This window comes from Pseudomonas sp. KCJK9111, assembly GCF_046231935.1.
GTDB lineage: Bacteria > Pseudomonadota > Gammaproteobacteria > Pseudomonadales > Pseudomonadaceae > Aquipseudomonas > Aquipseudomonas parafulva_B.
Map to the genome: position 1 here is coordinate 55,909 of NZ_JBJJMO010000008.1, position 53,911 is coordinate 109,819.

Consider the following 53,911-nt stretch of genomic DNA (forward strand, 5'->3'; position numbering starts at 1 on the left):
CCGCGGTGCTGCAGTGGCGTTCAGACTTTGAGCGTGACGCACAGAAATTGGGTCTGGATGACATGCAGCCCTGGGACCTACGCTTCGCCCAAAAGCAACTGCGAGACGCGGCCAAGATAGTGTCGAAGGAGGCGCTGCGCGAATTTTTCCCGATGGCTGCCGTCATCGACGCGCTGATCCAGCTGGCCAGGCGGCTCTTTGACCTGGAGTTGAGGGCCACCCCTGCCCCTGTATGGGCACCCTCAGTGCTGGCCTTTGAGGCATTCCAGCACAACGCACGCATTGGCTTGCTCTATCTCGATGCTGTACAGCATGCCGGTAAGCAGGCAGATGCGGTGTTCACAACCTATGTGCGGAATCGCCGGGTCGACGCAGAAGGGATTTACCAGCAAGCGGTGGTGATCGTCTTCAGTGATGTGCCCGAAGGTAGCGCAGGTGCACAGCCATTGTTGGATCACCTTGCGCTGCGCAAGCTGTACCACGAGTTCGGCCATGCGTTACATCACCTTATGGTGCGTACCGACAACCACGTTCAGTCGGGCGTAATCGAACTCGGCGCAGACGGGACGGAGCTATTTGGCAAGCTGTTCGAACGCTGGGTGTGGAACGTCGCCTATCTCGTCAGCATTTCCTCCCACCATTCGGACGGGCATCAGATTGATAGGGAGCAGGTCGAGCAGTGCATTGAGCGCTACAAACGCGAGGCCATAGGCGAAGCCGCGCTTGAGCTGAGCAAGGCCTTGTTCGATGTGGACCTGCACACGAACCCAGGTGACGGGAAAACCGTTCGCCAGCGATTCGCTCAATCGCGCGAACACTGTGGTTATTGGCCCCTGCACGCCTATGAGCACCCGGCCCACACCTTCGACCACCTGGTTACCGGCTATGACGCCGGCTATTACGCCTATCTCTGGGCAGATGTATGTGCCGTGGATATCTTTACCCGCTTCGAGCAAACGGGCCTACTTGATCGTGAGCTTGGACAGGTGCTGTTCGAGTCACTTATCGCGCCAGGGGCATCGCGCCCATTGCGTGAAGGGGTGAGACAGTTTCTAGGCCGTGAGACCAGCCTGCACCCTTACCTCCAGTGGCTTCAGGCTGCCGGATGATCGGGCTGGCATTTACCCGGCATGCCCTTTACTGTACATGCATACAGTAAAGGGTTTAGCCATGTCATATTCACCTCCTTTGAAGGGCCGCGGCACTGCGCATAATCCGCATAATCGCTTCGGCCCCACCCACTCATCGTATGAGGATGATGGCTGGTACCAAGATGTGCCGATCACGCAAGGGACCGAAGTGCGGATCGAGACGGCCAAGACCGTGATCAGCCGCAATACCTCGCCCGACCTGCCCTTCGACCGTTCGATAAACCCTTATCGCGGTTGCGAGCACGGGTGCATCTACTGCTATGCGCGCCCTTCCCACGCCTATTGGGACCTGTCGCCGGGTCTGGATTTCGAAACCAAGCTGATCGCCAAGACCAACGCGGCCGATGTGCTGGCGCAGCAGCTGAGCAAACCTGGGTACGTGTGTGCGCCGATCAACCTAGGGGCTAACACCGACCCTTATCAGCCGATAGAACGCGAACACTTGCTGACTCGGCGTTTGCTGGAGGTGCTGCTGAAGTTTCGACACCCAGTGACCATCGTCACCAAGGGCGCTTTGATTCTGCGTGACCTTGACCTGTTGACCGAAATGGCCAGCTTGCGCCTTGTGCGCGTGATGATCAGCCATACCACCCTTGATGCTGGCCTTAAGCGTGTGCTGGAGCCCCGTGCCGCTTCGCCTGCTGCGCGCTTGCGGGCCATACGCCTGCTGCGCGATGCCGGCGTACCCGTGGGCGTGCTGTGTTCGCCGATCATTCCCATGATCAACGACTGTGAACTGGAGCAGTTGCTGGAGTCGGCGCAAGAGGCCGGGGCGCAAAGCGCGGCCTACATGATGCTTCGCTTACCGCTGGAGGTGGCCCCTCTGTTCGAGCAATGGTTGCACGATCACTATCCGCAGCGCGCAGCCCATGTGATGAGCCTGATTCGGCAAAGCCGGGGCGGAGCGCTCTATGACAGCCGCTTCGGTGCTCGTATGCGGGGTGAAGGTGTTTTTGCCCAGCTGCTTGCCCAGCGCTTCGCCAAGAGTGTCCGCAAATTAGGATTCCAGGAACGTGACGCCTTGCAACTGGACTGTTCGCAGTTTAATCCGCCTGGCGCCCAGCTTCAGTTGTTTTGAACCATGGAGCATGGCTCTTCAGATCCTGCGGTAGCGCTGTGCCTGCTTGGAGAAAATGCGCTGCCGCATTGAAACCCTAAAAGGCGCTCATCAGTGATTGTGAATGGACGTTGATTTATTGTTTGGAGCGAGCACGTCATTGAAGAGGGTAACGCGTTCAGCGAAGTAACCCGGTAATCGACAAAGCCACGATTGGCGAGGCTTTGAGGCCGCATTATCTTTTTGGGCACAATAACGCGGGTGTCACTTGTGTAAGAAAATGCTTACAGGTATGTAAGCATATTGCAATTCCGCGGTCATGTAGCGCTCGGTTAACCTCGGACCTCACTCTGAACAGCGCTCAGTACACGGTTGAAGTTGAAAAGCCAGCCCATCAAAAGAGCCCTTCAGAAATAAGCCGACCTCCAAACGCTCTGCTGACCGCCACAACATTGGCGACGGAGATAACAAGGTTTGGCCAGCCAGCAGGCTTTACGTGACCATCAGGGAAGATATGCATAATACCGACGATTTGGATGCAGCCATCGGACCTGCAGCGTTTCAGTCTCCCTACCTCTGCCGATCTCATTGGTGGCCTTGCTTACTGGCCCTGCTTGCCTATGGCGCATTCACCGTGGTGTCGGCCATGTCATCAACCGCTCAAGCTACGGAGCTTGCCATGCAAGATAATCCAAACCACCACCAACCCTATCAACCAGGCATGAAACTTCCGGAGGGTGTGTTCCCACCCATGCCGGGTTACACCCACGAGGACTTGATTGGCGCTGCTACAACGCGCGCCCAAGCAGTGTTGAGCAACAGGGGTATCGAGCCAGCGCTTGTCCGTGAATCGTTGATTGGCCTGGCCGACCAGCTTAACCGGGTGTTTGAAGCCCAAAATGTCGAGTATCAGATATCGACGTGGTACCAGAAGCCTTATGCGAACAGCGCGGACCGTGGCAAGAGCGTTGCCGACATGGCCGAGCACTTCGGTGCGCTTGCTGTTCGCGCTGCTACCGAGTCACTTAGAGGCTCGCCGCTACTGGACAAAGACCGTGACCTACTCGGCGACTACATTGAAAGCGCAGGAAATGGTGTGCACGATCTGATAGCTGGATTGGAAAAGTCGGGCAGTGATTCAGTGGGCCAATGACCCAGTGCCTACTAGTGCTTCAAATAATCTCTGCCGCATGTCGTGCGAACAATGAAAGTCTAGTCAAGATGCGAATGCTACGACCTCGTCTTCGATCAAGGACACACTATAGGCACTCTCATTCCAGGCGCTTGGGCCTAGCCTTGGCTGCCAGCCTACTAGCGGTACTCGCCAACTCCCCTGTTTACGCCAAGGAGTCAAACATGGCTGACAAAAACTACACCTATCACCCGTACACGCCTGGCATGAAGCTCCCCGAAGGTGTTTTTCCACCGATGCAGGGATACACCCATGGTGCCTTGATAACGGCGGCTCAGACGCGCGTTGAGACTTACCTGAAAGCCCATAACATCGACCCCGTCGTGATTCAAAGGTCACTGGATGCGCTGGCAACGAGCATGCGTGAAAAATTCGAGCGCGAGGGCGCTGAATACCAAGTATCCAGTTGGTATCAGAAGTCGTATGACGATCCGGCGGCGCGTGCCCGGAGTGTGGCAGCGATGAGTGAAGAGTACGGCTCGGCAACAGTTGAAGCGGCTGCTGAGTCCTTGGAAGGCTCCCCATTGCTGCGCCAAGGCAGGGATTTCTACAAAGGCTACATCGCAGCTGCGGGCGAGGCCGTTCGTGATTTGATTCTGACATTGAACGACCGGAAGGCTTGATCGGGCATCAAGGCGTGGTCCCCTTCGAGCACCCAGTGCACTACAGCCGTGCGAAATGCAGCCCGGAAGGCGCACGGCCTCCCGCCTCGACAGCCTACGTTTTGCCACGCGCTGGGGGACTACCCCCAGCCTCACTAATCCGAGCAAATAATTACAGTCATGGTACTTGGCAATTGATGCTTTTTTGCTACTATTGAAGCACCCTCCTGATCATCTGGAACGCCCGTTCTAGAGCCTCCGAATTAAGTTTCAGTTAAGTTTTCCCGGCTAGCGTAGGAAATCAGTCCACACCGACTGTGATTTATGCTCAATGCCTGTCATCTAAATCCCAGCATTGCCAGAATCTTTCACCGGTAAAATGGATTTGCCTACTCACCGTCAAGAGGATGAATCATGCCCGTAAAGGACCCATCCAAGGTCGTGCCGCAGGTCCCTGCGGAAAGCGCCGATGCCGCCCTTAAGCACATTGTCGACGGCTTCCTGCGCTTTCATCATGACGTTTTCCCTGAGCAGCAAGAGCTGTTCAAGAAACTCGCCACGGCGCAAACGCCGCGCGCCATGTTCATTACCTGCGCCGACTCGCGCATCGTGCCGGAGCTGATCACGCAAAGCTCGCCGGGCGATCTGTTCGTCACCCGCAACGTCGGTAACGTGGTCCCCCCTTATGGACAGATGAACGGCGGCGTTTCCAGCGCCATCGAGTACGCCGTCATGGCGTTGAAAGTGCATCACATCATCGTCTGCGGCCACTCCGACTGCGGCGCCATGCGCGCCGTGCTCAACCCGCAGTCGCTGGCCAAGATGCCGACCGTCAGCGCATGGCTGCGTCATGCCGAAGTCGCCCGCACCGTGGTAGAGAACAACTGCTCGTGCGAAACCGAGCATGAGAACATGCAGGTGCTGACCAAGGAAAACGTCATCGCCCAGCTGCATCACCTGCGTACGCACCCCTCCGTCGCCTCGCGTCTTGCCGCGGGCGAGCTGTATATCCATGGCTGGGTATACGACATCGAGACCAGCAAGATCGAAGCCTACGACGCCTTGAGCGACAGCTTCCTGCCGCTGTCGGCAGACCAGCCAGTGCCCTGTGCCACGCCGAGAGGCCGCTACTAAGCGACCCGACCACCGCTGAACCTTGATGGCCGGCTACACCCCGCTGGGGTGTGGCGTGGCCGTCTGCTGCCCTGAATTCCCTGACTGGTGTGCCGGCTGCTGCGCTGGCGGCCTGCTGCTGCGCGCCTCTCGGGGCTAAACGTGCCCACGGCCAGAGGAATGGCCGTGCGATAGAGAAAGGAGTAATACGGTGAACATTACACAGCTGAAAGCGGCCCTGCCGCGTGAGTTGCTGGCCTCAGTAGTGGTCTTTCTGGTGGCCCTGCCCTTGTGCATGGGCATTGCGATCGCCTCCGGCATGCCGCCGGCCAAGGGACTGATCACCGGTATCATCGGCGGCATTGTCGTCGGTTTTCTCGCCGGCTCCCCGTTGCAGGTCAGCGGACCGGCAGCTGGGCTGGCGGTGCTGGTCTTCGAACTGGTGCGCCAGCACGGCATGGCCATGCTCGGGCCGATTCTGCTTCTGGCAGGCTTGCTGCAGTTGCTGACCGGGCGCCTGCGCCTGGGCTGCTGGTTCCGAGTGACGGCGCCGGCGGTGGTGTACGGCATGCTGGCGGGTATCGGGGTACTGATCGTGCTGTCGCAGGTCCATGTGATGTTCGATACGGCGCCTCAGCCGTCAGGCATGCAGAACCTGCTGGCGTTCCCGGCAACCGTCGCTGGGGCGTTGCCGCTGGAAAGCGCAGGCATGGGTTGGCAGGCCGGTGCATTGGGGTTGGGCACCATGCTCATCATGTGGGGCTGGGAGCGATTGCGGCCACAGCGCTTGCGCTTCATTCCGGGAGCGTTGCTGGGCGTGACAGCCATGACTGTCATCAGCCTGTGGCTGGCGCTGCCGGTGAACCGCGTGCAGGTACCGGCGGACTTGTCCGAGGCCATCGACTGGATTCGCCTCGATGACCTGATGAAACTGACCGACCCTGGCCTGCTGGTGGCGGCCTTTGCACTGGCATTCATCGCCAGCGCCGAAACCTTGTTGTCTGCCGCAGCGGTGGACCGCATGCACAGTGGCCAGCGTTCGGATTTCGACCGGGAACTGTCGGCCCAAGGCATCGGCAACATGCTGTGCGGGATACTGGGCGCGCTGCCCATGACCGGCGTGATCGTGCGTAGCTCGGCCAACGTCCAGGCCGGCGCACAAACTCGGGCCTCGGCGATTCTGCATGGCGTGTGGCTGTTAGCGTTCGTGGTGGTGCTCAGCAGCATTCTGCAGCAGATTCCGATTGCAAGCCTGGCCGGGGTGCTGGTGTTTACCGGGATAAAACTGGTCGATCTCAAAGCCTTCCGGGGCCTTGGGCGCTATGGCCGGATGCCGATGTTCACCTATGCGGCTACCGCCCTGGCGATCATCTTCACCGATCTGCTCACGGGCGTCTTGTTGGGCTTTGCCCTGACGTTGCTCAAGCTCGCCTTCAAGGCCGCACGTCTCAAGATCAACCTGATGGACCTGCCCAAGGCCGGGCACATGGAACTTCGCCTGAGCGGCGCGGCAACCTTCCTCAAGGTGCCGGCGCTGACCAAGGTGCTCGACGGCGTTCCCGCCGGCACCACGCTGCATGTGCCGCTGGGCAACCTCAGCTACATCGACCACGCCTGCCTGGAATTGCTCGAAGACTGGAGCCGCAGCAATGCGGCCAGTGGTTCCAAGCTTCGAGTCGAGCACAAGCGCTTGAAACGACGGGTGGAAGGACGGTTACGCACCACGTCAGGCGTGGGCGCCTGACCTCGGGCTATGGCCCAGGCTGGCCATCGCACGATTGGCCAGCCCGGCCATGTTCAGGCCGGCTGGCCGAGCTCCACGCCCAGCTGACGTGACAGGCAAGGCCATCGCTTCCAGGCCGCGCCGGTTTCGGGGCTGCTCAGCTTTTCCCGGTAGGCTTCCACGGATTCGGCGGCAAAGCTCTCGTCGTCGAGCATTTCATCGACCGAATGGTGCACCACTTCATCGAGCTGATTGGCAAAGGCCTCGCCGATCAGCTGGTGAGCGATCAGGTTGGCAACGGTGGTATCGACAGGGATGAGCGGCTGCTGGAAGTGCCGGATGTACAGGTCGTTGACCTCCTCCACCAGGCGATGGGCCAGGTAGGCCTCGTCCAGCAGGCAGTCGAGGCCGACATGCCCTTGCATCACGCTAGGCGGCTGCAGGAAGTAAGCCTCGGCAATCTTCAGCACCGGCGTGATCTGCGACTCGATGCCGGCTTCACGCGCGACTTCATGGGCCGCTTCAAGCAGTTCCGGCACTTGATCGATGTAGGCACCCACAAAGCGCGCCAGCGTGTCCTGAGCACCCTGCTCCGGCAATTGAATGGAAGGGTGCAGGTGCGGCAGTTGCAGCGCGAGGCGTTTTTGCAGCTGGCCGGTCTGGCCTTCGTGTTGGTGGGCTTGACTCACCTGCTCGCGTACAGCAGCGATGTTCATGACAACTCCAAGGACAAAACGTTTCAAACGGAAGACACTAACTTAGCTGGATATTCAATTAAGTTAAGATCCATTTGTTATAAACGGATGCGCTGCCTGTCGCATCCAGCATATATGGCGCTCCCTGCGTGACCGTTCTCCTTCAATTACATCGGTTTAGAGCCATTGGGCTGTTGATGAAGTTCATTTCATGAAAACCCGGGTGCACTGTGCTAATCGTCCCGGACGGCCTATCAAGACCAATGCAGGCCGTGGCGCCGCGCCGCATGCGCAGTACGCCGGCATGGCGTACCCTAGCGCCTACCTGGTGCGCTGTTCATCGCAGTGATCGTCGACCTCAACCTGTACCGAGCCCATGACCCGAACCCAGAAAGCCGTCTTCATCATCGCTGCCCTGATCGTCGTGATCATGGGCCTGATCCTCAACAATGTGCTAAACGCCAAGCGCCCGCCGAGCGCTACCGAGCTCATCGATGCCGGCATCATTCTGCTGCCGCAAAGCCGGACGGTGGTTGACGTGACCATGACCAACCAGAATGGCCAGCCGGTGCAACTGGATCAGTTGAAAGGCAAGTGGTCGCTGCTGTTCTTTGGCTATACCTACTGCCCGGACATCTGCCCCACCACATTGGCGCAGCTGCGACAGGTAAAGAGTGAACTGCCCAAGCAGGCGCTGGACCGCTTGCAGGTGGTATTGGTGAGCGTGGACCCCAACCGCGACACGCCGAACCAGCTCAAGCAATACCTGGGTTACTTCGACAAGGACTTCGTGGGGTTGGCCGGTTCTGTGGAAGATACCCAGAAGCTGGCCAATGCGCTTAGCATCCCCTTCATCCCTGCCGACACCAGCAAGCCCGGTTACACCGTGGACCACAGTGGCAACCTGGCAATCGTCGGCCCGGACGGCCGTCAGCGTGGCTTCATTCGTGCGCCGTTCGACAGCAAGAAGTTGGTGGCCCGCCTGCCCGGCCTGGTCCGGGGCGACTGAGCATCTGTCAGGGCCCTGCGCGGGACGTGGCCTCTGGAGCGATAGCACAGGCGCATGACCCCCGTGCTTGCGTCACGCTCCAATGGCAACCTCACCCTGGGTCGCCAGGCGACCCAAGGCGGAAGGCTCAGAACGCGGGTACTACGGCGCCTTTGTACTTCTCGGTGATGAACTGCTTCACCTCGGGCGAATGCAGGGCGGCTGCCAGTTTCTTCATGTCCTCGCTGTCCTTGTTGTCCGGACGCGCGACGAGGATATTCACGTAAGGCGAATCGCTGCCCTCGATGGCCAGCGCATCTTTTTCCGGGTTCAGCTTGGCTTCCAGCGCATAGTTGGTGTTGATCAGGGCGGCATCGACCTGGGTCAGCACGCGCGGGATGGTGGCCGCTTCAAGTTCGCGGAACTTGATGTTTTTCGGGTTCTCGGCAACGTCTTTCACGGTGGAGAGGATGTTGCTGTTGTCCTTGAGCTTGATGACGCCGGCCTTGTCCAGCAGCAGCAGGGCACGGCCACCGTTGGTGGCATCGTTGGGGATGACCACGGTAGCGCCGGACGGGAGTTCGTCGAGCTTCTTGATCTTGGTGGAATAAACGCCCAGCGGTTCGATGTGCACGCCAGTCACGTTCACCAGGTCGGTGCCCTTGGCCTTGTTGAACTCATCGAGGTAAGGCTGGTGCTGGAAGAAGTTGGCGTCCAGGCGCTTTTCCGCCACCTGCACGTTCGGCTGGATGTAGTCGGTGAATTCCTTCACCTTCAGCTCTACTCCTTCCTTGGCCAGCAGCGGCTTGACCACGTTGAGGATCTCGGCGTGGGGTACCGGCGTAGCAGCGACGGTCAGGGTATCGGCCTGGGCCGAGAAGGCCGCAATGGCGGCAGCGACAGCAAGCAGCTTCTTCATTGATCACTCCTTGTGAGGGCCGCGACGGCCCCCGAACGGGTCGGCCGAGCCGACCCCATTGGGGTTACTTACGGGAAAAATGCACAACCAGCCGGTCGCCGACACTTTGCAGGACCTGCACCAGCACCAGCAACAGCACCACGGTCACGACCATAACGTCGGTCTGGAAACGCTGGTAGCCGAAACGAATCGCCAGGTCCCCCAGGCCACCCGCACCCACGACACCGGCCATCGCGGTATAGGAAACCAGCGTGATGGCCGTGACGGTGATCGCGGCGAAGATCCCTGGCCGGGCCTCGGGCAACAGGGCGCTGGTGATGATCTGGCGCGTGGTGGCACCCATGGACTGTGTGGCTTCGATGATGCCGCGATCCACTTCGCGCAGGGCGGTTTCGACCAGGCGGGCGAAGAATGGCGTGGCACCCACTACCAAGGGCGGAATCGCACCCGCCACGCCCAGCGACGTGCCGGTGATCAGCACGGTGATGGGGATCATCACGATCAGCAGGATGATGAACGGCAGCGAACGCAGCACGTTGACCACCAGCGACAGCAAGGCGTACACGCCCTTTTGTTCGAACATCTGGCGCGGACCGCACAGAAACAGCAGCACGCCCAGCGGCAGGCCCAGCAGCACGGTGAAGAACAGCGAGCCGAACAGCATGATCAGGGTATCGACGGTTGCCAACCAGATTTCGGCCCAGTCGACATTGGCAAAGAAACTCAAGGCGTCCATCAACGCAGTACCTCCATATGAACATCCGCGGCCTTGAAGCGGGCAAAGGCCGCTTGCATGTCGCCGCCAATCAGGGCGAGCGTGAGCTGACCGTAGGGGACGTCCTTGATGCGATCGATACGCCCGGCGAGGATGCTGTAGTCCACGCCGGTCTCACGGGCAACGGTACCCAGCAGCGGCGCGTAGGTGGCTTCGCCCTGGAAGGTCAGGCGTACGATGCGGCCTGGCACATGGGCGAAGTCGTCGCGCTGTTCGCCTTCATCGACGTGATCGTCTTCCTGCACGAAGCGTTTGGTGGTGGGGTGCTGCGGGTGCAGGAACACATCCGCCACCGAGCCTTGCTCGACGATCTGACCGGCGTCCATCACTGCTACCCGGTCGCAGACGCGGCGGATCACGTCCATTTCATGGGTGATCAGCACGATGGTGAGTTTCAGCTCCCGGTTGATCTCGGCCAGTAGCTGCAGTACCGAGGCAGTGGTCTGCGGGTCCAGGGCGCTGGTCGCCTCATCACACAACAGGATCTTCGGGTTGGTCGACAAGGCACGGGCAATGCCGACGCGCTGCTTCTGACCGCCCGACAACTGCGCAGGGTACTTGCGCGCATGGTCCGACAGACCGACCCGGGCCAGAAGCTCGACCACGCGTTTGTCGATCTCGGCACGCGACAGTTGGCCAGCAAGGGTGAGCGGCAGGGCGACGTTGTCTGCAACGGTCTTGGAAGCCAGCAGGTTGAAATGCTGGAAAATCATGCCGACCTGTTGGCGAAAGCCGCGCAATTGGGTGGCATTGAAGCCGGTCACTTCTTCACCGTCGACGATGATCTTGCCGCCGGAAGGCTCTTCCAGGCGGTTGATCAGGCGCAGCATGGTGCTCTTGCCGGCTCCGGAATGGCCGATCAGGCCGAACACTTGGCCATCCTCGATCGTCAGGGTCGTGGGATTCAATGCGGGAATTTCTCTACCGGCAACGCGGTAAGTCTTGTGTACCTGTTGGAACTCGATCACGTAGCGAACCTTGTGGGGCGCATGGAAATTGATTCAGCGGTGGGCTGGGGGCCGCATTTTAGCCTTTTATAACCGCTGTTCTTAGCATTTATTTTGCCTCTGACCAATCTGAACGCTATATGGCGACAGCTGGTCATCCCGATGGAACGCTCGCTCGTCTGGTCGAGTCACTAACTGGACAAGCCCGATCGGGCGCCTGAAGACTGATGAGGAAAGCCAACCATGCCCAGCAAGAACAAGGATGCGCCGAAGCACAGCGAGGCCGCAGGTACTCAGACCCCGGATCGGGCCAATACCAATGCCAAGCTGCAGAGCCTGGAAGCAGACCGCAGCGATGCCACCGGGCAGGCGCTGCGCACCAACCAGGGTGTGCGCATCTCGGACAACCAGAACACCTTGAAGGCCGGCGACCGCGGCCCCTCGCTGCTTGAAGACTTCATCATGCGCGAGAAGATCACCCATTTTGACCATGAGCGCATCCCGGAACGTATCGTCCACGCACGAGGCACCGGTGCCCACGGTTATTTCCAGAGCTATGGCTGCCACGCCGAACTGACCAAGGCCGGGTTCCTGCAAGACCCGGAAAAGATCACCCCGGTATTCGTACGCTTCTCCACCGTACAGGGGCCGCGCGGCTCCGGTGACACGGTACGTGACGTGCGCGGCTTTGCCGTGAAGTTCTACACCGATGAAGGCAACTTCGACCTGGTCGGCAACAACATGCCGGTGTTCTTCATCCAGGACGCGATCAAGTTCCCGGACTTCGTACACGCCGTCAAGCCCGAGCCGCACAATGAGATCCCTACCGGCGGTTCGGCTCACGACACCTTCTGGGACTTCGTCTCGCTGGTGCCTGAATCGGCGCACATGGTCGTCTGGGCCATGTCCGACCGTGCCATTCCGCGCAGCCTGCGCATGATGGAAGGCTTCGGCGTGCACACCTTCCGCCTGGTCAACGCCGAAGGCGTGGCCCACTTCGTCAAGTTCCACTGGAAGCCCAGCGAGGGCGTGCACTCCGTACTGTGGGACGAGGCGCAAAAGCTGGCAGGCAAGGACACCGACTATCACCGTCGTGACCTGTGGGAAGCCATCGAAACCGGCGATTACCCGGAATGGGAACTGGGCGTGCAGATCGTGCCTGAGGCCGACGAGCACAAGTTCGACTTCGACCTGCTGGACCCGACCAAGATCATCCCCGAAGAGCTGGTACCGGTCACTCCACTGGGCAAGATGGTGCTCAACCGCAACCCGGACAACTTCTTCTCCGAGGTCGAGCAGATTGCATTCTGCCCTGGACACATCGTACCGGGTATCGACTTTACCAATGACCCGTTGCTGCAAGGTCGCCTGTTCTCCTACACCGATACCCAGATCAGCCGCCTGGGTGGCCCGAACTTCCACCAGATCCCGATCAATCGCCCGGTCGCGCCGAACCACAACAACCAGCGCGACGCGATGCACCAGCATATCGTGCACAAGGGCCGCGCCGCCTACGAGCCCAACTCCATCGATGGTGGCTGGCCGAAGGAAACCCCGCCCGGCCCCCGCGATGGCGGTTTCGAGACCTATCAGGAACGCGTCGATGCGCACAAGATTCGCCAGCGCAGCGATTCGTTCGGTGACCACTTCTCCCAGGCGCGCCTGTTCTTCCAGAGCATGAGCCCGACCGAACAGCAGCACATCATCAAGGCCTACAGCTTCGAGTTGGGCAAGGTCGAGCGTGAGCACATCCGCGCCCGCCAGGTGAATGAAATTCTCGCCAACATCGACCTGAAGCTGGCAGCCGCCGTGGCCGAAAACCTGGGCCTGCCAGCCCCCAAAGCCGGTACCGTCAAGGTCAAGGGTAGCCAGTTGGCCGAATCGCCAGCCTTAAGCCAGATGAACCACCCGGGCAAGGTTGGGATCAAGGGTCGCAAGATCGCTGTACTGATCGCCAACGGCGTAGATGCTGCCAGTGTCGACAAGATGGTCAAGGCTCTGGAAGCGCAGAGTGCTCGCCCCATGCTGCTGGGCCCGACCTCCGCGCCTGTGAAGGCCGCCGACGGTACGCAACTGCCGGTGGATGCATCGATGGAAGGTATGCCGTCGATCATGTTCGATGGCATCGTCGTACCCGCTGGCAAGGCGTCCACCGATGCCATGGCGGCCAGCGGCCTGGCCAAGCACTTCCTGCTTGAGGGCTACAAGCACCTCAAGGCGATGGTGCTGACTCAGGAACTGCTGGCAACGTTGGGTCTGAAGGAAGACAAAGGTCTGCTGACCGGCGACGACCAGAAGGCCATGGACGCGTTCGTCAAGGCAGTGGAAGGGCATCGCGTGTGGGAGCGTGAAGCGGCTGCAGAAGCGGTTCCTGCTTAAGTCACCGGTGTATCAGGGGCTGCCTCGCAGCCCCTGTTCACTGGCTTAGCGCTGGTGGGGAACCAGCACCACCTGAGCAGGCAACGCGCGCTGGATATCGTGCTTCTGTTTCAGCTCGAAGGTGCTGTCGATCTTGCGAACACGCTTGGCCAATAATGTCTTCAGCCACGGCGCATCCGCGCTGCGTGGCACCTGGAACACCACATCGCAACCATAGTTGACCACGTCGGCGGCAATGTCATCGAGTTGCTGGCGCATGGCTTGGATGTTGGTGGTTTCCAACGCAATCACCGTGCTGGGCGCACTGGGGTCGATCACTCGAGCCCTGGGCTTGGCTTCGGCAGCCTTGAGTGCGGCTTCGGCCTTGGCCAGCTCGGCCTTGCGCGCTTGTGAAACGGCATCACCGCCAGTAACCGCCGGAGCCTGTGGCATGAGTGCGCGCGCGCGCGCCAAGGCTGTGACCGCCGCGTTCACGTCACCCTTCTGCAGCATGATCTGACTGCGTTGCAGGTAAGCTTCGGCCAGCTCGCGCTGGTATTGTTCGATGCGGCCGTCGCCAGGCGACTGCGCTTGCAGGGAGACCAGTTGGTCTTCTGCGGTGGCCAGCTCGTTGCTGGCGATATTTTGTTGCAATTGCTGCCATGCATCAGGCTGGGCAGGCGTGCTGGCCTGTTCGACCGGTGCTTGGGAGCACGCGGCGAGGAACAGGGAAAATACGCCAACAAGCAGACAACGGGAGGCAAACGGCTTCATTCCTGCGGCTCTCTATTTGCGCAAAAAGCGAGCAAGTCTACACCCAGGTGCGCACGCTCGAAAACTGCTCTTACAGACCCTTAAGTGCGCCGAAGGTTGCAAGGCAGGCCTTGGAAGCCTTTCGCTCACCGTTTGGGCAGGGCCAGACTCAGCAAGAATAGCACCGCAGCGCACACCACAATGGATGGGCCGGCAGGGGTGTCCTTGAACCATGACAAAGCCAGCCCGCCGCAGACCGCGACTACGCCTATGACGCTGGCGCCTACGGCCATCTGCTCCGGAGAGCGCGCATGCCGTTGCGCAGCTGCCGCCGGAATGATCAATAAAGAAGTGATCAGCAAGACGCCAACGATCTTCATGGCCACCGCAATGACCACGGCAATGAGCAGCATCAGCGCCATGCGCAAGGCTGCAACCGGTAGCCCTTCGACCGTTGCCAGTTCTTCGTGGACGGTGACGGCGAGCAAAGGGCGCCACAAGACGGCGATCAGTACGAGTACCAGGGCGCTACCGCCCAGAATCCAGGCAAGATCGGTTGGGCTGATGGCCAGCAGATCCCCGAACAGATAAGCCATCAGGTCGATGCGCACGTCGTGCATGAAGCTCAGCACCACCAGACCCAGGGACAAGGTACTGGGCGCCAGGATGCCCAGTAGCGTGTCGGATGCCAGAGGCTGGCGTTGCTGCAAGGTCACCAGCAGAATCGCCAGCAACAGGCAGCCCACGGTGACGGCCAACGTGGGGCTGACATCCAGCACGAAGCCCAGGGCCACGCCCAGCAAGGCGGCATGGGACAGGGTGTCGCCAAAATAGGCCATGCGCCGCCAGACGACGAACGAGCCAAGAGGGCCAGCTACCAGCGCGAGGGACAGACCAGCGAGCAGGGCGTAGAGAAGAAAATCAGCCATGCTTGCAGTGCGCTCCGTGAACATGGGGGGCTGGGGCGACCACCGAACCGTGCAGGTCGTGGCTGTGGTCATGATGATGGTGATAAATGGCCAGGCTCGGTGCGGTCTGGCCGAACAGTTCGACGAATGCCGGGTCACCGCTGACCTGCTCGGGATGACCGGAGCAGCACACATGGCGGTTCAGGCACACCACCTGGTCGGTCGCACTCATGACCAGGTGCAGGTCGTGGGAAACCATCAACACGCCGCAACCCAGGCGGTCACGCAGTCGGGTGATGAGGTTGTACAGCTCGGTCTGCCCTACCACGTCAACGCCTTGGACCGGCTCGTCCAGCACCAGCAACTGCGGCTCTCGCAGCAGTGCACGGGCCAGCAGCACGCGTTGCATTTCACCCCCGGACACCGTTTGGATCGGGCTGTCGATCACGTGCTCGGCGCCGACCTGCTGAAGCGCTGACAAGGCCGCCACGCGATCCACGCCGGGCACCAGGCGTAGAAAGCGCAGCACTGACAACGGCAGCGTGGCGTCGACCTGGATTTTCTGCGGCATGTAGCCAATGCGCAGCCGGGGTTTGCGCCATACCGAGCCACGGTGTGGCTTTAGCAGCCCCAGCACGGCGCGGACCAACGTGGTCTTGCCCGCCCCATTGGGCCCAATCAGGGTGACGATCTGGCCCGGCGCGACTGCCAGGTCAATGCTGTCGAGCACGGCCTCGCCGCCATAGGTGACGCCGACCTGCTCCAGGCGGATCAGCGCGTCGCTCATGCCGCGTCCTTGCAGTTGCTGCACACGCCCACGACTTCGACGGTCTGGTTCTCGACCGTGAAACCCACGTGCCTGGCGCTGCCGACGATGGCATCGCTGATACTCGCCTGCTCCAGCTCAATGGCGATATGGCACAATCGGCAAATCAGAAACTGCCCCTGGTGCGAATGCTCGGGGTGGCTACAACCGATGAAGGCGTTCAGCGAGGCGATGCGGTGCACGAGGCCGTTTTCCAGAAGGAAGTCCAGCGCGCGGTACACCGTGGGCGGCGCCGCGCGACGACCATCCTGTTCGCTGAGCACCGCCAGGATGTCGTAGGCGCCCAGCGGTTTGTGGCTCTGCCACACCAGCTCCAGTACCCGGCGACGCAGCGCCGTCAGGCGCAGCCCCTGACGGGCGCACAAGGCGTCGGCTTCGGCCAGGGCGCTGTGCACGCAATGGGAATGGTCATGGGGACGGTTGGCCAGCGGCGTAATGGACATGGGCAGCGACGATTCTGGATGGAGACGTTATTATGTTACCTGTTTCTGACGATTCGAGTACCTACCGTGGCCCGATTCCTTACCCTGTTTGTCGCTTTCATCGCATTTTCCGCCCACGCCGACGTGCGTGTGCTGACCAGCATCAAGCCACTGCAACAGATCGCCGCTGCTGTGCAGGACGGTGTCGGCAGCCCTGAAGTGCTGTTGCCGCCAGGCGCCTCGCCTCACCATTACGCATTGCGTCCCTCGGACGTGCGCAGGGTCGCGGATGCGGATTTGCTGTACTGGATCGGCCCGGACATGGAAGGCTTCCTGCCAAGGGTGCTGGGTAACCGCAGCAAGCCGACCGTCGCGGTACAGTCGCTGCCGGGCATGAAGCTGCGTCACTTCGGTGAAGACAGCCATTCCCATGACGAAGACCATGACGACCATGACCATGACCACCGCCCGGGCAGCCTCGATGCGCACTTGTGGTTGTCTTCGGTGAACGCCCGGGTGATCGCTGGAAAGATGGCCGCCGATCTCGCCAGCGCGGACCCTGCCAATGCCGACCGCTACAAGCGTAACCTGGCGGCGTTCACCCAACGCCTGGACGCGCTCGACGCCCGTATCAAGGCAAGGGTAGCGGGCGTGGCCGGCAAGCCGTACTTCGTGTTCCACGAGGCCTTCGATTATTTCGAAGCTGAATATGGACTCAAGCACACCGGCGTGTTCAGTGTGGCCTCCGAAGTGCAGCCCGGCGCTCAACACGTGTCCGCCATGCGCAAGCGGCTGCAGGAAGTGGGCAAGACGTGCGTCTTCAGCGAGCCACCCTTGCGCCCTCGGCTGGCCGAAACCCTGACAGCCGGTTTGCCGGTGCGCCTGGCCGAGCTCGATGCGCTTGGCGGCACCGATCCGGTAAATGCGCAAGGTTACGAGCGCTTGCTCGACCAGCTAGGAAGCGACCTGGCGAGCTGCCTGGAGCAGTTGTAATGGTATGAGGTGGCGGCATTGCCTGGGTTGAGCGCCGCCTGGGCAGCGCCCGATTCCCAAGGGCAGGCCCAGGGCCTGCCGACAGGGTTCGGGTCAGAGGGCGAACGGCAGTTTCACGGCCACCTGCTGGCGCTGCGCCAGGCGTACTTCGAATTCGCTTGGGTCGTGGATCATCACGTCCATGCCGGCGAAGGACTCTGCCGCGATCAGGCGAGACAGCCAGAACCGTACGCAGGCAACGCGCAACATCTGCGGCCAGAGTTCAGCTTCGGCTGCTGTGAATGGCCGCAATGCGGCGTAGGCGGCAAGCAAAGCCTGGGCGCGGGGTACATCGATGCCGGCCTGTGCATCCAGGCACCAGTCGTTCAGGGTAATGGCAATGTCGTACAGCATCGGCCCCGAGCAGGCATTGTAGAAGTCGATGACCCCAGACAGATGGGTGCCTTCGAACATCACGTTGTCGCGGAACAGGTCGGCATGCAGGTTGGCCCGGGGCAATGCCAGGATCTGCGCCTGGTGGGCGGCGATTTCATCCAGCGCCGGTTGCAGCAAGCTGGCTTGGTCGGCGTTCAGGCGCGGCAGCAGTTCGGCCCCGGCGGCTAGCATCCACTCAAGGCCTCGGTCCGTGCGGCGCTCGATGATGTGTTCGCGGGTGGCCAAGTGAATGTGTGCCAGCAGTTCACCGACCTGGGCACAATGCTGGGCATTGGGCGCCTTGATATGTTTGCCCGAGAGCCTGGGTTGCAGCAGCGCCGGCTTGCCGCACAGCTCGCGCAGGCCATGGCCGTCACGGTCACGAATGGCGTAGGGCACTGGCATCTGGGCCGTATGCAGGGTATCGAGCAACTCGATGAAGAACGGCATGTCCTCGCTGGGCCCACGCTCGATCAGCGTCAGCACGAACTCCCCCTGTTCGAGGCTGACGAAGAAATTGCTGTTCTCGGTGCCGGCGGCGATACCCTGGAAATCGAGCAGACGACCCAGCTCGTAAGGTGCCAGAAAGGTTTCCAGCTCAGGCCGGGTCACGGGGGTGAAGACTGACATGATGAAAGATTGCCCATGCAGGCACTTCTGGCCGAAGTGCCGGGTTGATGTGAACGGTGCGCGTCAGATTACCACTCGAAGATCTTCCAGGACGGAATCAGCATGTCCGGCTGGTCGGATCGAATGAAATTGCCATCGGAGCCATCGGCGCGTACCAGAAAGTAAGGCTTGCCATGTTTGGGCGTGATCTTGATCGCATACAGGAAGCCGTTTTGGCGATATTCCTGGATGGTCTTGTCGCCTTCCGTGCGAATGGTCACCTCGGGATCGGCCGAGGGCGCGTCATCCGCCGCCAAGGTGACGACGGGCAGACCTGCCATCAGGCAGAGCAGTAACAGGCGATTGAGTGTACGCATGATAACCTAGTCCCTCTGTCGTCAATGATTCTGGCTATTCTAGCGCCGGACCCGTCGAAAAGGTTGATTCTGCTCATGAGCCAAGCGCCCCTCGTCCTCGTGGACGGTTCCTCCTACCTTTATCGCGCCTTCCATGCCCTGCCCCCGCTGACCACGTCCAAGGGCATGCCGACCGGTGCGGTGAAGGGTGTGCTCAACATGCTCAAGAGCCTGCGCAGGCAGTACCCGGACAGCTTGTTCGCCGTGGTGTTCGATGCCAAGGGCGGCACGTTCCGCGACACCCTGTTCGCCGACTACAAGGCCAACCGCCCCAGCATGCCGGACGATCTGCGGGTGCAGATCGAGCCGCTGCATGCCAGCGTCAAGGCCATGGGCTACCCACTGTTGTGCGTCGAAGGCGTCGAGGCTGACGATGTCATCGGTACCTTGGCCCGTAGCAGCGCAGCGCTGAACCGCCCGGTCATCATTTCTACCGGCGACAAGGACATGGCGCAGTTGGTCGACGGGCACATTACCCTGGTCAATACCATGACCGGTAGCGTGCTGGACGTGGCTGGCGTGCACGAGAAATTCGGGGTCGGCCCCGAGCACATCATCGACTTCCTGGCGCTGATGGGCGACAAGGTCGATAACATCCCAGGTGTGCCAGGTGTGGGCGAAAAGACCGCCGTCGGGCTGTTGACCGGGATCGGCGGGGGGCTCAGCGACCTGTACGCGAACCTGGACAAGGTGCCTGCGCTGCCTATCCGTGGCGCCAAGAGCCTGCCCGCCAAGCTTGAAGAGCACCGGGATGCGGCTTTCATGTCCTACGAGCTGGCTACCATCAAGATCGACGTGCCGCTGGACATCGAAGTCGATGCACTGGTGTGCGGCGAACCGGACCGCGAGGCGCTGCTGGCGCTGTACACCGAAATGGAGTTCAAGAGCTGGATTGCCGACCTGCAGCGCGATGCGGCTCGGGAAGGGGATCAGCTGCCCCCGGTGGAGGCCCCGGCGGCCATGGTCGAGGCCCGCTATGAAACCATCCTTGACCAAGACCGCTTCGACGCCTGGCTCGAGAAGCTGCGCCAGGCACCGCTGTTCGCGTTCGATACCGAAACCACCGGCCTTGATGCCCAGCGCGCCCAGCTGGTAGGGATTTCCTTTGCCGTCGAGCCCCATGAAGCGGCCTACGTCCCTTTGATGCACGACTACGAAGGCGCCCCTGTCCAGTTGGATCGTGAGGCCGTCCTGCTTGCGCTCAAGCCCCTGCTGGAGGATCCGGCAAAAGCCAAGGTGGGCCAGAACGCCAAGTACGACATCAACATCCTTGCCAATGGTTCTCCCGCGATCCAGGTGCGGGGTGTGGCCTATGACACCATGCTCGAATCGTACGTCTTCAACTCGACGGGCACGCGGCACGACATGGACAGCCTGGCGCAAAAGTACCTTGGGCACACCACTATCGCCTTTGAGGACATTGCGGGCAAAGGTGCCAAGCAGCTGACCTTCAACCAGATTCATCTGGACAAGGCCGGCCCTTACGCGGCCGAAGATGCCGACATCACCCTGCGCCTGCACCAGGCGTTGCAGGCGCACATGGCCAAGACGCCCAGTGTGCAGCCGGTGCTCATGGACATCGAAATGCCGCTAGTGCCGGTGCTGGCCAAGATCGAGCGCCAGGGCGCGTTGGTCGATGCGGCGCTGTTGCACGTCCAGAGCGGCGAGCTGGGTGTGAAGATGGCCGAGCTGGAGCAGCGGGCCTTCGAACTGGCGGGGGAGGAATTCAACCTGGGTTCGCCCAAGCAGCTGGGCGCGATCCTGTACGACAAGCTGGGCATGCCGGTGATCAGCAAGACGGCCAAGGGACAGCCATCGACGGCAGAAGCCGTGCTGGACGAGCTGGCCGAACAAGGGTATCCACTGCCTGAAGTGCTGATGCAGTACCGCAGCCTGAGCAAGCTCAAGAGCACCTACACCGACAAGCTGCCAGGGCAGATCAACCCGCGCACGGGTCGAATCCACACGTCGTACCAGCAGGCAGTGGCGGCCACGGGCCGTCTTTCGTCCAGTGACCCGAACCTGCAGAACATTCCGATCCGCACGGCCGAAGGCCGGCGAATCCGCCAGGCCTTCATCGCAAGCCCTGGCTACAAGCTGCTGGCCGCCGACTACTCCCAGATCGAGCTGCGCATCATGGCGCACCTGGCCAAGGACGAAGGCTTGCTGCACGCCTTCCAGAACGATCTGGACGTGCACCGTGCGACGGCAGCGGAAGTATTCGGCGTCGCGCTCGAACAGGTTACCCATGACCAGCGGCGCAGCGCCAAGGCGATCAACTTCGGGCTGATCTACGGCATGAGCGCTTTTGGCCTGGCCAAGCAGATCGGGGTGGACCGCAAGCAGTCCCAGGACTACATCGATCGTTACTTCACCCGCTATCCAGGGGTGCTGGCCTACATGGAACGTACCCGTGCCCAGGCCGCAGAACAGGGGTTCGTGGAAACCTTGTTCGGTCGCAGGCTCTACCTGCCTGATATCAACGCCAAGAACCCAGCCTTGCGCCGGGGAGCCGAGCGCACGGCGATCAACGCGCCGATGCAAGGCACGGCCGCCGATATCATCAAGCGCGCCATGGTCAATGTGGACAACTGGCTGACCGAAAGCGCACTGGATGCGCGGGTGATCCTGCAGGTGCACGACGAACTTGTTCTCGAGGTGCGCGAAGACCTCGTGGACCTGGTGAAAGATGAAATCCGAAAGCATATGAGCCAGGCGGCGCAACTGGACGTGCCGCTGCTGGTCGAGGCCGGTGTAGGCGCGAACTGGGACGAAGCCCACTGATTGCACGGGGCACAGGGGCGTTGTGTGGCGATTTTTCGTTACAGGCGCCCCGGCCTGTGTCCAGCTGTTTCATGAAACTGTGGCAAATAGTTCCAGGCCCCAGGAACTAAAGCAGTGAACTGCAACTCAGAGTACCTGAATGGCTGGTGAAGCCGTTCGATGCTCCTATGTTGTGTTAAGTGTTGGCAGATATCCGGACCCCGCCCTAGCGGTCCGGGCTTGGACCCCGAACTTCCCCCTCCCCATACGAAGTCCGGGGTTTTTTTTGCCTGAAATTTGCCTAACGCGGGCCTTCGCCCTCAGGCGGCAGGCTTGTCTTCGAGCGCCATCCAGTCGGCCAGCACGCGGTAGGCGTCTTCAAGGCCCAGGCGCTTGGGGGCCGAGAACAGTTGGATGGTCACGCCTTCGCCCCAGCCTTTCCTGATCTCCAATTGCACCTTGAGCAAGGTGTTCTTGGCGGCGCCGTGGGTGAGCTTGTCGGCCTTGGTCAGCAGGATGTGCATGGGCATGCCGCTGGCCTTGGCCCAATCGAGCATCATTTTGTCGAAGTCCGTCATCGGGTGGCGGACATCCATCATCAAGATCACGCCACGCAGGCATTCGCGGCTGCCCAGGTAAGCTTCCAGGTGGCGCTGCCAGTGCTGCTTGAGGGGGATGGGCACCTTGGCGTAGCCGTAGCCTGGCAGGTCGACCAGACGGCGTTCGTCATCCAGGCTGAAGAAGTTCAGCAACTGGGTACGGCCGGGTGTTTTCGAGGTACGGGCCAGGCTGGCATGGGTCAGCGTGTTCAGTGCGCTGGATTTGCCGGCGTTGGAGCGGCCGGCGAAGGCCACCTCGTAACCCTGGTCGTCCGGGCATTGTTCGACCTTGGCAGCGCTGAGGGCGAATTTGGCTTTCTGGCACAGGCCGAGGATGGGGTTCTTGACTTGCATGGGATATCCGATGTGGTGATGCCAGCCCCCTGTCGAGCGGAGCCTGGCAAGCGGTGTCGTTTCCGTTTGGGTGGCGGAAGTATATAATGCCCCAGTTTTTGTGTGCTCATTCTCCCGGCTTTGGGGGACGAGCATGGGGTGTCGAACATGAGCTTGCGCATTAGAACGCAGCGCGGCCCCCAACCCTGAACGTCATGGCGCAATACGCAATGGCCGCTTGCTGTCGGTCTGTTCCTGCCGGTTTTCAGCGCACAGGCTACACAGGATTCCGAGGTGTTGTACAACCGCGTGTGTGCGGGGGGTACAGCGAACGCCTGCTCCATGAGCCCAGACGGGCGATCGGGCAACCCGAATCCTGATCTGGCGCAATGCATGAATAGCTCGGCACGGCACAATGCTCAGGGTTTCAAGGCTATGCCGCCGCGTGGATTGTGCATGGACTGCAGTGCCGAGGACTACCGTCTGGTCATCCTTTGGATGAATGGCAGTCCCGATACATAACATTTCACCCCTAGCCGTGTTGGATTAGCTGATGAACAAACTAGTCGTGAGTCTGCTGTTGAGCCTGGGTGTCGCAGGTGCGGCCACTGCTGCGCAGCCCGTCAAAGGCGATGCCGCCGCAGGTCAGGCCAAGACGGCCGTCTGCGGGGCCTGCCACAACCCAGATGGCAATAGCCTGGCACCGAACTTCCCCAAGCTGGCAGGTCAAGGCCAGCGCTACCTCGAAAAACAAATGCACGACATCAAGTCCGGCAAACGCGTCGTGCTGGAGATGACCGGCATGCTGGCCGGCTTCAACGACCAGGACCTGGCCGACATCGCGGCGTATTTCGCCAGCCAGAAAGGCAGCGTGGGTGCAGCCGACCCTGCGCTGGTCGAGCGTGGGCGTGCGCTGTTCAACGGTGGCGACCTGGACAAGGGCATGCCGGCCTGCACGGGCTGCCACTCGCCTGACGGGGCAGGTATCGCACTGGCCGGGTTCCCTCACCTGAGTGGGCAGCATGCCCAGTACGTGAGCAAGCAGCTCACCGACTTCCGTGAAGGCAACCGCACGAATGATGGGGATGCCATGACCATGCGCACCATCGCCGGGAAGCTCAGTAACCATGACATCGAGGCCTTGGCCAGCTACATCCAGGGCCTGCATTAATGCCGAGTTAATGTTGCAAGCCAAAGATGAAAGGGCGGCGCGGCTGCCCTTTTTTTCGCCCGCAGCCGTTACACTACAGAACTAGAGCCCTCCCCGGCCTGTCTCAATCCAGGTCGTGCCGTGGCGACCCATGACTGCTCAGGAGTAAAGCATGCGTAAACTGATTCTCAGCGCTGCGCTGGTCGCTGCCAGCGTACTTGGTATGACTTCCGTCCAGGCCGCAGAGCCTGTAGCCGGCAAGGAATATGTCGAGCTGAGCAACCCGGTTCCGGTTTCCGTGCCTGGCAAGATCGAAGTGGTCGAGTTGTTCTGGTATGGCTGCCCGCATTGCTATCACTTCGAGCCTGTCATCAACCCTTGGGTCGACAAGCTGCCCAAGGACGTCAACTTCAAGCGTGTGCCGGCCATGTTCGGTGGCCCTTGGGATGCCCATGGCCAGATGTTCCTGACTCTGGAAGCGATGGGCGTCGAGCACAAGGTGCACGCGGCGGTATTCGACGCCATCCAGAACCAGCACAAGCGCCTGACAGACCCAGAAGACATGGCCGCTTTCCTGGCAACGCAGGGGGTGGACAAGGACAAGTTCCTGGCCACCTACAACTCCTTCGCCATCAAGGGACAGGTCAAACAGGCGAAAGAACTGGCCAAGAAATATGAAATCACCGGCGTTCCCAGCATGGTGATTAACGGTAAGTATCGCTTCGACCTGGGCACCGCTGGTGGGCCAGAGGGCGTCCTCAATGTGGCCGACCAGTTGATCGACAAGGAGCGCGCTGCCAAGTAGGCAGCGCACCCATGCCTCGCCTACGGGCCACGCGCGGCGTTGCCCTGCCCCAGCCGCAGGTCAACGAGCATCACCTGCAAGCCCCCGGTTTGCCGGAAGATGGTCGTCTGCGGCTGCTTAGCTTCAATATCCAGGTAGGCATCAGTACCGAGCGTTATCGGCATTACCTGACGCGCAGCTGGCAGCACCTGTTGCCGCACACTGGCCGAGCCAGCAACTTGCAGAAAATCGGTAAGTTGCTTGGGGACTTCGACCTGGTGGCCCTGCAAGAGGCGGATGGGGGCAGCATGCGCTCGGGCTATGTCAACCAGGTCGAGCATCTGGCCCAACTGGGTGCCTTCCCCTACTGGTACCAACAGCTCAATCGCAACCTTGGGCGCTTCGCCCAGCACAGCAATGGCGTACTGAGCCGTCTGAAGCCTCATCAGCTCGAAGATCACCCACTGCCTGGCCCAGCAGGGCGCGGGGCTATCCTGGTGCGCTTCGGCGAGGGTGAGGACGCGCTGATCGTGGTCATGATGCACCTGGCATTGGGCGCCAAGACCCGCGCACTGCAGCTGGCCTACATCCGCGAACTGATCGGCGGGTACCGCCATCAGGTGTTGATGGGGGACATGAACACCCATGCCACCGACCTGCTCGAGCACTCACCCTTGCGCGACCTTGGCCTGATCGCGCCCCAGGTGGAGGCCACCTTCCCCAGTTGGCGACCACAGCGCTGCCTGGACCACATCCTGCTCAGCCCGAGCCTTACCCTGGAAAGGGTCGAGGTGCTGGCCCAGCCGATTTCCGATCATCTTCCCGTGGCCGTCGAGATCCGATTGCCTGATGCATTGACTGTGGATACGCTGCCGGCCTTGAGCTGAATCAACTGACGCCTCGCTTGCCCTCAAGTGTCCCGGGCGCGCGCCGACAGTGTGTATCAGACAGCCCCAGTTGTATCACCCGTGCGGACACAGGCATGACCGAAGAAGCCGAGCGCTGGAAAGAAAAATACCTGATAAGCATTGAGCAACAGGAGAAGCTCGAACGTCGCTGGGAAGCGCGCCTGGACTTGCTGCGTCGAGGCCTGGTTCGCAGTACGTTGGCCGCCGAGGGCAGCGACAAGGTCGTCGACCAGTGCATGAAGGAAATGCGCGAGGTGATTCGCAGTGACAACATGGATGCCGGGCTTGCCGGCCTGATCCCGCGTCTTGAAAAAGCCGTACTGGAGTCTGAACAGCGCCGCGAAACCCGCATGCACCAAGTGGGCGATGCGCTGACGGCGCTGGTCGATCAGTTGCAAGGCCTGCCGTTGAGCAGCGATGTCTCAAGGCCCTTGAAGAAGCTTGCCAAGCGGCTGGAGGCCGGCGTTACCCAGTCTCGTGATCTGCCGCCACTGCTGGGGGAACTCAGTGGTCTGCAAGGGCGTGCGTTGGCCGCGCTGGACAGGCCCGAAGGCGGATCGCGGGGCGGCTTTCTGCAGCGATTGTTCAAAGGCCGCGATGAACCGGCGCCTGTCGAGGCCGCCAGCGAGCAGGTGACGGGCTCCGCCCCTGTTGCCGCGCAACCCCTGGTACAGGAAGCCTCTCTTCTGCCTCAATACGATGGGCACGAAGACAACGATGCGTCCCCGTCGCTGGTCGTGTCTGAACACGTGCCGGGTGTCGAGCCGCCACCCATTCCCCCGGCACCTCCCATGGCCATGGATACGCCATTGCGAACTGGAGCGGATGATGGCCCGACCCCTCTGGCTGATGTGCCGCTGGCTGATCAAGACGCCTATGCGCTGCCCTACGCAGTCGAGCCGCCCTACAGTCAGGTTGCCGCCCATATCGAGCAGACGCTGCTCGGTTTATTGGATGACCTGAGCCTGCCAGATCGCCACAAGGCCCAGGCGCAGGCGATGCGCGAACGGGTGGCGCGCGGTATGAACTGGTACGAGTTGATTCCTGTACTGGATGATCTTGCCGTGTTGCTGCTGGCGATCAACGACAGTGGCCAGCATGAGTTCGAAACCTATCTGCAATTGCTCAATGAACGGCTCGAAGGTTTCCACGGCCACTTGCAGGCCGCCAGTGCCGGTCACGCCGACAACAGCAGCGCAGCACGCCAGCTGGACACCCAATTGCGTGAACAGGTGGACGGGCTGCAAACCGACATGCAGGGCGCCGCAGACGTATCGAGCTTGAAGCACCTGCTCGAAAGCCGGCTCGAGGGCTTGCTGATGACAATGGACCAGCACCAGCACGAGCGCGACCGCCGCGAGCAGGCGCTGGCTGGGCGCCTGCAGGGCCTGTCCGAGCGCGTGGCCAGCATGGAGCAGGAAGCGTTGGGTTATCGTGAGCACCTGGAGGAGCAGCGGCAAAAGGCATTGCTCGACCCACTGACCGGCCTGCCCAATCGTGCGGCCTGGAGCGAGCAGGTAGAGCGCGAAATGCAGCGCTGGCAGGAAAACGGCGGCGACCTGGCCATGGCGATTCTGGACCTGGATCATTTCAAGCAGATCAACGATGGCTACGGGCATCTGGCCGGCGACAAGGTATTGAAGATCGTGGCCGATCAGTTGCGCAAACGGCTGCGGGGCCAGGATTTCATTGCCCGCTTCGGGGGCGAGGAGTTCGTGTTGCTGCTGCCCGACACCTCGCCGGCAGACGCATTGCAGGTCGTCGAAACAATGCGCCTTGCCGTAGAGGCCTGCCCGTTTCACTTCAAGGGAGAACGGGTGGTAGTGTCCACGTCCATTGGCCTGAGCGCCTTCAGGCCAGGCGAGGTGGCCGATCAGGTGCTCAAGCGTGCCGACGCAGCGCTTTACCGTGCCAAGCAACGGGGGCGCAATTGCGTGGAGCAGCACTGACCGGGGCCTGGCAAGGGCGAGCGCAGATGCGGGGAGACCGTTATACTGTAGCGCTCATTCGCTGAGGCCACTGCCGTGCTTTCCACGCTGAAAAAAACACTGATCACCTTACTGCTGCTGACTGTCGCCGGTTGTTCGACGGGCTTGCGCATTGACCGCAGCCACCCGTCAGCCAACCACGACAACCGCATTCAGTTCGTGGTGCTGCACTATACCAATGCTTCGCTGGAGCGCTCGTTGGCGTTGCTGACCCACGGCGAGGTCAGCAGCCACTACCTGATCGGCGATGGCCCCGCCACTGTCTACCAGTTGGTGGATGAAAGCAGGCGAGCCTGGCACGCTGGCGATAGCCAGTGGCAGGGCAGAACCTGGTTGAACTCATCGTCCATCGGCATCGAGATCGTCAATGCTGGCTTTACCGATACGCCTGCCGGGCGGGTATGGCACCCCTACAGCGAAGCGCAGATCCAGTCGCTGATCGCGCTGCTCAAGGACATCGTCAAGCGTAACGGCATCGAGCCACGGCACATCATTGGCCACAGCGACATCGCGCCACTGCGCAAGCAGGACCCCGGCCCGCTGTTCCCGTGGAAACGCCTGGCCGACGCCGGCCTGGGCGTTTGGCCTGACGCCTCTGCCGTGGCTCGCCAGCAGGCCTATTTTGAGGTCAATCCCCCTACGATTGGGTGGTACCAGCAGGCCCTCGCCCGGTTTGGCTATGCCGTCGAGCAGACGGGCGTGCCCGATGTCCAGACACGGCACGTGATCGCGGCGTTCCAGATGCGCTTCCGGCCTCAACGCTTCGACGGCCAGCCCGATGCGCAGACGGCCGCCATGCTCGAGGTGCTCAACCGCATGCCGTAAAGCGTTGACGGCTGGCAGTTTGGTCCTCGCCCAAGCGAAGCGCTAAACGGCAAAGGTAATTGTCCATTGAGTTGCTATACCTTGGTAATCAACTGGATGCCTTCGATGCCTGATCGCCTGACGGCCTTGCGCCAATTTTTCTACCGTCCCTGGATGCTTGCCGCTTTGGCGGCAATCGCCAGTGCCGCCTTGTTGCTGACCGCCAGCATCGCCATTGCGTTGCAGCAGATGAAACAAAGTGAAAGCGAACAGATGAATGCTCAGGGCGAGCGTTTTCTGGAGCGACTCGAGCAGGTGTTCGGGCAGTTGCGCGAAGGCGTGGACTTGTTGGAGACGCAGCCTTTGCGTGGCTGCGGCCCCGCCATGCTGACGGCCTTGCAGCAGATCGGGTTGAGTTCACGGTTCATCTACGAGGCGGCCTATGTCGACGGTGATGTCGCGTGTTCGAACCGAGGTGACGAGCGGGCTTTCGTGCCGCTGCGCCCGCCAGACATCAAGGGGCCGGTCTACAGCTATTGGCTCAATACCACCACCGAGCCCGACGAAAACCTTGCCGCGCTGATGCTGGGGCGTGGCCGGTTTCTGGTGTCAACCTCCCGCGGGCACCTGACCGATGTGGTGGATTTGCCCCCGGGCGGCAGCTTGTTGGTCGTGCTGGATAACGGTGCCCGGGCGATCCCGGTGCTGGGCCCGCCCCAAGTGTGGCCACCGCCTTCTGTGTGGTCGACCAGCCACAAAACGCTGCTGGAGTTCAGCGACCGTCTGATCTATCGCATGCCCACCAAGTCTCCTGATTACCAGTTGGTTCTGATCGCACCACGCGCAAGTCTCCCCCTGCGCATGAATGGCGCCCTGTGGCTGCTGTTTCCAGGCAGCGTACTGGGTGCTTGTTGCATCGGCTGGCTGGTCTTGCAGTTGGCGCAACAGCGACGCTCCATGAGCTCGGAGCTGCAGCAGGCGCTGAGTCGTGGCCAGTTGCAAGTGCTTTACCAGCCGATTTTCGAGCTCGACAGCAGGCGCTGTGTGGGTGCCGAGGCATTGGTGCGTTGGCGTCGGCCCGATGGCACCTTGACCAGCCCTGAGCTGTTCATCCCGCTGGCCGAAAATACCGGGCAGATCCGTGAGATCACCGACTTCGTCCTGCGACGCGTCCTCGAACAACTCGGCCCGCTGTTGCGCTCACGGCCCATGCTGTACATCTCGGTGAACCTGGCGGCGTGCGACGTGATGGTTCCGCGTGTTGGGGAAGTGGCGGCGCGCTTGCTGGCGCTGCACCGGGTGGCCCCTAGGCAGATCGCCTTCGAGGTGACCGAGCGCGGCCTGATCGATGTGGTGGTGGCGCGCGAAAACCTGCAAGCACTGCGCGCCCAGGGCCATCAGGTGCTGATCGACGATTTCGGTACGGGCTACTGCAGCCTGGCCTATCTCCAGACCTTGCCCGTGGATTGCCTGAAAATCGACAAGGCATTCATCGATGCGCTGGGCCACGATGCCGCCAGCAGCGGCGTGGCACCGCATATCATCCGCATGGCCCACGACCTGCATCTGCGGGTGATCGCCGAAGGTATCGAGCGTGAAGACCAGGCACTGCTGCTGCTTGGGGAGGGCGTGAAGTACGGCCAGGGCTGGCTGTTCGCCAAGGCCCTGACGGCCCGTCAGTTCGCCGAGCTGGTCAGGCGGGATAAATTGCCACGGGGTAGACAGGCCTGACGCGCCTTGCGAGCATCAGACCGGCAGCGCCAGGTAGAACTGGGTACCTTCACCCGGTCGCGAGAAGACGCCCATGCGCCCACCGTGCAACTGCACGATTTCCTTGCACAAGGCCAGTCCCAGGCCGGCTCCACCTTTCTTGCGCCCTACTTGCACGAACGGCTCGAAGATACGGGCCTGCTGGCCATAGGCGATACCCTCGCCCGTGTCCTCGACACTGATGATCACGCGTTCGGCATGGCGCCGCGCATGCAGGCGGATGCGCCCGCCCTGTGGGGTATGCCTGACCGCGTTGTGCAGCAGGTTGTCCAACACACGGTCGAGCTGGGCAACGTCAGCCTGAATGCGTGGCAATGGCGGTTCCAGGGCCAGGACCAGTTCGATCTGCTTCTGGCCCGCCTGGTCGGCGAAGCGTAATTGCGCCCGCTCCAGCAGTTCATCTACGGCGCAGGGCGCCAGGTCGAGCTTTTGCAGGCCGCTTTGATAGCGGCTGAAGTTGAGCAGGTCATTGATCAACTGGGTCAGGCGCTGCATTTCTTCGCCGATGGTTTCCAGCAGATCGTACTCACGCGCTTCTTCGGGAAACTTGACCCGTTCGCGCAGCAGGCCGAACGCCATGTGCATACCGGTGACGGGCGTGCGCAGCTCGTGGGAGGCGCGGAGCACGAACTCGCTGCGCACCCGCTCGAAGGCACGCTGTTCTGTCACGTCGTGAAGCACCATCACAGCGCCCAGGATCGGGCCCTGGGGATGGCTGACGGGCGTCAGGCTATAGGTCAGCAGACGCGTTTCCTCGTCAACATCGATGTGAAGGTCGTCCGGTTGCCGGTCCAGACTGCCGCCGCGCAGCACCTGGCACAGCTGCTGTTCCAGCTCAGGTCGTTCCAGGGCTTCGGCCAGGCTGCTGCCAACACGGCTGTCGTTCCAGCCCAGTTGGCGTTGAGCAACCGGGTTCAAGTGCTCAAGCAAGCCCTGTCGATCGATGATCAGCAGGCCATCATCGATACTGTCGAGCACGGCTTGCAGCCGCTGCTGCCCGGCGAGCAATTCGTCGACATTGGTGGCCTGGTGCTTGCGCAGGGCGTCGGCCATGATCCCGAAGCGACGCGTGAGCTGGTTCAGCTCGCTGGCTTGAGTGATCGGGAGCGTGACATCGAAATTGCCCTTGCCGAGCTGATCGGCTGCCTTGGCCAGGGCCTCGATGGGCTGCCCGAATCGGCGGGCAATGTTGTGGGCAGTGATAAAGCCCAGAACCAGGACCACCAGGCCCATCAGGCCCAGCACGCCGCCGACCAGCAAGGCGCGGGCACGGCTTTGTTCTTCGCTGCGAGCGATGTTGGCCAGCGCTTGTTTGTGGGAATCGATCAGGTCGGTGCGCACTTGATTGAATGCGGCGCCCAGTGGCTGGTCCACGGCCAGGCTGCGCGAAGGCGCCGGGGTTGCGTGGTAAGCCTCGAGAAATGCCTGGTAGTGGTCGCGGGCTTCGCTGAAACCAGGCCGCTGGCCACCGTCGGCCAGGCTTTGGTCGAGCAGGCGTTGGAAATTGTCTTGCAGTGCTTGCAACTGATCGGGAGCCGTGTCCGTATCCAGCAGCAGGATGAGTTGCTCACCGAGGTTCTGGCGTAGCTTCAACCCCACGTCCAGCGAGTGATTGGTGTCGCGAACCAGCGCCTGCTGGGCCGAAGCCATTTGCAGGACGCTTACCAAGCCAAGCAGCAGCCCCAGCAGGGCGACCGTGACCAGCGCCGAGATGCTGAGAAAGAGCCGCGTGCGCAGCTTCATGGTCGGCCACTTCACAGGTTGTACTGCTTACGCTTGCGATACAGGGTCGACGCGTCGATCCCGAGAGTCTTGGCGGCCTGGTCAAGCGTGTCGCTGGCAGCCAGCACGGCGCCGATATGCGCGCGCTCCAGCTCATCCAGGCTCAAGGCGGCCCCTACACGCGGCGCGTTGCTTGCCGGTTGCTCGCCCATGCCCAGATGGCTGATCTCGACCTTTTCCTGGGGACAGATGATGCTGGCCCGCTCGATCACGTTACGCAATTCGCGAATGTTGCCCGGCCAGCGGTAATTGAGCAGCGCTGCGCGTGCCTCGTCGCTGAAGCCGCGGGCTGGCCTTGAGTATTCCTTGACGAAGCGGGCCAGGAAGCGGTCGGCGAGCGTGAGAATGTCTTCACTGCGCTCGCGCAGGGGCGGCAGGTGCAAGGTGATGACGTTCAGGCGGTAGAGCAGGTCTTCGCGGAAACGGCCCTCGCGCACCATTTCCTCCAGGTTGAGGTTGGTGGCTGCGAGGATGCGCACATCGGCCCGGCGGGTGACGGGGTCGCCGACACGCTCATATTCCTTGTCCTGGATGAAGCGCAGCAACTTGGGTTGCAGGGTCAGGGGGAAGTCACCAATTTCATCGAGGAACAACGTACCACCGTCCGCCTGGTTGACGCGGCCAAGGGTGCTCTCGCTGGCGCCGGTAAAGGCGCCTCGCGTGTGGCCGAACAGTTCGCTTTCCATCAGCTCGGCATTGAGCGACGGGCAGTTGATGGTCACGCAGGCCTTGCGCGCACGCTTGCTCCAGCCGTGGATGGCGCGGGCCAGCTCGCCTTTACCGGTCCCGGACTCGCCCAGGATCAGGATGTTGGCATCTGTGGTTGCTACCTGGCGGGCTGTTTCCAGTACGACCATCATGGCCGGGCTGTGGGAGTCCAGGCCATCCTTGGGCTTGCGCACTTCGCCTTCCAGGGCTTCCAGGCGGGCGGAAAGCTGGCGTACTTCCAGTTGCTTGGCTGTGGCCAAGCGCAACTGGTCAGGACTGCAAGGCTTGACCAGGTAGTCGGCGGCACCGGCTTGAATGGCATCGACCGCCGTGTCGATAGCGGAGTGGGCGGTCACGATGACCACGCGCATCCATGGCGCCTGAACACGCATCTGGGCCAGCACGTCCAGGCCATTGTCCTCGCCAAGGCGCAGGTCGAGGAAGCACAGGTCGAACACTTGGCGTTGCAGCAGGCTCTCCGCCTGGGTGGCGCTGTTGGCGGTCGCCACGCTGTAGCCCTCGTCTTCCAGGCAGTAGCGGAAGGTGCGCAGGATCGCGGACTCGTCATCCACCAGCAGAATGCGGCCTTGCTTGTCCTGGGCTGATTCCATGTACCTGCGCTCCTTTGGGAAATATCTTTATTTAGTGTGGGAAAAATCGGGCAAGTTGCATGGTCAATTCTGAAGGATTCTGCCCTTTGCACGCCAGCGGGTCGACCAAGAAGCTCAAAGGCACCCGTGGGGCCGGCGATTTGCTTAGAGAGGTTGGTTGGCACATTGGTTGCGAAGAGTTTCAGATTTTGCCTACAAAAGGAGACTACGACATGCCTTTCCCCTTTCGCGCACTTGCGCTAGCGGTCAGTTTGCTGCCCCTCGCCGCTGTGGCCAGTGACGATCCTGTCCACGATGCTCGCCTGGAAGGTTCGCTGCAGACGGCAGTGTCCTTGAATCGGATCCTCAATCCTTATCGAATCACCGTTAAGGTCGATGGGGCGTCGGCGCGTTTGGCTGGGGAGGTCGAGAATGAGGTTGAGCGACGTTTGGTCGAGGAAGTGGCTTTGGCGACTTCAGGTATCGAGAAGGTCGACAATCAGGTGCAGGTCAATCCTGAGCTGGTCGAGCGTCCACTGGCGTTGCGCGCTTATGCCCAGCGCACGGAGGACGTGACGCTTACGGCAGTCATACGGTCACGGCTGTTGTGGAGCCGCCTGACTGAGAACGCACCCATAGAGGTACAAAGTGACAGCGGTGTCGTCACGCTCCGGGGGCGGGTAGACAACCCCGAGGCGAAGGAGCTTGCGGGCGTCGTGGCGCGTACGACCGAAGGGGTGTACCTGGTCAACAACCTGATCAGCCTTGATACCGCAGCCATGATCAAAGCTAAAGACCAGCCTGTGGATGCCCCTACCGGACCGCAGCCAAGCGATGCCTGGATCGTCGATAAGGTCCAAAGCAGTTACAGCTTCAGCCGCAACCTCGACGGGCTGAATCTGAAGGTGGTGAGCCAGGATGGCTTGGTCAGACTCTCCGGCGAAGTCGTCAGCCCGGAGCAGAAGAATATCGCGACGGACATCGCCAGACAGATCATTGGTGTGCGTGGGGTCGATGCCGACATGCTCAAGGTGGCAACCAAGGTTGAAGGGTGATCGTGCATTTCGCACGGCCCCCCAGGGGGCATCGTGCAGGATACGTGGTAGGTCCTAATGGTTCAATCTTTTAACTTATTGAAAAATAAGGATATTTTCTAATTTCAAAGCTGGCACGCAGGCTGCAATTACTTGTTCAAGTCTGGACAAAAATTACAGCAGGAGAAGCCGGTATAAACCGCCCATCTGTCAACCGTTTGCACGTTACCGCCCTGCCACTGCGTCAGATCATGTCGCTTGGCATCGCGGTCATGCTGACTTTGGCAGCAGGGCTGTTCTACTACAGCGTGCAAACCGCCCGCCTGGCCGATCAGGTCGCGGCGCAAACCGCTCTGCTGTCGCAGATCCAGAACACCCGCGCCAGTAACCTCGTGCAAGCAGCCGAGCCGCTGCCATCGAAGGGTAAGGCCGAGTCCCCTGCAACCGTTGAACATGTCGTACCACAGGACCGTTGGGTGTTCTGATCACCCTGCTTTTGAAAAACAAAGGAGAATCACCATGCTGAGCTGGGCTATCACTTTCCTCATCATCGCCATCGTCGCTGCAGTTCTGGGCTTTGGTGGTATCGCTGGCGCTGCAACGGGTATCGCCAAGATCCTGTTCATCGTTTTCCTGGTTCTTTTCGTTGCTTCGTTCTTCTTTGGACGCGGTCGCAGATGAGCAGGCTGTTACGCAATGCCGTAGCTGGCGTTCTGATGATGAGCGCCACTGCAGCAGCGTTGGCGGCCAATGATGGCCAGCTACGCGTCGATCAATTGCTGGGTAGCGACGCCGAGTACCGGGAATCCTGGCAGGATGCCGTCAAAGGCGAGGAACGCCTGCCCGATTGGGTATTGAACCTGACGGGAAGTTCGCCTCAGCAGATGTCGGCGGTCACGGAAGACGGTGATAAATACCTCGTGGGCCCGCTCTGCGAAGCTGCGGACAAATGCACTTACAAGCGTTTGATCGTGGCATTCAGCTGGGACAAGGATGACGCCTACGGGATGCTGGTGGAGGTACCGGAAGGCCTTCCCAGCGACAAGTCGCCCACCCGCCATGCGCAATACCGGTGGCTTGGCAAACCGGACGATGGCATGAAAGCCATGCTTCAGGAGCAACTCAAGCGGGACCCGAACTGGTACTGAGTCGCAAGACCGGTGCGGTTCAGGTTCGGCACTGTCATGAAATAGAAGCTGAACGGCCGTAGGCTTGCAGCCTTCTATGCTGTGCTGCTCCGAGGAGGAGCAGCACATGACCAAGGGGCCGGGCTGTTCTGATCGCTACAGGATTGGAGTGGCCTAGGGGTACAGGGAGTGCCTCCACCTGTTGGGCCGGGTCAGGCAAGGCAGAATCGGAAGTTCCAGGTCAGTAGAGCCCTGAACGATCTTCAGGGTGGACCTGGCTTCCGAGGAGCCATCCAGATGGCAGTGCGCGATGCACGAAATCCATCTGGGGACACATTTTGTCTCAACCGCGCGTCTTTTTTTTCGTGAGCTGTGCTATCTATATCAGCTGCGTTTGAAGCATTCGGATTGTCGAACAACCGAATGTTCCCTATGTTCCTTTGCGACTATTTCAGCCGCCATCTGGCGTTTATGCCTTGTTCGGGATTCCGAACAGCGCCTCGCAGGGCGCCTATACCCTTACAAATGCCCTCACTTTCCCATGCTCAATCGGTATGGGGTATGCGTTTCCGGCATTAGATTTCCCTTCTTCCCATCGCAATAGTTGCGGCCTTTTTCGCCGACCGAGCCCTGCGCTCGTCTGCGCTGTCCTTACAACACGTCGCTGATCGGCGAATTCACTCCGGGCTTGTGTCCCTCTGCTGTCCGGTAGCCGTTAGTCGACATGACCACTACAACAAAGGGTAAAGACATGAAGAAGGCAAAACTGAGCCTCGCCTGGCAGATCGTCATAGGTCTGGTACTGGGCGTTGCAATCGGCGCGCTCCTGAACCACTTCAGTGCAGAAAAGGCCTGGTGGATCAGCAACGTCCTTCAGCCTGCTGGTGATATCTTCATTCGCCTGATCAAGATGATCGTGGTCCCGATCGTGATCTCGTCGCTGATCGTGGGTATCGCTGGGGTTGGCGATGCCAAGAAGCTTGGCAGTATTGGCCTGAAGACCATTCTCTACTTCGAGGTCGTCACGACCATCGCCATTGTCGTGGGCCTGGTGCTTGCCAACCTGTTCCATCCGGGCGCGGGTATCGACATGAGCACCCTCGGTACTGTGGACATCTCCAAGTACCAGGCGACCGCCGCCGAGGTGCAGCATGAGCATGCCTTCATCGAGACCCTGCTCAATCTGATTCCGTCGAATATCTTCGCGGCGCTGATGCGCGGTGAGATGTTGCCGATCATCTTCTTCTCGGTCATGTTCGGCCTTGGCCTTTCGAGCCTGCAAGCCGAGCTGCGCGACCCTCTGGTACGCACCTTCCAGGCCGTATCGGAGACCATGTTCAAAGTCACTCACATGATCATGAAGTACGCGCCGATCGGTGTGTTCGCGCTGATCGCGGTGACCGTTGCCAACTTTGGTTTCAGCTCGTTGCTGCCACTGGCCAAGCTGGTGTTGCTGGTGTATTTCGCCATCGCCTTCTTCGCCTTCATGGTGTTGGGGCTGGTAGCGCGCCTGTTCGGTTTCTCGGTGATCAAGATCATGCGCATCATGAAAGATGAGCTGATCCTGGCCTACTCCACCTCAAGCTCGGAAACCGTCCTGCCACGGGTTATCGAAAAGATGGAGAAGTACGGCGCGCCCAAATCGATCTGCTCGTTCGTGGTACCCACCGGCTACTCGTTCAACCTCGACGGCTCCACCCTGTACCAGAGCATCGCGGCCATCTTCATCGCCCAGCTCTACGGTATCGACCTGTCGTGGAGCCAGCAGTTGCTGCTGGTGCTGACCTTGATGGTGACCTCCAAAGGCATCGCCGGGGTACCAGGCGTTTCGTTCGTGGTGCTGCTGGCCACCCTGGGTAGCGTGGGTATCCCACTGGAAGGCCTGGCGTTCATTGCCGGTGTCGACCGCATCATGGACATGGCGCGCACGGCACTCAACGTGATCGGCAATGCCCTGGCGGCGCTGGTCATCTCCCGCTGGGAAGGCATGTACGACGCGGCCAAGGGCGAGCTGTACTACGCTTCGCTGATCGCCGAGAAGCCTGAAACTGCCATGGTGGGTGAAGCAGCCAAACGCTGAGGCCAAACCTGTTGGACCCAAAGCCCCGACCCGTCGGGGCTTTTTGTTGTCTGTGGCATCCATACTCACGGCGAGCCGCAGCCAGGGCAGTGTTCGATACGTTATGATTCGGGCATTTTCGGGGAGGTAAGTGGATGCTCAACGGCTTGTGGCTCGGCTTTTTTCTGGTAGCGGCCATATCTGCCATGGCTCAATGGCTGGTGGGTGGCAACGCCGGCATCTTCGCGGCCATGGTCGAAAGCATCTTCGCCATGGCGAAGCTGTCGGTCGAGGTCATGGTATTGCTGTTCGGCACCCTGACCCTATGGCTGGGCTTTCTGAAGATCGCCGAGCAGGCGGGTATCGTCGAGTGGCTGGCCAAGGTACTGGGCCCTTTGTTCGCACGGCTGATGCCCGAAGTGCCGCCTGGGCACCCTGCGCTAGGGCTGATCACCATGAATTTCGCGGCCAACGGTCTGGGCCTGGACAACGCTGCTACCCCTATCGGCTTGAAGGCGATGCGTGCCCTGCAGACGCTCAACCCCAGCAGCACCACGGCCAGTAACGCGCAGATCCTGTTCCTGGTGCTCAATGCGTCTTCCTTGACCCTGCTCCCTGTGACGGTCTTCATGTACCGCGCCCAGCAAGGCGCGCCCGACCCAACCATGGTGTTCCTGCCTATCCTGCTGGCCACCAGTGTGTCGACGCTGGTCGGGCTGCTGTCGGTCGCGGTGATGCAGCGTTTACGGCTATGGGACCCTGTGGTGCTGGCGTACCTGGTACCCGGCGCGTTGCTGCTGGGGGGCTTCATGGCCTTTCTCGGCACACTGTCGGCAGCCGCGCTGGCCAGCTTGTCCTCGATCCTGGGCAACCTCACGCTGTTCGGGGTGATCATCGTCTTTTTGATCATCGGCGCGCTCAAGCGGGTCCAGGTCTACGAAGCATTCGTGGAAGGGGCGAAGGAAGGCTTCGACGTTGCCAAAAGCCTGCTGCCCTACCTGGTGGCGATGCTGGTAGCGGTCGGTGTACTGCGCGCATCCGGGGCGCTTGAGGTGGCGTTGGACGGTATCCGCCATGCGGTGAACTGGATGGGCCTGGATACGCGCTTCGTCGAAGGGCTGCCAACTGCTCTGGTCAAGCCGTTTTCCGGCAGTGCTGCACGGGCAATGCTGATCGAGACCATGCAGGCCCAGGGTGTGGACAGCTTCCCTGCCTTGGTCGCTGCGACCATCCAGGGCAGTACCGAAACCACGTTCTACGTCCTGGCCGTGTACTTCGGCGCCGTGGGCATTCAACGGGTGCGCCATGCCGTGGGGTGTGCACTGTTGGCCGAGTTTTCCGGTGTGGTGGCAGCGATCTGCGTTTGCTACTGGTTCTTTGGCTGACCGGCGTTTCTGGCGCCACACGATGCGCCGCTCATGAAGCGGCGGCATCTTCGACTACCTTGAAGCGCAGGACACCGATCACCTGGCCATCCTCAGTCAGTACCCTCACCTGCCAACGCCCCACCGGGTTGGGCGGGAAGTTCTGCTTGTGGGTCCAGGCTCGGTAGCCTTCCTTGCGCCCACCGTGAATATCCAGGGCGATACGGTCCACTTCCTGCCCGTCTTTCTGCCACACATGGTAGATCCGCTCATTCAGGCCGCGCGGTGCGTTGATGGCGGTATAGGCGTACAGGCCGCTGCTGCGGATACGGCTGGCAGCGATTGTATCCAGTGAATCTCCCGGCTCACGGTTGATGACCTCGGTGCTCACGGCGACTTCGGTCATCCACAAGGTGGCCGGCGGCACCCAGGAGCGCAACAACCAACCCCCGCCACCGACGGCCAGCGTGATTACCACCAGGGCGACACCGCGTCGCCAGTTGCTGACCGGAAAACTGCTGACCAGGCTCGGGAAGGACAAGGCCATGGCGATGATCAGGGCCAGCTTGAAGCTTTGCGCGGTGGTGAGGTGAAGGATGATCGGCAGGGCGGTCAGCAAGGCGGCGAACAGGGTCAGGGTGTGAAGCGCCATGAACAGCCAGCGCCGCGGCGCGAGCCAGCGGTAGTACAGCGGGTCGATGATCGAGACCAGTCCGGCGGCGCCCAGCAAGCCTGTGAAGATCGACTGGCCGCTGTTCCAGGTGGTGGTGATGAAGAAAAACGGCAGTACGAAGAACAGGGATTCCTGATGGATCATCTGCGTGGCATAGCGCAACAGCGGCTGGGGTATTTCACGCTTGAAGGTACGCGTGAACAGGCGGGTGAGCGTGCTTTCGAGCATCAGCCAGACCCAGCTGACCAGCAGCAGGACGGCGATCCAGCTGGCGAGGCCCGCCTGCCGGTCGACCAGGATGAAACTGCCTACACCTGATAGAAAACCACCCAAGGCAATGACGCCCGGATAGCGTTTGAGCAGTTCGATGATGCGCTGGGCGATCTTAGGTATTGGGGGCATGGGGCTGCAATGCTTGGAGTGGCTAGGAGGCGGCCCTTGCATGCACGACGCGGGCATTGAAAGGATACCGCCGTTTCACATGTGCCGAGTAGCACCGCCTGGCTTGCCAGGGGCCTGTCGACGCCAGCGCAGAAGGCATGCGGCGAGCAGCAACCCTGCCAGCAGGAACGACAGGCCATAGAGCTCGTCGTACCCGAGCAGCGGTTTTTCGATACGAATGTAGCCTTCATGGGCGAGCAACTGCTCGAGCGCCTGGTTGGCTTGCTCCAGGGTCACGCGCTGCAACTGACGCACAGGGCTGGCGAAGCGGCCGTCAGTGTAGTCGTTCAGTGCGCCCCAGTAGTAATCGGCAAGGGCACTGTTGCCCTGGGTTGCCCAACTTTCCTTGGCGATGCTCGCTTGCTTGATGCGGGCAAAGGTGTCCGGGTCCAGGCCCTGCTCGCGCAAGTGATCGAACAAGCGCCGCATGACCTCGATCGCCCTTCCTATATCATCGCGCTCAAGGTCGGCGTTGAGGCTGAGCAGGCCGGTATCACCGAAGCTCTCGCGCTGGACCGAGGGTCCATAGGACAGGCCATTGCGCAGGCGCAGCTGGTCATATACTGCCCAGTCCAGATAACGGGAGAGCAGATCCAGGGTGGCCTGGTGGTCGTTGTCCAGCACCGGCTCGATGAACAGCCAGTGGAGTTTGGCCGTGTCGCCCAGCCAGCCGTGCATCAGGTCGCGCCGTTGCTTGGCCTCTTGGCTGATCGATTCCAGGTCGCGGCGGTCTTCCGGCTCGGTGGCCGGGAGTTCGCCGAAGGTTCTTCCCAGGTAGGCGGGCAACAGGCGGTCCAGGCCACCCACCATGATCAGTGTCATGTTGTTGGCCGCGTACCAACGCTCGCGCAGGCTCTGGACCTGCTCGAGGGTCATGTCGTCGAGGTTGGAACGCTCAGGGCATTTCAAGCCCAATTCCGTTGCCAATTGCTGCCCGGCGGGGTGACCGATGTCCTGCCGGTCCAGCCAGCGCTGTAGATGCCCATAGTGGCCACCGTCCTCACGCTCAATGATGCGCTTGGCAGTCGCCAGGGCCTTGGCGTCGATCTGGGTGTCGCGAATGATCGACAGCAACAGGTCGAGTACCTTGCGCTGATTGCGTGCGGGTGCCTCGATCACGAACGTGGTGTCGGCATTGCCCGTGAACGCATTCCATTCGCCACCCAGTGCCTGCAGGCGCTCTTCGAGGCCTCCTTCGCCCGTGTCATCCACCCCACTGAACAGCAAGTGCTCCAACAGGTGCGGCAGTTCCTTCTGGTCACAGCCGAAGTCGTCCAGGCCCACGCCCACGACCAGGCGAATGGACACATGGTCGCGTTCGTAGCCGTCCTTGAGGATGACCTGCAGGCCGTTGGGCAGCAGGTAGCCCTCCACGCGAGCGCGGTCCAGGGCAAAGGAGCATAGGCTACACATCAGCAGGCAGATGAACATCAGGCAACGCATGGGCGAGCGGGGGTCCTCAGGTCGGCGACATCACGGCAGAGGGGCTTCGTCCGGCACGCTGTCGAGCATCAGCCCGCCCGTGTCCGAGCCGCCCAGTACCACATAGGCACTGCTGCAGAACAAAGAGTTCAACCGCTTCATGTCGGCGATGAGCTCCAGGTGGATGGAGCTGGTCTCGATGCTCTGTACCACTTTTCGCTGCAGGCGGCTGACATGGGCATGGGCCAGGCGCCGCTCCTGGGCGCGAAAACGACGCTTCTCGCGCAGCAGCAAACGCGCGCTTTCCGGGTCGGCGCTGAGGAATACCGAGAGGCCAAGGCGCAGGTTGGCCAGCAATTGCTCTTGCAACCCGGTCAGTTCTTCCAGCCCCATTTGGGAAAAGGCGCGTCGTTGACTGGTCTTCTGCTGCTGGACTTTGCGCAACATGCGTTCGATCAGGTCGCAGGCCAGCTTGAGGTTGATCGCCAGCTCGATGATCTCAGCCCAGCGACGGTTGTCGTGTTCGCTGAGGTCCTCGCGGGTCATCTGCGCCAGGTATAACTTGATGGCGCTGTACAGGGCCTCGGCATCCTCCCCCAGTGCACGCACCTGCTGAGGCAATGCAGCCTGGGTGCCGCGCAGTGCGCCAAGCATGGCTTCGAGCAAGTTGTCGACGATATCCCCCAGGCGCAACGTCTCCCGGGCAGCATTGGCCAGCGCCAGACTGGGCGTTTCCAAGGCCGAGGCGTCGAGATGGCGCGGGCGTATCTGCCCGTTGTCGCGCTCGCGCTCTGGCAATAGGTTGTTGCACAGCCGTCCCATGGGCTTGACCGTAGGTAGCATGATCAGGCAACGGGCAGTGTTGTAGAGCAAGTGGAAGCCGATGACCAGCTCCTGCGGGCTGAAACTCAGTGTGTCCATCCAGTCCACCAGCGGGTGGAGCACAGGGATGATCAACAGCAGGCCGATCAGCTTGTACAGCAGGCTGCCCAGCGCCACGCGGCGGCCAGCGGCGTTCTGCATGCTGGTGCTGATGAACGCCAGCAGGCCGCTACCAATGTTGGCGCCGACCACCAGGCCTATGGCCACGGGCAGGCTGATCACCTCGGCCCCTGCCAGTGTGGCAGTGAGCAGGACGGCGGCCAGGCTCGAATACGACACCATGGCGAACAATGCACCGACCAGGGCATCGAGCAGAATGTCGCCGGTCAGGGAGGCGAAAAGCACCTTTACGCCCTGGGCATGGGTGATGGGGGCAGCTGCCTGGACGATCAGTTCCAGCGCCAGGATGATCAGGCCCAGGCCGATGCCGACGCGGCCAAGTTGGCCAGCACGGGTCTGCTTGCGTGAAAGGAAGAAGATCACCCCCAGGAAAATCAGCAGGGGCGAAAGCCAGGACAAGTCGAAGGTCAGTACACGGGCCATGAGCGCGGTGCCCACGTCAGCCCCTAACATGATGGCCAGCGCCGGGGTCATGGCCATAAGGCCCTGGCCCACGAATGAGGTGACCAGCATTGCGGTTGCGTTGCTGCTCTGCACCATTGCAGTGACGAGAATGCCCGCGATGAAGGCCAGCGGACGTTTGTCCATGTTCTGGCCGATGATGCGTCGCAGGTCCGAACCGAATACCCGCAAAATGCCGGTTCGCACGATGTGCGTGCCCCACACCAGCAAGGTGACTGCCGAAAGCAGGTTGAGTAGGGTCAGCATGACGAGAGCCCCCTGATTGCACCGGCCAAGCTGGCCAGTCGAAAAGACGTGGGCGCAGTGCTGTTTGCACAGGCCTGTTCAAGCTTTAGTTCTAATATGCCGCTGCCGCCAGCTTCGCATGGCTGTCACGATTTTGAAACATCCGCGGCCAGGGCTGGCGGGATGCGCAAAGGGCCCCGCAGGGCCCTTTATTTCGTGACGCGCGGGGTTATTGACCCGGCACATCCTTGCGCAGTTTCACGGCCTCGTGTTCCTTGCCGGCTTTGCGTGCCAACGACGTACGCATGCGGATATTGATGGCTTCGACCGCCAGGGAGAAGGCCATGGCGAAGTAGACGTAGCCTTTAGGGACATGCACATCGAATGCTTCGGCGATCAGCACGGTACCTACCACGATCAGGAACGACAACGCGAGCATCTTCAACGAAGGGTGCTTGTCGATGAAGTCGGCAATGGTGCCGGCGCACGCCATCATGACCAGCACGGCGACGATGATTGCGGCGATCATCACCGGCACGTGCGACACCATCCCAACAGCGGTAATCACCGAATCGAGCGAGAAAACAATGTCGATGATCGCGATCTGGATGATGGTGTAGAGGAACTTGCCGCCAGAGCCCTTGGGTTCATCGGCGTTTTCTTCTTCGCCTTCCAGGCCATGGTAAATCTCCTGCGAGCTTTTCCAGAGCAGGAACAGGCCGCCGAAGAACAGGATCAGGTCACGTCCGGATATGCCCTGCCCCAGGACCACGAACAGATCGTCGGTCAGGCGCATTACCCAGGTGATGGACAGCAGCAGCATAATGCGGGTCACCATGGCCAGGGCCAGGCCGAAGATCCGGGTGCGCGGCTGCATGTGCTTGGGCATGCGGCTGACCAGGATCGAGATCATGATGATGTTGTCGATGCCCAGAACGATTTCAAGCGCGGTCAGGGTGAAAAAGGCAACCCAGATTTCCGGGCTGGTCAGCCATTCCATGTGTTTTCCTTTGAGCGGTATAGGCAATGCGCCTGCATCGAGGCGCATTGCGGTGGAGAGAGGTCTGTTATCAGAGACTGCTGAACAGCGGGAAAATGCCCATGATCAGCGCGGCGAACATTATGCACAGGCACACCAGCACTGCCCACTTGAGCGTGAAGCGTTGGTGATCCCCGAATTCGATGCCGGCCAGGGCGACTAGCAGGTAGGTCGAGGGTACCAGCGGGCTCAGCAGGTGTACCGGCTGCCCGACGATGGATGCACGGGCCATTTCGACCGGGCTGATGCCATAGTGGCTTGCCGCTTCGGCCAGCACCGGCAGGACACCGTAGTAGAAGGCGTCGTTGGACATGAAGAAGGTAAACGGCATGCTCACGATCGCCGTGATCACCGCCAGGTACGGGCCCAGGGCTTCGGGAATGACGGCCAGCAAGCTTTTGGACATGGCATCGACCATGCCGGTGCCTGACAGAATGCCGGTGAAGATGCCTGCGGCGAAGATCAGACCGGTGACCGCCAGCACGCTGCCGGCGTGGGCTGCAATACGGTCTTTCTGTTGTTGCAGGCATGGGTAGTTGACGATCATGGCGATGCTGAAGGCGATCATGAACAGCACTGGCAACGGCAGCAGGCCGGCGACTAGGGCTGCCATCAATGCAGCGGTCAGTGCGCCATTGAAGTACAGCAGCTTAGGCCGGCGCGCCTCTGGATATTGCGAGACGCTGATGTCGCTGTGATCGACATCGTCGGTTGGCAGGTGCAGCTCGCCCAGGCGGGCACGTTCGCGTTTGCCGTACAGGTAGGCAATGGCCAGAATTGCCACTACGCCGAACAGCATCGCTGGAATCATGGGCACGAAGATATCGGAAGGGTCCACGTGCAAGGCGCTGGCCGCCCGCGCAGTGGGCCCGCCCCATGGCGTCATGTTCATGACCCCGCCGGCAAGAATGATGAGCCCCGCCATGATGCGCGGGCTCATGCCCAGGCGGCTGTACATGGGCAGCATGGCCGCACAGCAGATCATGTAGGTGGTGGCGCCGTCACCGTCCAGCGATACCACCAGGGCCAGCACGGCGGTACCTACCGACACTTTGAGCGGGTCGCCCTTGACCAGCTTGAGGATCTTTCGCACCGCAGGGTCGAAAAGGCCGGAGTCGATCATCAGGGCAAAGTAGAGAATGGCGAACATCAGCATGACGCCGGTGGGCGCCAGCTTGCTGATGCCCTCGAGCATCATGGGGCCGATCTTGCTGGCGAAACCGCCGAAGATGGCGAACAGAATGGGCACAAGGATCAGCGCGATCAAGGCCGACAGGCGCTTGGTCATGATCAGGTACATGAACGTGACGACCATGGCGAAGCCGAGGAAGGTCAGCATGGCAATACTCCAGGCGAGGCGCGACGAAAAAGAGGACGGTTCGGGCGGGTCAGCGTGCAGGACGCTGCGCGTGGAGTGGGTCGAACAAGACTGAGAGAAGTCGGGCACGGAAAGGCATCGGTATCACCATTGTTGTTGTTGGTTGCGCCGGGCGGGGCACGTACCTCGCCCTGGCTGACCGGTCTGTGCCGGCAATGGGGCTATCCTATGCGGGCAAGCTTTCAGCCAGCTTTCGCTCGAACAAGGGTGACAAAAGGTAGGGAAGGCGCGTGAGTGGGCTGTCGTGCCGCTACAGCTGCAGCCCACCCGCTGCCTTGTGCAATGCGCGAAGATGCTCTGCGATGTGCTTCACGTTGGCTTCGACTGCCGCTATCTGCCTCGCACGGGAAGGCTCCAGTAGCGCCCTCACCTCCTTGTCCAGGTTGGTACTCAAGCGCAGCAGCTGCGCCTGGCGTTCGCTGCTGACCTTTTCCAGGTGAACCCGCTCCGCTTGCTGCGGCAGCCCGTAGCCGGTGGTATCGAGCAGTTCAGCCGGGCGACTCAGGAAACCGCTATTGGCGAGCATTTGCTTGAGGGTGGCATCGGCCTTGTCGACGCTGCCATCCTTGAGCGCTGCGGCATTGAGGTAGCGTTGCTTGACCTCGTCCTGGGCCAATAGCAGTTGCCGTCGCAGGCCCGCCTGCTCCAGAAGCAGCAAGGCTGCACTGGTGCGCAGGTCAGCCTGGTCGAACCAGGGCTTGCGTTGTTCGGCGTCCAGGGCCAACCAATCCTCCACCTTGGTCTGCTTCACCGGCAGCTGCTTCTTCAGGACGTCGAACATGGCCTGATAACGGTCGCGGTACGAGTCGAAGCGGTAGCCCAGGCGCAGTGCCTCTCGCGGATCCTCCAGCACGCTGGTGTCAGCCAGCCCACGCCCGTCGAGCACGGCCAGCAGGCCATTGGGCATGATGCTGTCGAGGTCGTTGAGTTTCGGGTTGGCGGTACCGCTGCGCAGCAGCTTCAGCGATTCCACCGCGCAGTTATTGGACAGGAACCAGTAGTTGCCGTCGTAGCTCCAGTGCATCTCGGCGGCCTGGCGGACCAGGTTCTCGATCTCCTCTCGATTGAGCTTGAGCGGCACCGAGGCCAGGCTGCGCAGTTCGGTCTTGGTGTATTCATCGATCACCTGCCCCAGCGGCAACACGAACAACCGCGAGGGGTAGACGCCGACCAGCCCATCCCAACTGGACAACTGGACGTCGTTGACGAAAGCGCGGTACGAGAGCACCAGGCTTTGATCGAGATCCAGGCGGCAGTCCGGGCCTCGCGGCCGGCCGGGTTTGCAGATGACCAGGCGCAGCATGCTGTGCCCCCAGCGGCTGACCAGGTTCTGGTTGGCCTCGGCCAGCAGGTAATCCACCTCGTACACCCGCTCGGGGTCGACTTCACCCAGGGGTTGGCGCGCAAAATCGCTACCGGCATTGATGAACGGCAGGCCTTTGGCGCAGGCGTCCTGGGGTGGGCTCCAGCCAAAATGTTGTGTCAGGTACCGATTGAGCGCGGGGCGGCGACAGCCATAGCTAGGGTCGAGAAGGAAGTACTCCATATTGACCGCGACGTATTCCTTCGGGCTGCTCAGCTCGTAGCGGTCGGGGCTGCGCACGAACTGGCCGTTATGCTGTTCGCGTTCGCCGCGCCGGCCTACGTACTGGGGCCAGCCGGCGAGGTCCAGCAGACGTGGGTCATCGCTGAGCGTGAACCGTCGCCCCGCCTGGCCGCGGCACTCTCCGGGCAGGCCGATGTTCCCGACAGTGCCTTGCAGGCGGTTGCATCGAGTGAGCACGGCATGCTGTTGCCCCGGCCATAACCGGGCGCGGTCGTAGATATGAGTGAGCTCGTGCACCACGGTCGCCAACAGTTCGTTGCGCACAGTGCCATGGGGCCGATGCGTCAGCTTGGTTGTCGCGGTGCCGTCGGCAAGGCTGGGCAGCAAGCGCCGATTGAGCATCAAGCTGGACACCAGTGATGCCTGGCCGTAGGCGTCAGGCGGCATCTGGTCGCTCCAACTGACGCTGACGGTGCGATCAAGCCGCTGTTTGAACAAGGGTGGCAGGCTGGCCATCGCTTGGTCGAGCAGCGCCTGGCTAGCGCTGACCTGCTGCGGGGTCAGGTCGGCGGTTTGCAGGTCAAGGTGCAAGTCTGCGAGCGCGGGCGTGCCAAGCAGTGTCAGAAGGCCGCCGAACCACCCGGCACGCAGTAACTTCACAGCGCGAGAATAGCTTCGGCCAATACCTGGTCACTGGCATCGCGTGCCTGCGGTACACGCTCGCGCAACGTCGTGAACGCCGCTTCCAGTTGCGCGCCACGGATATCGCCGTTGCTGGCTACGAAGCTGGCTGCATCGTCGTGAGCTTCACGTACCACTTTGGAATCGCGAATGGATGTCGTGGTATCTGACGTGAAGTCGATCGAACGGCCAAAGGCGCGCACGATGATGTTGCTGGTGGCCACCAAGGTCTGGGCCTGGGCCAGGTCGGCCAGCAGAAACATGCCGAGAGTAGCGGCAATCAGCGGTTTACGCATGGAGCATCTCCGAAAATACTGGGAGGAAAAGGATACTCATTCGACGAGGATTGCTCGCGCCAGTTCCAGGTCGCTGGCAGAGCGCGCGGGTTTATGCACGCGAATGGCTTCAAGGGCTGCCTCAAGCCGTGCGCCGCGCACACGACCGTCGGTGGCAACGAACACTGCCGCATCGTCGCGCGCTGCGCTTATGAGCTTGCGGTCAAAAGGTGCAGTGGTGACCTGGGTCGTGACGTAACCCGAGATCACCAGGCCTTGGGTAGTGGTGTCCAGCGCGTGAGCCGTGGCTATGCCTGCGATCCAGAGCAGGGGTAATAGCAGAAAACGCATGAGCGATCAGCTGGGGGCGGCCTGCTGACTCAGAGAGCCAGGATGGCTTGAGCCAGCTGCTCGTCGCTGGCGTGCAAGGCAGGTGCCTGGGCACGGATGTGAACCAGCGCGCTTTCGAGTTTGGCGCCTCGGATGCTGCCTTGGCTGGCGACGAAGCTGGCGGCGTCGTCGCGGGCTGCTTGCACGATTTTGTTGTCGCGCAAAGATGAAGAAGCATCGGAGGTGGCGTTGGTAGAGGCAGCGACGCCTCGTACCACGGTGTCGGTGGTGACGACGAAACTGCTGGCACTGGCTGTACCAGCCAGGCCAAGCATCAGCGCAGCGCCAATGAGGTAATTACGGGTCATGAACGTTAGCTCCTGGTGTAAGGAAATCCAGCTGGGAACGTGGGCAACGGCCCTTGCCTAGGGTATGACAGTCGGTTCTACCAGACAGTTAAGCGAAGCGTACCACGCTGTGCTGTATCAAGATGTTAATGATAGAGGGCTGCTCAACTGTTATGCCTTATAAATAAATTAAATGAACTGTACCGGTCGCGCGGGTTTTCTTTAAAGCAGAAGCAAAAAACCCGTCGCAGTGCCCTGCGACGGGTTTTTGAGATTAACGCTGCCAGTCAGGCTGGCACAGGCGCTTAGCGCCAGAAAGGCTTGCTCAACTCTTCATAGCGCTGCGATTCGCTGATACCGGCGTCTGCCAGCAGGCGTGCATCCAGGCGAGCCAGTTGACGACGGCTGGCCATACGACGCTGCCAAAGCAGCAGAGTGGAAGCTACGCGCAGGGGGAACGAAGCGTTGGATTGCTTGGCGGTGCTTTCAAAAACCAGACCGGAACTGAGGGTACGTTCCATGATGATCATCCTTCCGCTTATGGCGGCATTAGATAGTGATTTAACTGATGCCAATTATCCTCCCCTCTTGTCCATAACAGTAGATACAGTTGCAGGTAAAGACGGCAAGCCAGTTAACTGTGTAACGCTACTGTTGCACTCGAAAGTGACTTAACTGTACTGGTGCGCACAAATATGGTGCAAATTTATACAATTTGCTTGGTACGTTGACAGGCTCGAGTGTAAAAACCAGCACAGTAGTACAGTTTTATAGAGTCTTGCTGGTATCTGTTTCGTTGAGCACGCAAAAAAGGGTCGCCAAGCGACCCTTTGAGGTTTGCGCGTACTTCAGAGCGTGTTACAGGGCAAGCATGCGACCTGTTTCTTCGAGGTTTTCATGCCATGCCAGCGCTTCACGCAAGATGTGCGGCGTGTGCCCGCCCCGCAGGCAAGCGCGCTCGAAGTAGTCGTTCAAGGCCGCGCGATAGTCAGGGTGCACGCAGTTGTCGATTATCGCCCTGGCGCGTTCCCGAGGAGCCAGGCCGCGCAAGTCGGCCAGACCTTGCTCGGTGACCAGAATGTCCACGTCATGCTCGGTATGGTCCACATGGCTGACCATGGGGACCACACTCGAGATGGCGCCGCCCTTGGCAATCGACTTGGTCACGAATACGGCCAGGTGTGCATTACGGGCGAAGTCGCCTGAACCCCCAATGCCGTTCATCATTCGGGTGCCGCACACATGCGTGGAGTTGACGTTGCCATAGAGGTCGAATTCCAGGGCAGTGTTGATACCAATGATGCCAAGGCGCCGCACCACTTCGGGGTGGTTGGAGATTTCCTGCGGGCGCAGCACCAGCTTGTCCTTGTACTTTTCCAGGTTGCCGAACACGTCGGCGTTGCGGCGACTGGACAGGGTGATGGAGCTGCCGGAGGCGAAGCGCAGCTTGCCCGCATCGATCAAGTCGAAGGTGGAGTCCTGCAGCACCTCGGAGTACATGGTCAGGTCTTCGAACGGCGAGTCGATGAGCCCGCACATCACGGCGTTGGCAATGCTGCCGATCCCCGCCTGCAAGGGGCCCAACCGGTTGGTCATGCGCCCTGCTTCCACCTCTTTCTTCAGGAAGCTGATCAGGTGGTTGGCAATGCCTTGGGTTTCGTCATCGGGTGGCAGCACCGTCGAGGGCGAATCGGGCTGGTCACTGATGACGATGCCCACGATCTTGGCAGGGTCGATGGCAATGGCGGTACTGCCGATGCGGTCGTCTACCTTAACCAATGGGATGGGCGTACGAGTAGGACGGTACGTAGGTATATAGATGTCGTGCAGCCCTTCAAGATTCGGGTTGTGCGACAAATTGATCTCGACGATCACTTTCTTGGCAAAGATCGCAAAGCTTGCCGAGTTGCCAACCGAGGTGGTCGGCACAATATGCCCCTGCTCCGTGATGGCCACCGCTTCGATCACGGCAATGTCGGGCAGCTTCAGTTGCTGGTTGCGCAGTTGCTCGACGGTCTCCGACAGGTGCTGGTCGATGAACATGACCTTGCCATCGTTGATGGCCTTGCGCAGCGTACTGTCCACCTGGAATGGCATGCGGCGGGCCAGTACACCGGCTTCGGTCAGCTGTTTGTCCAGGTCGTTGCCAAGGCTCGCGCCGGTCATCAGGCTGATTTGCAGTGGCGACTGCTTGGCGCGTTCGGCCAGCGCGTGAGGGACGGCCTTGGCTTCACCGGCGCGGGTGAAGCCGCTCATGCCGACGGTCATGCCGTCCTCGATCAGGCCAGCGGCGTCGGCCGCACTCATTACCTTGCTATGCAGGGAGGACAAGCGGATGCGATCACGGTACATGGATTGTTATCTCGGGCTACTAAGCTACTGCAGCGCAGTCTAGTGATTTAGACCGGTGCCGTCCCGCGACCATGGTCGTATTACCCTTGCCGCTACATGGCCGTTGATCCGGATCAATAAATGAAAAAGCCCTGGCCGTTACCGACCAGGGCTTCTCGTTCACAGGGTCAGAACCGAACCTGCCTCACTCCACGGCCTTGACCATGTCTTCGATGACCTTCTTGGCATCGCCGAATACCATCATGGTCTTGTCGAGGTAGAACAGCTCGTTGTCCAGGCCTGCGTAGCCGCTGGCCATGGAGCGCTTGTTGACGATGATGGTCTTGGCTTTGAAGGCTTCGAGAATCGGCATGCCGGCAATGGGTGACTTGGGGTCATTCTTGGCGGCTGGGTTGACCACGTCGTTTGCGCCCAATACCAGGACTACGTCGGCCTGGCCGAACTCGGCATTGATGTCTTCCATCTCGAACACTTGATCGTAGGGTACTTCGGCTTCTGCCAGCAGCACGTTCATGTGCCCGGGCATGCGTCCTGCCACCGGGTGAATGGCGTATTTGACGGTAACGCCGTTGTGCGTGAGCTTCTCGGTCAGTTCCTTGAGCGCGTGCTGGGCGCGTGCTACGGCCAGGCCATAGCCGGGAACGATGATCACGCTGTCGGCGTTGCTGAGCAGGAAGGTCGCATCGTCGGCCGAACCGGATTTCACCGGGCGCTGCTCGGTGGACCCTTGGGCAGCGCCAGCTTCGGCATCACCACCAAAGCCGCCCAGGATGACATTGAAGAACGAGCGGTTCATGGCCTTGCACATGATGTAGGACAGAATCGCCCCGGACGAGCCTACCAGCGAACCGGCGATGATCAACATGGAGTTGTTCAGCGAGAAGCCGATCCCTGCCGCCGCCCAGCCCGAGTAGCTGTTGAGCATCGACACCACTACCGGCATGTCCGCCCCGCCGATCGGGATGATGATCAGCACGCCCATGATAAACGCCAGAACCAGCATGAGGGTGAAGGCGCTGTAGTGGCCGGTGAAGGTGAACAGCAGTCCCAGCGCGATGGTGGTCAGGCCGAGAATGAGGTTGAGCTTGTGCTGACCGGCAAACTGTACCGGCGCACCCTGGAACAGACGGAACTTGTATTTGCCCGACAACTTGCCGAAGGCGATCACCGAGCCCGAGAAAGTAATGGCACCAATGGCTGCCCCCAGGAACAGCTCCAGGCGGTTGCCCGTAGGGATCGGATCGCTGATGGCGGCGACGATGCCCATTGACTGGGGCTCGAGCACCGCGGCAATGGCGATGAATACCGCAGCAAGGCCGATCATGCTGTGCATGAAGGCGACCAGCTCAGGCATCTTGGTCATCTCGACCCGTTTGGCCATCACTGAGCCCGCAGTGCCGCCCACCAACAACCCGACGATCACATAGCCGATACCGGCCGTGGCCAGCTCAGCGCCGAGCTTATAGATGAGGCCGACCGTGGTGAGGATCGCGATACCCATGCCGATCATGCCGAACAGGTTGCCACGCCGGGATGTAGTGGGATGGGACAGGCCCTTGAGCGCCTGGATGAAACACACCGAAGCGACCAGATACAGAAGCGTTACCAGATTCATGCTCATGCTGACTTCTGCCCCTCGTTCTTCACCTTTTTCTTGAACATTTCAAGCATGCGGCGGGTGACCAGGAACCCGCCAAATACGTTGACTGCAGCCAGGGCCACGGCGAGCGTACCCATCACCTTTCCGGCAGGTGTGACCGTCAGCGCAGCGGCGAGCATGGCACCAACGATAACGATGGCCGATATTGCGTTGGTGACTGCCATCAGCGGGGTGTGCAAGGCCGGTGTAACGTTCCAGACCACGTGATAACCCACATAAATGGCCAGCACGAAAATGATGAGGTTATAAATGCCATGGGAAATCAGCATGTCTTCCATTTGTCGTGCTCCTCAGCCGTTCTTGCGGACGATTTGACTGTCGCGGCACATCAGGCAGGCCGCGACAATGTCGTCTTCGAGGTTGATGGTCAGGGCGCCGTCCTTGTCGAACAGCAGTTTCGTGAAGTCCAGCAGGTTGCGTGCGTAAAGGGCCGAAGCGTCCGCTGCGACCAGGGCTGGCAGGTTCGTTGGGCCCACGATGGTGACACCATGGGCATGCACGACCTCGTCGGCCACGGTCAATGGACAGTTGCCGCCTTGGGCCGCTGCCAGGTCGATGACCACCGAACCTGGTTTCATCTGGGCAACCGTGTCGGCGCTCAACAGGGTAGGCGCCTTGCGGCCCGGGATCAGTGCGGTGGTAATGACGATGTCTGCTTGCCGAGCGCGCTCGTGTACGGCCTGAGCCTGGCGCTGCATCCAGCTTGCCGGCATGGGCCTGGCGTAGCCGCCGACGCCTTGGGCGCATTCGCGCTCCTCATCGGTCTCGTACGGTACATCGATGAACTTGGCACCGAGCGATTCGATCTGCTCCTTCACCGCAGGGCGCACGTCCGATGCCTCGATGACGGCGCCAAGACGCTTGGCCGTCGCAATGGCTTGCAGCCCCGCCACCCCTGCCCCCAGGATCAAGACGCGCGCGGCCTTCACCGTGCCGGCGGCTGTCATCAGCATCGGCATGAAGCGCGGATAATGATGCGCGGCCAGCAATACAGCCTTGTAGCCGGCGATGTTGGCTTGGGACGAAAGTACGTCCAGGCTTTGTGCCCGGGAAGTTCGGGGCGCGGCCTCCAGCGCAAAAGCCGTGAGGCCGCGCGCGGCCATTTTGGCGATAACGTCGTTGTTGAACGGGTTGAGCATGCCGACCAGAAGGCTGCCGCTGCTCATCAGCGCCAGTTCATCATCGGTTGGCGCGACTACCTTGAGCACCAACTGCGCGCCATAGGCTTCAGCCGCCGAGCCCAGGCGGGCACCGACAGCTTCATAGGCGCTGTCCGGAATGCTGGCACTGACCCCAGCGCCTTGCTGGACCGTAACCTGATGACCCTGACCTATCAGTTTCTTGATGGTTTCAGGCGTCGCGGCGACCCTTGTCTCGCCGGCCTGCGTCTCGAGCGGAACACCAATGTGCACGACTATTTCTCCTGCGATGACCTTTTTTATATTTGTGAGGCC

50 protein-coding genes (1 of these 50 cut by a window edge) are annotated in these 53,911 nt (G+C 61.0%); 23 read left to right on the forward strand and 27 right to left on the reverse strand.

Going from position 1 to position 53,911, the window contains the following annotated elements; translation table 11 throughout:
* The 6 genes from ACK59L_RS05540 to ACK59L_RS05565 all read left to right on the forward strand — a co-directional run.
* Window positions 1–1,109, forward strand: partial view of a M3 family metallopeptidase gene (locus ACK59L_RS05540; RefSeq protein ID WP_409272325.1) — the 3' portion only. It extends 898 nt beyond the left edge of the window; only the last 1,109 of its 2,007 coding nucleotides appear in the window; its start codon lies beyond the left edge, outside the window; the stop codon is at window positions 1,107–1,109.
* Window positions 1,110–1,170: 61 nt separating this feature from the next.
* Entirely contained in the window at window positions 1,171–2,229 is a 1,059-nt protein-coding gene (locus tag ACK59L_RS05545; protein ID WP_409272327.1) for a PA0069 family radical SAM protein, read from the forward strand.
* 475 nt (window positions 2,230–2,704) lie between these two features.
* On the forward strand, window positions 2,705–3,361 hold the full coding sequence (locus ACK59L_RS05550; RefSeq protein WP_409272329.1) for a hypothetical protein: 657 nt from the start codon (window positions 2,705–2,707) through the stop codon (window positions 3,359–3,361).
* A gap of 203 nt (window positions 3,362–3,564) precedes the next feature.
* The gene (locus ACK59L_RS05555) at window positions 3,565–4,023 is read left to right on the forward strand and encodes a hypothetical protein (RefSeq protein WP_196136754.1); all 459 of its coding nucleotides are present in this window, start codon (window positions 3,565–3,567) and stop codon (window positions 4,021–4,023) included.
* Between the two features lie 393 nt (window positions 4,024–4,416).
* Window positions 4,417–5,136, forward strand: a complete 720-nt coding sequence (locus ACK59L_RS05560; RefSeq protein WP_058603673.1) for a carbonic anhydrase — start codon at window positions 4,417–4,419, stop codon at window positions 5,134–5,136.
* A gap of 190 nt (window positions 5,137–5,326) precedes the next feature.
* Window positions 5,327–6,859: a SulP family inorganic anion transporter gene (locus ACK59L_RS05565; RefSeq protein WP_409272332.1), complete on the forward strand. Its 1,533-nt coding sequence runs from the start codon at window positions 5,327–5,329 to the stop codon at window positions 6,857–6,859.
* Window positions 6,860–6,912: 53 nt separating this feature from the next.
* Here ACK59L_RS05565 and ACK59L_RS05570 read toward each other — a convergent pair whose 3' ends face one another.
* A complete protein-coding gene (locus ACK59L_RS05570; RefSeq protein ID WP_144963747.1) occupies window positions 6,913–7,554 on the reverse strand; it encodes a hypothetical protein in 642 nt (213 codons plus the stop codon).
* Between the two features lie 355 nt (window positions 7,555–7,909).
* On the opposite strand from ACK59L_RS05570, the gene ACK59L_RS05575 reads away from it, so the two are divergent.
* Window positions 7,910–8,542, forward strand: coding sequence for an SCO family protein (locus ACK59L_RS05575; RefSeq protein ID WP_409272334.1), 633 nt, complete (start codon window positions 7,910–7,912; stop codon window positions 8,540–8,542).
* 127 nt (window positions 8,543–8,669) lie between these two features.
* Here ACK59L_RS05575 and ACK59L_RS05580 read toward each other — a convergent pair whose 3' ends face one another.
* From ACK59L_RS05580 to ACK59L_RS05590, 3 genes are all read right to left on the reverse strand, one after another.
* On the reverse strand, window positions 8,670–9,440 hold the full coding sequence (locus ACK59L_RS05580; RefSeq protein WP_058638717.1) for a MetQ/NlpA family ABC transporter substrate-binding protein: 771 nt from the start codon (window positions 9,438–9,440) through the stop codon (window positions 8,670–8,672).
* 64 nt (window positions 9,441–9,504) lie between these two features.
* Complete coding sequence (locus ACK59L_RS05585; protein ID WP_058603678.1) at window positions 9,505–10,176, reverse strand: methionine ABC transporter permease; 672 nt, start codon at window positions 10,174–10,176, stop codon at window positions 9,505–9,507.
* Window positions 10,176–11,183, reverse strand: a complete 1,008-nt coding sequence (locus ACK59L_RS05590; RefSeq protein ID WP_409272337.1) for a methionine ABC transporter ATP-binding protein — start codon at window positions 11,181–11,183, stop codon at window positions 10,176–10,178. The genes ACK59L_RS05585 and ACK59L_RS05590 overlap by 1 nt, the downstream gene beginning before the upstream one ends.
* 222 nt (window positions 11,184–11,405) lie before the next feature.
* On the opposite strand from ACK59L_RS05590, the gene katE reads away from it, so the two are divergent.
* Window positions 11,406–13,541, forward strand: a complete 2,136-nt coding sequence (katE, locus tag ACK59L_RS05595; RefSeq protein ID WP_027913244.1) for a catalase HPII — start codon at window positions 11,406–11,408, stop codon at window positions 13,539–13,541.
* Window positions 13,542–13,586: 45 nt separating this feature from the next.
* Here the strand turns inward: katE and ACK59L_RS05600 are convergent, their stop codons facing one another.
* From ACK59L_RS05600 to zur, 4 genes are all read right to left on the reverse strand, one after another.
* Window positions 13,587–14,294: a PA5502 family lipoprotein gene (locus ACK59L_RS05600; RefSeq protein ID WP_196125112.1), complete on the reverse strand. Its 708-nt coding sequence runs from the start codon at window positions 14,292–14,294 to the stop codon at window positions 13,587–13,589.
* Window positions 14,295–14,419: 125 nt separating this feature from the next.
* Window positions 14,420–15,202 carry a zinc ABC transporter permease subunit ZnuB gene (znuB, locus tag ACK59L_RS05605; protein ID WP_027913242.1) on the reverse strand — a complete coding sequence of 261 codons (783 nt, stop codon included), beginning with the start codon at window positions 15,200–15,202 and terminating at the stop codon, window positions 14,420–14,422.
* Complete coding sequence (gene znuC, locus ACK59L_RS05610) at window positions 15,195–15,968, reverse strand: zinc ABC transporter ATP-binding protein ZnuC (protein ID WP_058603683.1); 774 nt, start codon at window positions 15,966–15,968, stop codon at window positions 15,195–15,197. Before znuC ends, znuB begins: the two co-directional genes overlap by 8 nt.
* A complete protein-coding gene (gene zur, locus ACK59L_RS05615; protein ID WP_058603684.1) occupies window positions 15,965–16,450 on the reverse strand; it encodes a zinc uptake transcriptional repressor Zur in 486 nt (161 codons plus the stop codon). Before zur ends, znuC begins: the two co-directional genes overlap by 4 nt.
* 18 nt (window positions 16,451–16,468) lie before the next feature.
* Here zur and ACK59L_RS05620 point away from each other — a divergent pair, with 18 nt between their 5' ends.
* Complete coding sequence (locus tag ACK59L_RS05620; protein WP_409272341.1) at window positions 16,469–17,422, forward strand: zinc ABC transporter substrate-binding protein; 954 nt, start codon at window positions 16,469–16,471, stop codon at window positions 17,420–17,422.
* A gap of 93 nt (window positions 17,423–17,515) precedes the next feature.
* Here the strand turns inward: ACK59L_RS05620 and ACK59L_RS05625 are convergent, their stop codons facing one another.
* Both ACK59L_RS05625 and ACK59L_RS05630 read right to left on the reverse strand, forming a co-directional pair.
* Window positions 17,516–18,466, reverse strand: a complete 951-nt coding sequence (locus ACK59L_RS05625; protein WP_409272343.1) for a homoserine kinase — start codon at window positions 18,464–18,466, stop codon at window positions 17,516–17,518.
* Window positions 18,467–18,534: 68 nt separating this feature from the next.
* A complete protein-coding gene (locus ACK59L_RS05630; protein WP_027913237.1) occupies window positions 18,535–18,822 on the reverse strand; it encodes a DUF2782 domain-containing protein in 288 nt (95 codons plus the stop codon).
* Between the two features lie 75 nt (window positions 18,823–18,897).
* Here ACK59L_RS05630 and polA point away from each other — a divergent pair, with 75 nt between their 5' ends.
* A complete protein-coding gene (gene polA, locus ACK59L_RS05635; protein ID WP_196141324.1) occupies window positions 18,898–21,645 on the forward strand; it encodes a DNA polymerase I in 2,748 nt (915 codons plus the stop codon).
* Window positions 21,646–21,944: 299 nt separating this feature from the next.
* Here the strand turns inward: polA and yihA are convergent, their stop codons facing one another.
* On the reverse strand, window positions 21,945–22,577 hold the full coding sequence (yihA, locus tag ACK59L_RS05640) for a ribosome biogenesis GTP-binding protein YihA/YsxC (protein WP_409272346.1): 633 nt from the start codon (window positions 22,575–22,577) through the stop codon (window positions 21,945–21,947).
* Between the two features lie 228 nt (window positions 22,578–22,805).
* Between yihA and ACK59L_RS05645 the strand changes: the two genes are divergently transcribed.
* The 7 genes from ACK59L_RS05645 (at window position 22,806) to ACK59L_RS05675 (ending at window position 29,921) form a co-directional block, all read left to right on the forward strand.
* Complete coding sequence (locus ACK59L_RS05645) at window positions 22,806–23,078, forward strand: cytochrome c5 family protein (RefSeq protein ID WP_078477785.1); 273 nt, start codon at window positions 22,806–22,808, stop codon at window positions 23,076–23,078.
* 31 nt (window positions 23,079–23,109) lie between these two features.
* Window positions 23,110–23,727, forward strand: a complete 618-nt coding sequence (locus ACK59L_RS05650; protein ID WP_023532830.1) for a cytochrome c — start codon at window positions 23,110–23,112, stop codon at window positions 23,725–23,727.
* 151 nt (window positions 23,728–23,878) lie between these two features.
* On the forward strand, window positions 23,879–24,511 hold the full coding sequence (gene dsbA, locus ACK59L_RS05655; protein WP_409272348.1) for a thiol:disulfide interchange protein DsbA: 633 nt from the start codon (window positions 23,879–23,881) through the stop codon (window positions 24,509–24,511).
* A gap of 11 nt (window positions 24,512–24,522) precedes the next feature.
* Window positions 24,523–25,377, forward strand: a complete 855-nt coding sequence (locus tag ACK59L_RS05660) for an endonuclease/exonuclease/phosphatase family protein (RefSeq protein ID WP_023532864.1) — start codon at window positions 24,523–24,525, stop codon at window positions 25,375–25,377.
* Between the two features lie 95 nt (window positions 25,378–25,472).
* Window positions 25,473–27,347 (forward strand): GGDEF domain-containing protein, encoded by a 1,875-nt coding sequence (locus tag ACK59L_RS05665; protein WP_409272350.1) that lies wholly within the window; start codon window positions 25,473–25,475, stop codon window positions 27,345–27,347.
* A gap of 75 nt (window positions 27,348–27,422) precedes the next feature.
* The gene (locus ACK59L_RS05670) at window positions 27,423–28,211 is read left to right on the forward strand and encodes an N-acetylmuramoyl-L-alanine amidase (protein WP_058638706.1); all 789 of its coding nucleotides are present in this window, start codon (window positions 27,423–27,425) and stop codon (window positions 28,209–28,211) included.
* Window positions 28,212–28,316: 105 nt separating this feature from the next.
* On the forward strand, window positions 28,317–29,921 hold the full coding sequence (locus tag ACK59L_RS05675) for an EAL domain-containing protein (RefSeq protein WP_409272352.1): 1,605 nt from the start codon (window positions 28,317–28,319) through the stop codon (window positions 29,919–29,921).
* Between the two features lie 15 nt (window positions 29,922–29,936).
* Here the strand turns inward: ACK59L_RS05675 and ACK59L_RS05680 are convergent, their stop codons facing one another.
* Window positions 29,937–31,703: a KinB sensor domain-containing domain gene (locus ACK59L_RS05680; RefSeq protein ID WP_144963727.1), complete on the reverse strand. Its 1,767-nt coding sequence runs from the start codon at window positions 31,701–31,703 to the stop codon at window positions 29,937–29,939.
* Window positions 31,704–31,714: 11 nt separating this feature from the next.
* Window positions 31,715–33,061, reverse strand: coding sequence for a sigma-54-dependent response regulator transcription factor AlgB (gene algB, locus ACK59L_RS05685; RefSeq protein ID WP_023532715.1), 1,347 nt, complete (start codon window positions 33,059–33,061; stop codon window positions 31,715–31,717).
* A 212-nt stretch (window positions 33,062–33,273) separates the two neighbouring features.
* Between algB and ACK59L_RS05690 the strand changes: the two genes are divergently transcribed.
* From ACK59L_RS05690 to ACK59L_RS05715, 6 genes are all read left to right on the forward strand, one after another.
* Window positions 33,274–34,095 (forward strand): BON domain-containing protein, encoded by an 822-nt coding sequence (locus ACK59L_RS05690; protein ID WP_409272371.1) that lies wholly within the window; start codon window positions 33,274–33,276, stop codon window positions 34,093–34,095.
* Window positions 34,096–34,268: 173 nt separating this feature from the next.
* Window positions 34,269–34,559, forward strand: a complete 291-nt coding sequence (locus ACK59L_RS05695) for a hypothetical protein (RefSeq protein WP_058603694.1) — start codon at window positions 34,269–34,271, stop codon at window positions 34,557–34,559.
* A 34-nt stretch (window positions 34,560–34,593) separates the two neighbouring features.
* The gene (locus ACK59L_RS05700; protein WP_023532363.1) at window positions 34,594–34,755 is read left to right on the forward strand and encodes a DUF1328 domain-containing protein; all 162 of its coding nucleotides are present in this window, start codon (window positions 34,594–34,596) and stop codon (window positions 34,753–34,755) included.
* Complete coding sequence (locus tag ACK59L_RS05705; protein ID WP_058638704.1) at window positions 34,752–35,222, forward strand: inhibitor of vertebrate lysozyme family protein; 471 nt, start codon at window positions 34,752–34,754, stop codon at window positions 35,220–35,222. Before ACK59L_RS05700 ends, ACK59L_RS05705 begins: the two co-directional genes overlap by 4 nt.
* A 730-nt stretch (window positions 35,223–35,952) precedes the next feature.
* Complete coding sequence (gene gltP, locus ACK59L_RS05710; protein ID WP_058603696.1) at window positions 35,953–37,281, forward strand: glutamate/aspartate:proton symporter GltP; 1,329 nt, start codon at window positions 35,953–35,955, stop codon at window positions 37,279–37,281.
* Window positions 37,282–37,415: 134 nt separating this feature from the next.
* Window positions 37,416–38,645: a nucleoside recognition domain-containing protein gene (locus tag ACK59L_RS05715; protein ID WP_023532681.1), complete on the forward strand. Its 1,230-nt coding sequence runs from the start codon at window positions 37,416–37,418 to the stop codon at window positions 38,643–38,645.
* Between the two features lie 31 nt (window positions 38,646–38,676).
* Here ACK59L_RS05715 and ACK59L_RS05720 read toward each other — a convergent pair whose 3' ends face one another.
* From ACK59L_RS05720 to ACK59L_RS05785, 14 genes are all read right to left on the reverse strand, one after another.
* Complete coding sequence (locus ACK59L_RS05720) at window positions 38,677–39,699, reverse strand: DUF5924 family protein (RefSeq protein WP_409272356.1); 1,023 nt, start codon at window positions 39,697–39,699, stop codon at window positions 38,677–38,679.
* A gap of 75 nt (window positions 39,700–39,774) precedes the next feature.
* On the reverse strand, window positions 39,775–41,181 hold the full coding sequence (locus ACK59L_RS05725; protein WP_409272358.1) for a M16 family metallopeptidase: 1,407 nt from the start codon (window positions 41,179–41,181) through the stop codon (window positions 39,775–39,777).
* Window positions 41,182–41,211: 30 nt separating this feature from the next.
* Window positions 41,212–42,870 (reverse strand): Na/Pi cotransporter family protein, encoded by a 1,659-nt coding sequence (locus tag ACK59L_RS05730; RefSeq protein WP_409272360.1) that lies wholly within the window; start codon window positions 42,868–42,870, stop codon window positions 41,212–41,214.
* A 208-nt stretch (window positions 42,871–43,078) separates the two neighbouring features.
* The gene (locus ACK59L_RS05735) at window positions 43,079–43,849 is read right to left on the reverse strand and encodes a TerC family protein (RefSeq protein ID WP_027913220.1); all 771 of its coding nucleotides are present in this window, start codon (window positions 43,847–43,849) and stop codon (window positions 43,079–43,081) included.
* Window positions 43,850–43,919: 70 nt separating this feature from the next.
* Entirely contained in the window at window positions 43,920–45,227 is a 1,308-nt protein-coding gene (locus tag ACK59L_RS05740; protein ID WP_409272363.1) for a CitMHS family transporter, read from the reverse strand.
* Between the two features lie 289 nt (window positions 45,228–45,516).
* Window positions 45,517–47,472: a DUF4105 domain-containing protein gene (locus tag ACK59L_RS05745; RefSeq protein WP_409272365.1), complete on the reverse strand. Its 1,956-nt coding sequence runs from the start codon at window positions 47,470–47,472 to the stop codon at window positions 45,517–45,519.
* Entirely contained in the window at window positions 47,469–47,789 is a 321-nt protein-coding gene (locus ACK59L_RS05750; protein WP_058603703.1) for a DUF2388 domain-containing protein, read from the reverse strand. The genes ACK59L_RS05745 and ACK59L_RS05750 overlap by 4 nt, the downstream gene beginning before the upstream one ends.
* Before the next feature lie 36 nt (window positions 47,790–47,825).
* Window positions 47,826–48,119: a DUF2388 domain-containing protein gene (locus ACK59L_RS05755; RefSeq protein WP_058638696.1), complete on the reverse strand. Its 294-nt coding sequence runs from the start codon at window positions 48,117–48,119 to the stop codon at window positions 47,826–47,828.
* Window positions 48,120–48,148: 29 nt separating this feature from the next.
* Window positions 48,149–48,466 carry a DUF2388 domain-containing protein gene (locus ACK59L_RS05760; protein ID WP_058638695.1) on the reverse strand — a complete coding sequence of 106 codons (318 nt, stop codon included), beginning with the start codon at window positions 48,464–48,466 and terminating at the stop codon, window positions 48,149–48,151.
* A gap of 284 nt (window positions 48,467–48,750) precedes the next feature.
* On the reverse strand, window positions 48,751–48,966 hold the full coding sequence (locus ACK59L_RS05765; protein ID WP_027913215.1) for a DUF1127 domain-containing protein: 216 nt from the start codon (window positions 48,964–48,966) through the stop codon (window positions 48,751–48,753).
* 337 nt (window positions 48,967–49,303) lie between these two features.
* The gene (locus ACK59L_RS05770) at window positions 49,304–50,797 is read right to left on the reverse strand and encodes an acetyl-CoA hydrolase/transferase family protein (protein WP_196136736.1); all 1,494 of its coding nucleotides are present in this window, start codon (window positions 50,795–50,797) and stop codon (window positions 49,304–49,306) included.
* A 184-nt stretch (window positions 50,798–50,981) separates the two neighbouring features.
* Entirely contained in the window at window positions 50,982–52,418 is a 1,437-nt protein-coding gene (locus ACK59L_RS05775) for an NAD(P)(+) transhydrogenase (Re/Si-specific) subunit beta (RefSeq protein ID WP_027913213.1), read from the reverse strand.
* A complete protein-coding gene (locus tag ACK59L_RS05780) occupies window positions 52,415–52,735 on the reverse strand; it encodes an NAD(P) transhydrogenase subunit alpha (protein ID WP_023532697.1) in 321 nt (106 codons plus the stop codon). The genes ACK59L_RS05775 and ACK59L_RS05780 overlap by 4 nt, the downstream gene beginning before the upstream one ends.
* A 12-nt stretch (window positions 52,736–52,747) precedes the next feature.
* Window positions 52,748–53,869 carry a Re/Si-specific NAD(P)(+) transhydrogenase subunit alpha gene (locus ACK59L_RS05785; protein WP_409272374.1) on the reverse strand — a complete coding sequence of 374 codons (1,122 nt, stop codon included), beginning with the start codon at window positions 53,867–53,869 and terminating at the stop codon, window positions 52,748–52,750.
* Window positions 53,870–53,911 lie beyond the last annotated feature (42 nt).

Coding starts and splice junctions, on each gene's coding strand:
- ACK59L_RS05545 (WP_409272327.1), top strand. CDS start 1,171: ATGTCATATTCACCTCCTTTGAAGGGCCGCGGCACTGCGCATAATCCG.
- ACK59L_RS05555 (WP_196136754.1), top strand. CDS start 3,565: ATGGCTGACAAAAACTACACCTATCACCCGTACACGCCTGGCATGAAG.
- ACK59L_RS05560 (WP_058603673.1), top strand. CDS start 4,417: ATGCCCGTAAAGGACCCATCCAAGGTCGTGCCGCAGGTCCCTGCGGAA.
- ACK59L_RS05570 (WP_144963747.1), bottom strand. CDS start 7,554: ATGAACATCGCTGCTGTACGCGAGCAGGTGAGTCAAGCCCACCAACAC.
- ACK59L_RS05575 (WP_409272334.1), top strand. CDS start 7,910: ATGACCCGAACCCAGAAAGCCGTCTTCATCATCGCTGCCCTGATCGTC.
- ACK59L_RS05580 (WP_058638717.1), bottom strand. CDS start 9,440: ATGAAGAAGCTGCTTGCTGTCGCTGCCGCCATTGCGGCCTTCTCGGCC.
- ACK59L_RS05585 (WP_058603678.1), bottom strand. CDS start 10,176: ATGGACGCCTTGAGTTTCTTTGCCAATGTCGACTGGGCCGAAATCTGG.
- katE (WP_027913244.1), top strand. CDS start 11,406: ATGCCCAGCAAGAACAAGGATGCGCCGAAGCACAGCGAGGCCGCAGGT.
- ACK59L_RS05600 (WP_196125112.1), bottom strand. CDS start 14,294: ATGAAGCCGTTTGCCTCCCGTTGTCTGCTTGTTGGCGTATTTTCCCTG.
- znuB (WP_027913242.1), bottom strand. CDS start 15,202: ATGGCTGATTTTCTTCTCTACGCCCTGCTCGCTGGTCTGTCCCTCGCG.
- znuC (WP_058603683.1), bottom strand. CDS start 15,968: ATGAGCGACGCGCTGATCCGCCTGGAGCAGGTCGGCGTCACCTATGGC.
- zur (WP_058603684.1), bottom strand. CDS start 16,450: ATGTCCATTACGCCGCTGGCCAACCGTCCCCATGACCATTCCCATTGC.
- ACK59L_RS05620 (WP_409272341.1), top strand. CDS start 16,469: ATGGAGACGTTATTATGTTACCTGTTTCTGACGATTCGAGTACCTACC.
- ACK59L_RS05625 (WP_409272343.1), bottom strand. CDS start 18,466: ATGTCAGTCTTCACCCCCGTGACCCGGCCTGAGCTGGAAACCTTTCTG.
- ACK59L_RS05630 (WP_027913237.1), bottom strand. CDS start 18,822: ATGCGTACACTCAATCGCCTGTTACTGCTCTGCCTGATGGCAGGTCTG.
- polA (WP_196141324.1), top strand. CDS start 18,898: ATGAGCCAAGCGCCCCTCGTCCTCGTGGACGGTTCCTCCTACCTTTAT.
- yihA (WP_409272346.1), bottom strand. CDS start 22,577: ATGCAAGTCAAGAACCCCATCCTCGGCCTGTGCCAGAAAGCCAAATTC.
- ACK59L_RS05650 (WP_023532830.1), top strand. CDS start 23,110: ATGAACAAACTAGTCGTGAGTCTGCTGTTGAGCCTGGGTGTCGCAGGT.
- dsbA (WP_409272348.1), top strand. CDS start 23,879: ATGCGTAAACTGATTCTCAGCGCTGCGCTGGTCGCTGCCAGCGTACTT.
- ACK59L_RS05660 (WP_023532864.1), top strand. CDS start 24,523: ATGCCTCGCCTACGGGCCACGCGCGGCGTTGCCCTGCCCCAGCCGCAG.
- ACK59L_RS05665 (WP_409272350.1), top strand. CDS start 25,473: ATGACCGAAGAAGCCGAGCGCTGGAAAGAAAAATACCTGATAAGCATT.
- ACK59L_RS05675 (WP_409272352.1), top strand. CDS start 28,317: ATGCCTGATCGCCTGACGGCCTTGCGCCAATTTTTCTACCGTCCCTGG.
- ACK59L_RS05680 (WP_144963727.1), bottom strand. CDS start 31,703: ATGAAGCTGCGCACGCGGCTCTTTCTCAGCATCTCGGCGCTGGTCACG.
- algB (WP_023532715.1), bottom strand. CDS start 33,061: ATGGAATCAGCCCAGGACAAGCAAGGCCGCATTCTGCTGGTGGATGAC.
- ACK59L_RS05690 (WP_409272371.1), top strand. CDS start 33,274: ATGCCTTTCCCCTTTCGCGCACTTGCGCTAGCGGTCAGTTTGCTGCCC.
- ACK59L_RS05700 (WP_023532363.1), top strand. CDS start 34,594: ATGCTGAGCTGGGCTATCACTTTCCTCATCATCGCCATCGTCGCTGCA.
- ACK59L_RS05705 (WP_058638704.1), top strand. CDS start 34,752: ATGAGCAGGCTGTTACGCAATGCCGTAGCTGGCGTTCTGATGATGAGC.
- gltP (WP_058603696.1), top strand. CDS start 35,953: ATGAAGAAGGCAAAACTGAGCCTCGCCTGGCAGATCGTCATAGGTCTG.
- ACK59L_RS05715 (WP_023532681.1), top strand. CDS start 37,416: ATGCTCAACGGCTTGTGGCTCGGCTTTTTTCTGGTAGCGGCCATATCT.
- ACK59L_RS05720 (WP_409272356.1), bottom strand. CDS start 39,699: ATGCCCCCAATACCTAAGATCGCCCAGCGCATCATCGAACTGCTCAAA.
- ACK59L_RS05725 (WP_409272358.1), bottom strand. CDS start 41,181: ATGCGTTGCCTGATGTTCATCTGCCTGCTGATGTGTAGCCTATGCTCC.
- ACK59L_RS05730 (WP_409272360.1), bottom strand. CDS start 42,870: ATGCTGACCCTACTCAACCTGCTTTCGGCAGTCACCTTGCTGGTGTGG.
- ACK59L_RS05735 (WP_027913220.1), bottom strand. CDS start 43,849: ATGGAATGGCTGACCAGCCCGGAAATCTGGGTTGCCTTTTTCACCCTG.
- ACK59L_RS05740 (WP_409272363.1), bottom strand. CDS start 45,227: ATGCTGACCTTCCTCGGCTTCGCCATGGTCGTCACGTTCATGTACCTG.
- ACK59L_RS05750 (WP_058603703.1), bottom strand. CDS start 47,789: ATGCGTAAACCGCTGATTGCCGCTACTCTCGGCATGTTTCTGCTGGCC.
- ACK59L_RS05755 (WP_058638696.1), bottom strand. CDS start 48,119: ATGCGTTTTCTGCTATTACCCCTGCTCTGGATCGCAGGCATAGCCACG.
- ACK59L_RS05760 (WP_058638695.1), bottom strand. CDS start 48,466: ATGACCCGTAATTACCTCATTGGCGCTGCGCTGATGCTTGGCCTGGCT.
- ACK59L_RS05765 (WP_027913215.1), bottom strand. CDS start 48,966: ATGGAACGTACCCTCAGTTCCGGTCTGGTTTTTGAAAGCACCGCCAAG.
- ACK59L_RS05770 (WP_196136736.1), bottom strand. CDS start 50,797: ATGTACCGTGATCGCATCCGCTTGTCCTCCCTGCATAGCAAGGTAATG.
- ACK59L_RS05775 (WP_027913213.1), bottom strand. CDS start 52,418: ATGAGCATGAATCTGGTAACGCTTCTGTATCTGGTCGCTTCGGTGTGT.
- ACK59L_RS05780 (WP_023532697.1), bottom strand. CDS start 52,735: ATGGAAGACATGCTGATTTCCCATGGCATTTATAACCTCATCATTTTC.